At 52.1% G+C, this 48,631-nt stretch carries 49 protein-coding genes and 1 tRNA gene (1 of these 50 running past the window's edge); 25 read left to right on the top strand and 25 right to left on the bottom strand.

The features are described from left to right. The 12 genes from OGX67_RS07975 to OGX67_RS07920 all read left to right on the top strand — a co-directional run. Positions 1 to 792 (top strand): formylglycine-generating enzyme family protein (locus tag OGX67_RS07975; protein WP_286526301.1); only part of this gene is annotated, 792 nt, incomplete at its 5' end. Positions 793 to 829: 37 nt separating this feature from the next. Beyond that, a complete protein-coding gene (locus OGX67_RS07970) occupies positions 830 to 1,708 on the top strand; it encodes a hypothetical protein (protein WP_252429187.1) in 879 nt (292 codons plus the stop codon). A gap of 27 nt (positions 1,709 to 1,735) precedes the next feature. Beyond that, positions 1,736 to 1,993, top strand: coding sequence for a PAAR domain-containing protein (locus OGX67_RS07965; RefSeq protein ID WP_071887387.1), 258 nt, complete (start codon positions 1,736 to 1,738; stop codon positions 1,991 to 1,993). Between the two features lie 3 nt (positions 1,994 to 1,996). Next, positions 1,997 to 3,055 carry a KPHS_23130 family T6SS system protein gene (locus OGX67_RS07960; RefSeq protein WP_286526294.1) on the top strand — a complete coding sequence of 353 codons (1,059 nt, stop codon included), beginning with the start codon at positions 1,997 to 1,999 and terminating at the stop codon, positions 3,053 to 3,055. Beyond that, positions 3,028 to 3,177, top strand: a complete 150-nt coding sequence (locus tag OGX67_RS07955) for a hypothetical protein (RefSeq protein WP_286526292.1) — start codon at positions 3,028 to 3,030, stop codon at positions 3,175 to 3,177. The genes OGX67_RS07960 and OGX67_RS07955 overlap by 28 nt, the downstream gene beginning before the upstream one ends. A gap of 59 nt (positions 3,178 to 3,236) precedes the next feature. Then, on the top strand, positions 3,237 to 6,587 hold the full coding sequence (locus OGX67_RS07950; RefSeq protein WP_286526290.1) for an ImcF-related family protein: 3,351 nt from the start codon (positions 3,237 to 3,239) through the stop codon (positions 6,585 to 6,587). Beyond that, positions 6,584 to 8,182, top strand: a complete 1,599-nt coding sequence (gene tssA, locus OGX67_RS07945) for a type VI secretion system protein TssA (RefSeq protein ID WP_268046685.1) — start codon at positions 6,584 to 6,586, stop codon at positions 8,180 to 8,182. The genes OGX67_RS07950 and tssA overlap by 4 nt, the downstream gene beginning before the upstream one ends. A gap of 28 nt (positions 8,183 to 8,210) precedes the next feature. Continuing rightward, positions 8,211 to 9,977: a type VI secretion system baseplate subunit TssF gene (tssF, locus tag OGX67_RS07940; RefSeq protein ID WP_048218577.1), complete on the top strand. Its 1,767-nt coding sequence runs from the start codon at positions 8,211 to 8,213 to the stop codon at positions 9,975 to 9,977. After that, on the top strand, positions 9,938 to 11,026 hold the full coding sequence (gene tssG / locus OGX67_RS07935) for a type VI secretion system baseplate subunit TssG (RefSeq protein WP_257651807.1): 1,089 nt from the start codon (positions 9,938 to 9,940) through the stop codon (positions 11,024 to 11,026). The genes tssF and tssG overlap by 40 nt, the downstream gene beginning before the upstream one ends. After that, a complete protein-coding gene (gene tssJ / locus OGX67_RS07930) occupies positions 11,001 to 11,534 on the top strand; it encodes a type VI secretion system lipoprotein TssJ (protein WP_003027146.1) in 534 nt (177 codons plus the stop codon). Before tssG ends, tssJ begins: the two co-directional genes overlap by 26 nt. Then, complete coding sequence (gene tssE, locus OGX67_RS07925) at positions 11,534 to 11,977, top strand: type VI secretion system baseplate subunit TssE (protein ID WP_257651808.1); 444 nt, start codon at positions 11,534 to 11,536, stop codon at positions 11,975 to 11,977. Before tssJ ends, tssE begins: the two co-directional genes overlap by 1 nt. A 1-nt stretch (position 11,978) precedes the next feature. Then, complete coding sequence (locus tag OGX67_RS07920; protein WP_257651809.1) at positions 11,979 to 13,319, top strand: VasL domain-containing protein; 1,341 nt, start codon at positions 11,979 to 11,981, stop codon at positions 13,317 to 13,319. Positions 13,320 to 13,534: 215 nt separating this feature from the next. On the opposite strand, the gene OGX67_RS07915 is transcribed toward OGX67_RS07920, so the two are convergent. Together OGX67_RS07915 and OGX67_RS07910 are read right to left on the bottom strand one after the other, a co-directional pair. After that, positions 13,535 to 13,610, bottom strand: a tRNA-Phe gene (locus OGX67_RS07915). Between the two features lie 105 nt (positions 13,611 to 13,715). Next, a complete protein-coding gene (locus tag OGX67_RS07910) occupies positions 13,716 to 14,423 on the bottom strand; it encodes a DUF554 domain-containing protein (RefSeq protein ID WP_003846348.1) in 708 nt (235 codons plus the stop codon). A 468-nt stretch (positions 14,424 to 14,891) separates the two neighbouring features. On the opposite strand from OGX67_RS07910, the gene OGX67_RS07905 reads away from it, so the two are divergent. Then, positions 14,892 to 17,027, top strand: coding sequence for an ornithine decarboxylase (locus OGX67_RS07905; RefSeq protein ID WP_257651810.1), 2,136 nt, complete (start codon positions 14,892 to 14,894; stop codon positions 17,025 to 17,027). 52 nt (positions 17,028 to 17,079) lie between these two features. Here the strand turns inward: OGX67_RS07905 and OGX67_RS07900 are convergent, their stop codons facing one another. From OGX67_RS07900 to mutY, 4 genes are all read right to left on the bottom strand, one after another. Beyond that, positions 17,080 to 18,336, bottom strand: coding sequence for a nucleoside permease (locus tag OGX67_RS07900; protein ID WP_003027130.1), 1,257 nt, complete (start codon positions 18,334 to 18,336; stop codon positions 17,080 to 17,082). Positions 18,337 to 18,547: 211 nt separating this feature from the next. Then, positions 18,548 to 19,633 (bottom strand): membrane-bound lytic murein transglycosylase MltC, encoded by a 1,086-nt coding sequence (gene mltC / locus OGX67_RS07895; RefSeq protein ID WP_008321260.1) that lies wholly within the window; start codon positions 19,631 to 19,633, stop codon positions 18,548 to 18,550. 86 nt (positions 19,634 to 19,719) lie between these two features. Further along, positions 19,720 to 19,989 carry an oxidative damage protection protein gene (locus tag OGX67_RS07890; RefSeq protein ID WP_003027126.1) on the bottom strand — a complete coding sequence of 90 codons (270 nt, stop codon included), beginning with the start codon at positions 19,987 to 19,989 and terminating at the stop codon, positions 19,720 to 19,722. A gap of 27 nt (positions 19,990 to 20,016) precedes the next feature. After that, positions 20,017 to 21,069 carry an A/G-specific adenine glycosylase gene (mutY, locus tag OGX67_RS07885; RefSeq protein ID WP_071697488.1) on the bottom strand — a complete coding sequence of 351 codons (1,053 nt, stop codon included), beginning with the start codon at positions 21,067 to 21,069 and terminating at the stop codon, positions 20,017 to 20,019. 160 nt (positions 21,070 to 21,229) lie between these two features. Here mutY and trmB point away from each other — a divergent pair, with 160 nt between their 5' ends. From trmB to ansB, 4 genes are all read left to right on the top strand, one after another. Continuing rightward, positions 21,230 to 21,949 carry a tRNA (guanosine(46)-N7)-methyltransferase TrmB gene (gene trmB, locus OGX67_RS07880; RefSeq protein WP_003027117.1) on the top strand — a complete coding sequence of 240 codons (720 nt, stop codon included), beginning with the start codon at positions 21,230 to 21,232 and terminating at the stop codon, positions 21,947 to 21,949. Further along, on the top strand, positions 21,949 to 22,275 hold the full coding sequence (locus OGX67_RS07875; RefSeq protein ID WP_003027115.1) for a YggL family protein: 327 nt from the start codon (positions 21,949 to 21,951) through the stop codon (positions 22,273 to 22,275). The genes trmB and OGX67_RS07875 overlap by 1 nt, the downstream gene beginning before the upstream one ends. Before the next feature lie 49 nt (positions 22,276 to 22,324). Beyond that, positions 22,325 to 23,044: a YggN family protein gene (locus tag OGX67_RS07870; protein WP_032950065.1), complete on the top strand. Its 720-nt coding sequence runs from the start codon at positions 22,325 to 22,327 to the stop codon at positions 23,042 to 23,044. Between the two features lie 188 nt (positions 23,045 to 23,232). Further along, complete coding sequence (ansB, locus tag OGX67_RS07865) at positions 23,233 to 24,279, top strand: L-asparaginase 2 (RefSeq protein WP_003027108.1); 1,047 nt, start codon at positions 23,233 to 23,235, stop codon at positions 24,277 to 24,279. A 115-nt stretch (positions 24,280 to 24,394) separates the two neighbouring features. Here the strand turns inward: ansB and hemW are convergent, their stop codons facing one another. Genes hemW through OGX67_RS07840 form a run of 5 tightly spaced genes read right to left on the bottom strand, consistent with a single transcriptional unit; the run spans position 24,395 to position 27,701 of the window. Continuing rightward, positions 24,395 to 25,531: a radical SAM family heme chaperone HemW gene (gene hemW / locus OGX67_RS07860; protein WP_204583285.1), complete on the bottom strand. Its 1,137-nt coding sequence runs from the start codon at positions 25,529 to 25,531 to the stop codon at positions 24,395 to 24,397. Beyond that, positions 25,524 to 26,117 (bottom strand): XTP/dITP diphosphatase, encoded by a 594-nt coding sequence (locus OGX67_RS07855; protein WP_003027104.1) that lies wholly within the window; start codon positions 26,115 to 26,117, stop codon positions 25,524 to 25,526. Before OGX67_RS07855 ends, hemW begins: the two co-directional genes overlap by 8 nt. Before the next feature lie 7 nt (positions 26,118 to 26,124). Further along, positions 26,125 to 26,415, bottom strand: a complete 291-nt coding sequence (yggU, locus tag OGX67_RS07850; protein ID WP_003027101.1) for a DUF167 family protein YggU — start codon at positions 26,413 to 26,415, stop codon at positions 26,125 to 26,127. Beyond that, positions 26,412 to 26,978 carry a YggT family protein gene (locus OGX67_RS07845; RefSeq protein WP_003027097.1) on the bottom strand — a complete coding sequence of 189 codons (567 nt, stop codon included), beginning with the start codon at positions 26,976 to 26,978 and terminating at the stop codon, positions 26,412 to 26,414. The genes yggU and OGX67_RS07845 overlap by 4 nt, the downstream gene beginning before the upstream one ends. Positions 26,979 to 26,996: 18 nt before the next feature. Continuing rightward, on the bottom strand, positions 26,997 to 27,701 hold the full coding sequence (locus tag OGX67_RS07840) for a YggS family pyridoxal phosphate-dependent enzyme (protein WP_071687445.1): 705 nt from the start codon (positions 27,699 to 27,701) through the stop codon (positions 26,997 to 26,999). Positions 27,702 to 27,718: 17 nt separating this feature from the next. Between OGX67_RS07840 and OGX67_RS07835 the strand changes: the two genes are divergently transcribed. Next, positions 27,719 to 28,699: a type IV pilus twitching motility protein PilT gene (locus OGX67_RS07835; RefSeq protein WP_257651811.1), complete on the top strand. Its 981-nt coding sequence runs from the start codon at positions 27,719 to 27,721 to the stop codon at positions 28,697 to 28,699. On the opposite strand, the gene ruvX is transcribed toward OGX67_RS07835, so the two are convergent. From ruvX to metK, 8 genes are all read right to left on the bottom strand, one after another. Beyond that, positions 28,696 to 29,112 (bottom strand): Holliday junction resolvase RuvX, encoded by a 417-nt coding sequence (gene ruvX / locus OGX67_RS07830; RefSeq protein WP_257651827.1) that lies wholly within the window; start codon positions 29,110 to 29,112, stop codon positions 28,696 to 28,698. The genes OGX67_RS07835 and ruvX overlap by 4 nt on opposite strands. Beyond that, positions 29,112 to 29,675, bottom strand: a complete 564-nt coding sequence (locus OGX67_RS07825; RefSeq protein ID WP_003027086.1) for a YqgE/AlgH family protein — start codon at positions 29,673 to 29,675, stop codon at positions 29,112 to 29,114. Before OGX67_RS07825 ends, ruvX begins: the two co-directional genes overlap by 1 nt. A 111-nt stretch (positions 29,676 to 29,786) precedes the next feature. After that, positions 29,787 to 30,734, bottom strand: coding sequence for a glutathione synthase (gene gshB / locus OGX67_RS07820; RefSeq protein ID WP_003027083.1), 948 nt, complete (start codon positions 30,732 to 30,734; stop codon positions 29,787 to 29,789). A gap of 19 nt (positions 30,735 to 30,753) precedes the next feature. Beyond that, the gene (gene rsmE / locus OGX67_RS07815; RefSeq protein WP_003027080.1) at positions 30,754 to 31,485 is read right to left on the bottom strand and encodes a 16S rRNA (uracil(1498)-N(3))-methyltransferase; all 732 of its coding nucleotides are present in this window, start codon (positions 31,483 to 31,485) and stop codon (positions 30,754 to 30,756) included. Positions 31,486 to 31,558: 73 nt separating this feature from the next. Continuing rightward, positions 31,559 to 32,266 carry a deoxyribonuclease I gene (gene endA, locus OGX67_RS07810; RefSeq protein ID WP_016150969.1) on the bottom strand — a complete coding sequence of 236 codons (708 nt, stop codon included), beginning with the start codon at positions 32,264 to 32,266 and terminating at the stop codon, positions 31,559 to 31,561. 94 nt (positions 32,267 to 32,360) lie between these two features. After that, a complete protein-coding gene (locus tag OGX67_RS07805) occupies positions 32,361 to 32,858 on the bottom strand; it encodes a SprT family zinc-dependent metalloprotease (RefSeq protein WP_003838223.1) in 498 nt (165 codons plus the stop codon). Between the two features lie 77 nt (positions 32,859 to 32,935). Further along, the gene (galP, locus tag OGX67_RS07800) at positions 32,936 to 34,330 is read right to left on the bottom strand and encodes a galactose/proton symporter (RefSeq protein ID WP_003027074.1); all 1,395 of its coding nucleotides are present in this window, start codon (positions 34,328 to 34,330) and stop codon (positions 32,936 to 32,938) included. A gap of 399 nt (positions 34,331 to 34,729) precedes the next feature. After that, complete coding sequence (metK, locus tag OGX67_RS07795) at positions 34,730 to 35,884, bottom strand: methionine adenosyltransferase (RefSeq protein ID WP_003027071.1); 1,155 nt, start codon at positions 35,882 to 35,884, stop codon at positions 34,730 to 34,732. A gap of 418 nt (positions 35,885 to 36,302) precedes the next feature. Here metK and yqgG point away from each other — a divergent pair, with 418 nt between their 5' ends. The 4 genes from yqgG to speB all read left to right on the top strand — a co-directional run bounded on the left by yqgG (position 36,303) and on the right by speB (position 39,806). Next, entirely contained in the window at positions 36,303 to 36,440 is a 138-nt protein-coding gene (yqgG, locus tag OGX67_RS07790; protein WP_269147429.1) for a small protein YqgG, read from the top strand. A 91-nt stretch (positions 36,441 to 36,531) separates the two neighbouring features. Continuing rightward, positions 36,532 to 36,663, top strand: a complete 132-nt coding sequence (gene yqgB / locus OGX67_RS07785) for an acid stress response protein YqgB (protein ID WP_003027062.1) — start codon at positions 36,532 to 36,534, stop codon at positions 36,661 to 36,663. Positions 36,664 to 36,671: 8 nt separating this feature from the next. After that, the gene (gene speA / locus OGX67_RS07780; protein ID WP_003027059.1) at positions 36,672 to 38,648 is read left to right on the top strand and encodes a biosynthetic arginine decarboxylase; all 1,977 of its coding nucleotides are present in this window, start codon (positions 36,672 to 36,674) and stop codon (positions 38,646 to 38,648) included. Between the two features lie 237 nt (positions 38,649 to 38,885). Then, complete coding sequence (gene speB, locus OGX67_RS07775) at positions 38,886 to 39,806, top strand: agmatinase (RefSeq protein WP_003027056.1); 921 nt, start codon at positions 38,886 to 38,888, stop codon at positions 39,804 to 39,806. Positions 39,807 to 40,002: 196 nt separating this feature from the next. Here speB and loiP read toward each other — a convergent pair whose 3' ends face one another. Beyond that, positions 40,003 to 40,761, bottom strand: a complete 759-nt coding sequence (gene loiP, locus OGX67_RS07770) for a metalloprotease LoiP (RefSeq protein WP_003027053.1) — start codon at positions 40,759 to 40,761, stop codon at positions 40,003 to 40,005. A gap of 279 nt (positions 40,762 to 41,040) precedes the next feature. Between loiP and tkt the strand changes: the two genes are divergently transcribed. Continuing rightward, complete coding sequence (gene tkt, locus OGX67_RS07765) at positions 41,041 to 43,032, top strand: transketolase (RefSeq protein ID WP_257651812.1); 1,992 nt, start codon at positions 41,041 to 41,043, stop codon at positions 43,030 to 43,032. Positions 43,033 to 43,092: 60 nt separating this feature from the next. Here the strand turns inward: tkt and OGX67_RS07760 are convergent, their stop codons facing one another. The 5 genes from OGX67_RS07760 to OGX67_RS07740 are packed head-to-tail and all read right to left on the bottom strand — an operon-like array spanning position 43,093 to position 46,138. Beyond that, positions 43,093 to 43,743 carry an ABC transporter ATP-binding protein gene (locus tag OGX67_RS07760; RefSeq protein ID WP_257651813.1) on the bottom strand — a complete coding sequence of 217 codons (651 nt, stop codon included), beginning with the start codon at positions 43,741 to 43,743 and terminating at the stop codon, positions 43,093 to 43,095. Next, positions 43,737 to 44,414, bottom strand: a complete 678-nt coding sequence (locus OGX67_RS07755; RefSeq protein WP_003027044.1) for an ABC transporter ATP-binding protein — start codon at positions 44,412 to 44,414, stop codon at positions 43,737 to 43,739. The genes OGX67_RS07760 and OGX67_RS07755 overlap by 7 nt, the downstream gene beginning before the upstream one ends. Then, complete coding sequence (locus tag OGX67_RS07750; RefSeq protein WP_257651814.1) at positions 44,402 to 45,109, bottom strand: energy-coupling factor transporter transmembrane component T; 708 nt, start codon at positions 45,107 to 45,109, stop codon at positions 44,402 to 44,404. The genes OGX67_RS07755 and OGX67_RS07750 overlap by 13 nt, the downstream gene beginning before the upstream one ends. Further along, a complete protein-coding gene (locus tag OGX67_RS07745) occupies positions 45,110 to 45,688 on the bottom strand; it encodes an ECF transporter S component (protein ID WP_003027040.1) in 579 nt (192 codons plus the stop codon). A 24-nt stretch (positions 45,689 to 45,712) separates the two neighbouring features. Continuing rightward, entirely contained in the window at positions 45,713 to 46,138 is a 426-nt protein-coding gene (locus OGX67_RS07740) for a PPC domain-containing DNA-binding protein (RefSeq protein ID WP_071697479.1), read from the bottom strand. A 374-nt stretch (positions 46,139 to 46,512) separates the two neighbouring features. Between OGX67_RS07740 and epd the strand changes: the two genes are divergently transcribed. Both epd and pgk read left to right on the top strand, forming a co-directional pair. After that, entirely contained in the window at positions 46,513 to 47,541 is a 1,029-nt protein-coding gene (gene epd, locus OGX67_RS07735) for an erythrose-4-phosphate dehydrogenase (RefSeq protein ID WP_003027035.1), read from the top strand. A gap of 39 nt (positions 47,542 to 47,580) precedes the next feature. Continuing rightward, a protein-coding gene (gene pgk, locus OGX67_RS07730) for a phosphoglycerate kinase (protein ID WP_003027032.1) crosses the window boundary here: on the top strand, positions 47,581 to 48,631 show its 5' portion. It continues 113 nt past the right edge of the window; the window shows 1,051 of its 1,164 coding nt (coding positions 1-1,051); the start codon lies at positions 47,581 to 47,583; its stop codon lies beyond the right edge, outside the window.

Below are 48,631 nucleotides of genomic sequence, written 5' to 3'. Positions count from 1 at the left end.
TTTTGCTCCCGCACGCACGGTGAGGGGGCGCGCTGTTCTTCGGAAAAAGATACCAAACCCGTGCATGAAGTGACGCTGAGCAGCTATTCCATCGGTCGTTTCAAGGTGACCCATGAGGATTACGCCTTTTACCTGAAAATGGCGGGATTACCGGAGTTACGTTACAAAGATCAATTCGATAATAAAACGCTGGCGGCCATGACCCATTTTAAAAACAGTCCGGCGGTGGTGTCATGGACAGAGGCCGAGAATTACTGCCGCTGGCTGAAAAAGGAGACGGGGCTGCCGTTTTCCCTGCCGACGGAAGCGCAGTGGGAGTATGCGGCGCGTGACCGGGGCCAGTATATTCTGGTGGCAACGGATGACGGCGACTGGCGTGAAGATGAGAAAACCGGTCGCGGTGAAAACTATGCTACCAGCGAGGACCGCGAGGCTACGGAAGAGGCCTCCGGGGTGGACAGTTCCTTCGTGCGTTATGCCGTCGATCGTTATCCGCCGACCCCCGGCGGGCTGTATGGCATGTCAGAGAACGGCTACGAGTGGGTGAGCGACTGGTATGACCCGGACTATTACGCGACATCCCCGCGCCAGGATCCGCAGGGTCCGGAGAAGGGCGTCATTCTGGATGAAGATAATGGGCAATACATGAAGGTCCGCCGCGGAGGGGACAATCCTTCACCCGGGTTTGATGTGGGCCTGACCTTTTTTCGCGGCTATGCCATCAAGGATAACTATTTTCCCGATGGCACCACCGTACGCTGTACGGTGAACGCTGCGGAGGCGGTGAAATAAACGTTTACTGTTATTTATTAATTGAGAAGAGAGAATTATGCCTCAAAATATGTCTACATCATCAACGGGGTCTTGTACCCTAATTTCCTTAAAAAAACGATTGTTGGATTTAAATGAATGTCAAGATATTCCATTTACAATACAGGAGGATAGTGATGACCTTATTGTTATTTATAATTATGTCGATGCTAACTGGTCAAATATCTATGATACCGGAGGTTTAAAAGAAAGTTTTCAGATTCGACTGGTGTTTGATGATGTTGGTAAACAGGTGGGTTATCAGGAGAAATCAACCAGTGCTGAATGGGAAGTTGGGCCAGAAAGAATTGGTTTTAAAAAGGAATTTCAGTTAGGGAGAAGAAAAGAATTCAAATTAGGAGGTGCCTGGGGATTAAAAGAAAATGGCAAGGTAGGAAAGATATACAGTTACGATTTTGAATCATCCAGTGTTACCGCTCCTCTTTTTAATGTCGTAAAAGAATCCGGCTGGCGTGTAAAATCAACTTTTTCTGCTGGAGCGAAGAGATCAGCAAAATGGAAGGTTTTTGTCTGTCTGGCATTTGTCGCTATTCTTACAATATCTATTGTTTCCTTCATATTTTTTATGACGACCGGCGTTAAGGAGGCAGCAAGAGCGGAAATAGATTTGTTACGTGACAATTCCTATATCTTAGCCTATGCACAAACTGCGAGTGAGATGCGCGAGAAAATCACAAGTGAAGATTTTAAGTTGGCAATGAAATCTTATAAATTTGAAAATATAGAGGATTATAGTTTTAATAATATCTCCGTTGAAGGTAACAGAGGTGTACTTTCAGGAAGTGTTAAATTTAACGATGGTAATGTATTCGATATTACTATTGTCATGATCCAGGAAGAGAGTATATGGAAGATGTTATCAGTTGATATCGGATAGTTTTGTTCAAAATAAAGAGGGTAAAATATGCTTGGTGTTATTCGTCTTTCAGATAAAACGACTCATGGCGGTATTGTCCTTGAAGGGAGTTCTGGCGTTATTTTTATGGGATTGCCGGTTTCTTGTATGCTGGATAAAGTTTTCTGCCCAATACATGGCGAAACAATTATAATTGAAGGAGATTTCGGTTCCAGAATTAATGGTAAGCCTATCGCTCTCCATGGCCACCGTTGTGGATGCGGTTGTACATTGATTTCCTCATTACCTATTGCTGGAAGGCTGTAATATATGCCAATCGATCTTAAAAAGATCCCTGAGAAAGCCGAATTACCAGTCCCCCCAGATAAATTTCGTTGGTTAACTACTATACTTCTCTGTGTTTTTTTGGGAGCAATATTAGTATTCTCATTTTGGCGTGAAAATGAACCTACACATACAATCTGGTTTTGGTTTTGCTCTTTTTTTATTCCTTTTTTAATTGGTTTTATGGGTTATATTTTTCAATTGCGACGTTATGAAAATGAACGCGATCGTGTCATTTGGTGGAATCATTTACACCAGCAGCAATACGATGAGCAGGTTGCTTTAGGAAAATTGGCTATGGGGGTGTTGGCAACAGCATATATTACTCCAGTCGCCAGAAATAAACTGGCAGCAGCGCTTTTACAAGGGGGGAGTGAACTTCAACCATTTTTTTACCCTCAATACCAGAGGATGTTAAGTACTGCACTAATCTCCCTACAACTTACCAATATGAGTGAGGACGGTTATCTGCTACGCATGGAACAATTACTGACGGATATTATCCGACAGTTACAACCTGAATTAGAGAAATTTTCTGGAAACCTCCATGTCCGTATTCAACACGATGGCACGCTCAAGAATGAAACGATTAATACCGTTTGGCGTCGGGTCTGTTCATCATCTTTTGATGACCAAAATCTGACTATCTGTACAGAAAGTGACGGAATAATGTGGATTGATAAGTGTCTGGATTATCAGGAGGCGATATTAATTCTTTCTATTGAGATTAATTTATTCCTTGAACCACGAGACCAGCAGGTTGAATCTGTATCTGCTATATTGTTGGCCTCACCTGCCTGGTTAGTTCAACATCATGTAACACCGCAGTCATGGATACATCGCCCGGTAGTTATGGACGAGCCTGTGGAATCAGTAACAACCGTGACGTTATGGGGAAATGTTACGACAGATCTGCCGTGGTTTTTTTGGCGTAGCCAGATACAAAGCGAAACACTGGCGCGGGCACTGCAGTCAATGGAACAATCTGGATATATGTTATCAAAAAAGGAGATTTCGTGTTGGATGATACATTTGGCAGGCTGAATTCTGTAGTAGGAAATGTCATTTTAATTTGTGCTAATGAACATGCGGCTAAATCAAATATGGCACAATGGCTATTAATTAATGATAAAACCACTCATATGCTTATTGTTCATCCGGTATAACCTTGATGAAGGAGGATGATGTGAAAAATAATAAGCGTGTAAGTACATGGTTTATTGTTATGCTGATAATAATTATAGGGGGATTTTTCATCTGGGTAGAAAACCCATTGATTCATATTCCGACTATGGAGAAAAAACAAAATGCGTCACTGGCAATTGCTGGCGTATGTATCACAATATTACTTTTTGATGATGCAATTGTTCGTTTATGGCAAATAATTATTTCAAAAAGTTACTTTCAGCGTTTTAATCTGTTATCTGGTTTTGGTATTTCAGGAAATAAATCAAAGAAAGATATTAAAAATAGTCGTGCTGAAATTTTAAATCATGTACTCACATATCTTCGTCAGAGTTACGGCCATTGCTGGCGCGCCAAAACCCGTATTCTGCTGGTGATGGGGGATGTCATTCAGGTTGAGCTACTGGTACCAAAACTCACCTCTCTGCGCTGGGTTGAAGGGGATGGCGTGGTGTTAATCTGGGGAGGTACGCTCACTGAACCGCCAGATGTTTCGTTGTTTGATGCGATACGCAAGCTGCATCGGCGCCCGCTGGATGGGATTGTATGGGTAACCCCCACTTTTCAGCACCAGGATTCATTGGTTCAATCGGCACCTGTTGTCTCTTTAACCGCAGAACAAATAGATAATGCTGCCCGCCATCTTCAGGCTGTTTTTACCACGCTTCGCTGGCGAGTGCCGTTATACCTTTGGTCGCTGCATGGCGCACAATCCGTTCTGAATGCCGCGATGGCCCAGTCTGCGACGTGTTTATTCCCTGCTGGATGTACAACGGCGTTATGTCGTTCGCAGCTGGCCGCGCTGGTCATGCAGTTGGCGGAACAGGGTTCGCAGCAGGTTACGCGCAATATCCACAGTAACTTCTTACTGAAAATGGCGAATGCGCTCACGCAAAACGCAGAAGCCATCAGCGACGCGTTAGCCACTTTTTTCAGCCTGCATCGGCCTCTGCCGCTGGCGGCGGTCATCTTGAGTCAGCATGTGGAAAGTACTTCACCGCGCGTGGCGCATGCCTGGGCGCGTGATGAGCGCTGGCGCGCGCTGCTTGATTCGCTCCCTGCGTTACCTGCTGAGCTAAAGGCACAGCGCACAGGCCGTTCAGGGATGCGAGTGCTGGCAGTCGGTACCGCTGGTTTGATGCTGCTATGGGGCGCGGGAATGGTGATATCTTTCCTGGCGAATCGCAATCTGATCGGCGAAAGTCTGGATCAGGCGAGACTGGCAGGTGGTGCGGATGAACCGCTCGCCGAGCGTCTTACGGCGCTGTCCGCGCTTCAGCAAACCCCAGGCATGCTTCGCTGGCGTCAGCTGAATGGGGCGCCGTGGTACTACCGCTTCGGCTTAAGCCAAAATGATGCTCTGTTGGATGCGCTATTGCCACGTTATACGCGTATCGCTATTCCGCTCCTGCGTGATGAAGCCGCGCAACATCTCACTCAGGAATTAACGGCGTTAACCCGACTGGCTCCAGACAGTCCGCAGTTTGTCGCTCGGGCAAAGATCGCCTACAACCAGCTGAAAATGTATCTGATGCTCTCCCGGCCTGAGCAGATGGATGCATCATTTTTTAGTCAGGCGCTGATGCAAGACTGGCCGGAGAGAGCGGGTATTTCGCGCGCATCATGGCAGGGCGTTGGGCCTGGGCTTTGGCAGTTCTGGGGCGAAAACCTTCAGGCGCATCCTGAATGGAAAATAACAGCGGATAAAAATCTTATTAACCAGGTGCGAACGCTGTTAATTCGTCAGATGGGGATCCGCAATGGCGAAGCCGCTCTGTATCAGAAAATCATTGAACAGGTAACGCCGCATTACACCGATCTTCGTCTGGAAGACATGACCGGCGATACCCGGGCAGATCACGTATTTTATACCCGGAATTCGGTTGCTGGGGTGTATACCCGCAAAGCCTGGGAAGAGGAGGTTTTGCCCGCCATAGAGAAAATCGTAAACAACCGCCGGGAAGAAATGGATCAGGTACTGGGAGATGATACGCATTCTGCAAGCGACCCTCTCTCTCCACAGGCCTTAAAGGCGCGTCTTAGCGAGCGTTACTTCACGGATTTTGCCGACAGCTGGCTGGATTTTCTCAACAGTATTCGCTGGCAGCGCACCCAAACGCTGAGTGATGCCATCGATCAGCTCACGTTGATTGCAGATATCCGTCAGTCTCCTCTGGTTGCGCTAATGAATACGCTCGCCGTTCAGGGACGCACAGGGTTAACCGGAGAAGCGCTGTCGGACTCACTGGTGAAGTCGGCAAAGGATCTGTTTAACACCAAAGAAAATCAGACGATTGACCAGCATGCGCGGGAAGAAGGCCCTATGGCGAGTACCTTCTCGCCAATCCTGGCATTGATGGATGAACAATCGGGCGGGCAGGATATCAGCCATCTGAGTTTGCAAACCTACCTGACCCGGGTAACGCAGGTCAGGCTGAAACTCCAGCAGATTACTAACGCTGCCGATCCGCAGGGAATGAGTCAGGCCCTGGCGCAAACGGTGTTTCAGGGCAAAACCGTCGATCTCACCACCACGCGTGACTATGGCAATCTGGTGGCGGCAAGCTTAGGCCAGGCATGGAGTGGATTTGGTCAAAGTATGTTTGTTCAGCCGCTGGAGCAGTCATGGCAGCAGGTGTTGCAACCAACCGCGGCGGGCCTGAATGCGCAATGGAAGGCGCTGATTGTGAATGACTGGAACAGCGCATTCGGCGGACGTTATCCGTTTCGCGATGTCGGTAGCGAGGCTTCTCTGCCGCTGCTGGCGCAATATCTGCGAAGCGATAATGGCCGGATCCCGCATTTTCTCGAAAGTCATTTAAGCGGCGTATTGCATAAACAGGGAAGTCACTGGGTTGCTGACACTGTGAATGCGCAGGGGCTGGAGTTTAATCCGGCGTTCCTCGAGGCGATGGACCAGCTCAGTCAGATTGCGGATGTCGCATTTATTCGTGGAGAAGCCGGGATGCGTTTTGAACTGCGTCCTGGAACTGCGCGGGACGTGATGCAAACCGATCTCGTACTGGATGGGCAAAAACTCACCTACGTTAATCAGATGCCAACCTGGAAAAACCTTGTCTGGCCAGCCGATACGCCAGCGTCAGGGGCCACCCTAAGCTGGGTAAGTACGAATACGGGAACCCGAATCTACTCAGATAACCCCGGCACCTGGGGCTGGATAAGACTGCTTGAGAAAGCGGAGATCAGCGATAACGCCGGCGTGAACAGTGGTTTTAACCTGCGCTGGACTGCGCAGGATGGATTGCCGCTGAACTACACCCTGCGAACGGAGGTCGGTGAAGGCCCGCTCGCATTACTTAAACTCCGCGATTTTGAGCTGCCAGAAACCATTTTTGTTGTCAGCCAGTCCCCCTCAGAGGAAGAAGAATGAGCGCTCTGCAACGTCTACTGGCCGCCAGCACGGCTTCGCCAGATGAACAACAGCAGCTGATGGAACAGGCGCAAACGCAAATAGCGCTGTGGCAAAACTGGTTATTGCCCGTTTCCGCAGCCAACCCGGGCGGGGAAGATCCCGGTTATGACGATGATTTTCAGCGCATGCGAGAGGAGGTGAATAAACTTTCTGGCGCACAAACGGATCTCATCGTTGAGCTTACGGAAAAACTGCTGATCCACACCTGTAAGGATGTCCGTGTTGTCACCTACTACACTTGGGCGCGTTTGCATCAGGATGGCGAGTCTGGCCTGGCCGATGGTCTGATTTTGCTGGCTGGCCTGATGCAGCAGTACGGCAATTCTCTCCATCCCCTAAGAGTCAACAGCCATAAGGCCGCCCTGGAATGGCTGGCCGGCGGGCGGATGCTGGATAGTCTGGCACGTTTCCCCGAAGTTTCACGACCTGACGCGCAGCGGATCGCCGGTGCGCTGATGCTGCTGGAGCAGCAGTTTGTTCAGCATGAAGAGAGCATTCGTCCAGGGCTTGGGGCGCTGTATAGCGCGCTGGAGAATCGTCTGGCACAGTCTGGCGGCGCTCAGGCGCTGGTTCCACAAAATGTCAGTCCGCAAACTGGTCGGTATAGCGCAGAAACTCCCGCCCTAAAAAGTATTGCCTCTGGCCGGGAGCTGCTCGAGCAGGCGCGTGTGTTGGCGAAATACCTGAGCGATCAGCCGGACGGCTGGCTGGCGGCGCATCATTTGATGAAAAGCGTGCGGCTCGATACGGTCAGCCAGCTTCCACCGCCAGATGGCGCTGGGCGTACACGTCTGATACCACCTAAAAGTGATTACCGCGCTCAGCTCAAGCGTCTGTATTTGCAGCAAAGCTGGACTGAACTGATTGAGCTAACTGACAGCTTATTTGTTGAGGGGGTAAATCATTTCTGGCTGGACGTGCAGTGGTATCTTCATCAGGCGTTAACCAGGGCGGGATCGCCATGGGATAAACATGCCGCCATTATCATCAGCGATCTGAAAATGTTGCTGCATCGGATGCCGGGTCTGGAAACGCTGGCATTTAATGACGGAACGCCCTTTGCCGATGACGTCACGCGTGAATGGATTGCCCGTGACGTGCTGCAGGAAAGCGACTGGCAGACGGATAAAATCGCGGCGGCTACCGTCGGGAAGGATGACGATATCCTGCTGCTTGAAAGCGAGGCCCTGACGCTGGCGGACAGCGAAGGCGTTGAAGCAGCGCTCGCCTGGCTTCAGGCTCGCCCGGGCATTATTTCATGTCGACAGCGTTGGTTACGCCAGCTGTTGATGGCCCGTCTGACGGAACAGTGTGGGCGCAACGATCTCGCGCTGCATTTGCTTGGTGAATTGAATACCACAGCGCACTCTCTCACTCTCAAACAATGGGAGCCTGAACTGCTGTTTGAAGTTAAAGCGCGGCGGCTGAAACTTCTACGTTTGAAAGCCAATCGCAGTGAAAGCGACAAAGCGCGTCTGGCGTCAGAGATGGAGTCACTGTTGTCTGGGCTGGTCGCCATTGATCCCGCCAGAGCCGCCGTTTTATGCGGCTAAAGCAAAAACAAAATAAGCGAACTGTAAAATGGAAGATTTAACTCTGCGTTATTATGACGCGGAAATGCGTTATTTAAGGGAAGCGGCAAAAGAGTTTGCGCAGGCGCATCCGGATCGTGCCGCTATGTTGGATCTGGACAAAGCCGGTATCCCCGATCCCTATGTGGAGCGGCTGTTCGAAGGTTTTGCATTTTCTATGGGGCGGTTGCGCGCCAAAATAGACGATCATCTTCCTGAATTTACCGAAGGGTTGATGAGTCTGCTGTGGCCACATTATTTACGTACCATTCCCTCCTTAAGCATTGTCGAGCTTTTACCTGATACTGACGTGCTGAAAATGAGCGAGCGGATTAATGCGGGGTTTGGCGTATTGTCCCAGCCCGTTGGCCCTAAAAAAACGGTATGTCAGTATCGTACTACCCAGCCCGTCACGCTCAGCCCACTGTCTGTTACGGCGGTGAATATCGATGCTGAACCTGACGGACGCTCAGTCATCCGTATGCGAATAAAGTGCAATCCACAGATGGACTGGTCGCAAACCGAACTGACGCGTCTCAGCCTTTACCTGAGCGGTGACGCGCCGGTGACCCACGCACTGCACCTTGCATTGACAAAGCGTCTGGCCTCTCTTTATTTGAGACTCCCCAACAGCGTAGAACGTATTCGACTGGAGGGTTACTTTTCCCCGGGCGGATTTGCCGATGAAGACAGTTTGTGGCCAAAAGGCGATACGGCGTTTGGCGGCTGGCAATTATTGCTTGAGTATTTTACGTTCCGCGAAAAATTTATGTTTGTCCATCTTAACGGTCTGGAAAAAATAACCTTTCCTGCGGGCATCGACTGCTTTGAAATCGAAGCGGTACTGACTCAACAGTGGAATTCTGAGCTTCCCGTGGGTAGCGAAAATATACGTCTGCACTGCGTTCCAGTTATTAATCTCTTCACTCTGGAAGCCGATCCGCTGGTGGTTAATGGACTGGAAAGCGAATATTTGCTGCGTCCGCGCAGATTGCAGGATGGTCACATGGAAATTTATTCGGTGGATGCGGTTTCTGGTTCGCAGCGCGCGCGTAATGCCGTTTATGCCCCATTCACCAGCTTTCGCCACAAGGGAGGCATGATGCGCCGTAATGCCCCCGAACGTTACTACCATACACGCGTCAGGCGCGGCGTCTCAGGATTGTATGACACCTGGCTGATCCTCGGCGGTGACGCCTGGGAGCGGGATCGTCTTGCTGAGTATGAAACCGTCTCATTGAAAGTGACCGGAACAAACGGTCAGCTACCCAGGCGAGCTTTGCAGAGTTCATTGCTTAATCGTTGCGAGCAGATCCTCCAGACGCCGCTTGCCGTGCGTAATCTGTGTAAACCGACGCTACCGGCTTATCCTCCCGCCGAGGATCGTTTTCACTGGCGCGTCTTAAGCCACCTCGGGTCCAGCTTTCTGAATATGATGGCCAGCGCAGAAGTGCTCAAAGGAACATTATCTCTCTATAACTGGCAGGATGATGAGCTGAATTATCGTCGTCTGGATGCGATCATGGATGTTCAGCAGCATGAAATACAACGCTTTGAAAAAGGATTTTTACTTCGTGGAGTAGATATCGAAATAACGCTTGATGAGAACGGATTTACCGGTGAGGGCGACATTCATCTGTTTGGTGAAATGCTTAACCGCTTTTTTGCATTGTATGCGGATATTCATTTGTTTAATCAGCTTACGTTAATTATCCAGCCGGCAGGGAAAAGCTTGCGATGGAAAGAGAATCACAATCAGCGACTGCCTGGTTGCTAAATAGCCTTGGCGATAACCTGCCTCGTACCAATTTTTATCGTTTTTGCCAACTGCTGGAACAGTGGAATCCGCAAGCTCCAGCTCCAGGAAGCCAACAAAGTCCGCGCTTTGATGCTATTCGTTTTCGTCCTCATCCGGGGATGGGGTTCCCGGCGGGGGAGCTAAAAAGTACAGAATATGATCCGCAAAAACCCACACTGCCACCAACGGTCAGTGTCACATTTATGGGGTTGTATGGCGTGGAATCGCCGCTGCCGACAACCTATCAGGATGATATTGCCCAGCGTCAGGAAGGCTCGGACGTCGCCGCTGAGTTTCTGGATATTTTTAACCATCGCTTAATTACGCAGTTTTATCGAATCTGGCGTAAATACAGCTATCCAGCGACTTTTCGCCCTGGCGGTACAGATGAGACCTCACAATATTTACTGGGGCTGACCGGGTTGGGGATTCCTGGATGCGCCACACAAACGCAAGCCCCGTTATCGCGTTTTTTGGCGCTGTTAGGAGTAATGAGAATGCCAACGCGTACGGCAGAAGGAATATCCGCGCTGGTATCTTTATTATCGCCAACAACAAATATCACCGTGACGCCACATGATAAACGCTTCGTCCTGCTGGATAAGGCGTTAAAAATGAGTGCGCGGCACCCCGTTAGCCTTCATTCTCGTCCGGTGATGGGACATAGCGCCGTAGATATTAACAGTCAGGTGCTCATTACGCTAACCACGGAGGTTCCTGATGGGGTTTGCGACTGGTTACCCGGCGGTCAGCTTTACCATGATTTTCTCGCGCTCCTGCACGTTTATTTAGGTGCCAGAGTGAATGCGAGGCTGCAATTACGTATTCCTCGCTCGGCGCTTCCGGATGCTCAACTTACCAGTAATAAAAGCGAACATGCAGTACAGCTCGGTCGCACGGCTGTTATGCGTCTGAATAACCCGAAAGCTCTGAACCAACTTATCACCATTAAACTTGGGCTTTGGCAGAGCCTTAGCCAACACGATCAACGGAGGGAAGCCGATGAGGCTGGCGATTATCGCTATTAATTTTGTCGTAATAACCGGCATGACCAGCCTGATCACAGGGTGTGGTCTGACACAAAAAGTATCTGAAGGCACGGTGTCATTAACGAAGTCAATTTTTTATAAGGAAATTAAAACGCTGCATTTGGATCTTTGCGCCAGAGAAGCCGCTAATAAAAATGCGCAGGGCATCGCGCTTTCAACGGTCGTACGTATTTACCAACTCAACGATCGTAAAGCATTTGACTCAGCGAATTATCAGTCTTTATTTGCGCAAGACAGCACGGTGGTAAAAGCGGATTTACTGGCTCAGAAAGATGTTTGGGTTCGTCCTGGTGAAAGCGTAACTATCGATATTCCACTCGAAAAGGAAACGCAGTATGTTGCCGTGGCGGGAATGTTTATTTCTCCCGAACAGTCTGAAGATTCATGGCGCGTGGTAATACGTCGAGAAGATCTCGATTCTGATAAAGCGCGAGTGATTGAATTAAATTCTCAGGCTCTGGTTCTCCTGAAGCCGGAGGACGAGTAATGATTAAACGACCTTCTCTTTATGACATCTTGTTGGGTAATTTCTCCGGTGGTTTGCCTTTGCATGCAGTTGGTGAAAACACGCAGGTCATCTTATCCGTTTTGGATAATATGCAGCGCATTTTGAATACGCGCGCCGGTAGCCTTAAACATTTACCCGACTACGGTCTGCCGGATATGACCAAAATCCTCCAGGGTATGCCGGGAACGGCACATCGACTTATCAGTACGCTTTCTCAGGTTTTGTTGAAGTATGAACCGCGACTGAAAAGTATTCAGGTCACAATGCAGGAGCAGGAAACGCCAGGGCATTTACGCTACTCCATCGATGCCGAACTTCAGGACCTTGGCGTTGTTCGTTATGGCACTGATTTTACCCCCGAGGGACGGGTGCTCATCCGCCACCTGAAAAAACAGGGTTGGCTTGAGACAGGAGCGTACTGATATGGAGACGAATCGCATCAGCACCGGTGGCGACCCGCGTGCTTTCACGGAGTTCGGGCAACTACGCGATGAAATCAGCAAGCTGACTCATCCCGCGCGCCCGGACGTTGACTGGCAAAAGGTTGAACAGTTAAGCCTGACTTTGTTTCGCCATAACGGTGTCGAATTGCAAACCCTGGCCTGGTATACCGTCAGTAGAATGCGTAATGCCGGGCTGCTGGGACTTGCCGAAGGTGCCGAGCTTCTGGAGGCGTTACTGACGCATCACTGGAGTGCCATATGGCCGCAGCAAACCCATGCTCGCGTTGAAATTCTGACATGGCTGTCAGCCCGTTTACAGCAAGAATTGCGTACGCTAACGCTGTCATATGCTGATTTATCCGTGGTGTATCGGATTGAGCAGCGTTTAAAACATGCCTGCGAAGTGCTGCAACGGCTTGAACTGAAAGCGCTGAGTAAACTGGAGGTTGTCGTTACCTGGATGCATAATGCCGCTTTACGCCTTGAGAAGTCAGAGGCGGATTCGGGCTCAGCCGTTGTGATGATACCGGCTTCTGGCTCAACCAATAACGCTGAGATCGCTTTGCCCCAGCTGATCTTTGTGGTGAATGAACCCGCGTCGTCCGGGCAATCAAGCACAGCGGTATTTGCTACTCAAACCGATCACGGAACCCGACGGATGTGGTTGGGGTTTGTCATCGGAGTCATGGTGACTGCGGTAGTGAGTACAGGCGCTTTTCTTGGTATTAAGCATATGCGAGCTGATGAATATGAACTGATCAGGCCATTGCCGCAGGTGTTGACGCCTGAACAATTGTCCACGTTGAAGCAATCCTCAGATTTGGGGGAGCGGAAACAGGAATTTTTCGTCGCTGCGCAAGGGCAATTGGATGTTATATCCCGCCTGTCACCTCTGTGGTCGAGGGAGTATGCCGCATCATTAGCGCAGCAGCTAGCCACCCTGTGGCCGGAAGAATCGCTGACTACGGAATTCACAAGCGGATTACAAAAACAGTTAACCACGGAAGCGTTGCCGGAAAGCGCACTGCAAAACTGGCATCATGCCCAGCAGGGGCTGGAGGCATTAACTGCCCAGCTAAATTCGCTTGATGAACGCAAAGGTAAATATCTGACGGGTTCGGAGCTGAAATCAGCCATTTTCACTATCCGTCGTCAGCTTGACCAAACGCCGCCGACAGAAGAGTTATTACGTCAAATAGATGAAGAATTCAAAATGCAGGGGAGGGTATCACCCGCTTTGTATCAGCAACTCGATATGCGGATTAATCAGCTTCTTAATCGTTATGCGCTGTTGAAACAAAGTTCGGTGAAGAGAGAATAGTGACTATTCGCCAAAAGCAAAAAACCAGCCCTAAGGCTGGTTTCTCTAAATAGTGGTGCCCGGACTCGGGCTAACGCTGTAAGCGTTGAACAGCGCGCTCGTCGCGCTGGCCCCGAAGGGGTGAGCCGCTGGCGGCGAATAATCGAACGAAGTTCGATGGAGAGTCCGCTTCACCAAAAGCAAAAAACCCGCCATAGGCGGGTTCTTCTAAATAGTGGTGCCCGGACTCGGAATCGAACCAAGGACACGGGGATTTTCAATCCCCTGCTCTACCGACTGAGCTATCCGGGCAACGAGGCGCATTAAACCCGATTCACTTCGTTTCGTCAACGAAATTTCTTCAAATCAATGCAGACTGCACAATCTATCACCACATTGTTGCTATTGCACGCATTCTCAGGCAAAAAAAGCCGTCCACGCTGCGGAAAGCGGCATTGCCAGTAGAAGGGCAGGAAGCATATTCACCACCGCAAACATTTTGATGCCGCAAATCCGCAAACCGGTTGCAAGTAGCAACAGTCCGCCTACAGCGCTGAAATCGGCCATCATGGCTGGGGTTGTCAGCGGTAAAATCAGAGCCGCACAGGTGGCAAGCGTCAACTGAATTGCCAGCATCGGTATGAAAATGGCAGACACGGCGATCCCTAGCGAGCAGGCGAAGATAATAGCGGTGAAGAAATCGAGAAATGACTTGGCGATTAAAATATTAGGATCGCCGGTCATCCCTTCATGGATTGCCCCGAATATCCCGGTCCCGCTGGCGCAAAACAACACGATGATCGCCACATAGCTTTGGATAAAGGATTCGTGTGTTGCATTGACATCCGATTTGGTGAAAAGCTGTTGCGCTTTGGCAACCGCGGCATTGATTCCTTTTTCCAGATGGCAGAATTCGCCAATTAATGCACCGATCAGTGTCGCCAGAACCATCACCGGCAAGTTAACGCATTTGATAACCAACAAGATACCAATTCCCAACGAGCACAACCCGAATATTGAGGTCATTGAGATCCGAATACGTTCGGGTAAGTGCTGACTGAGCAGCGCGCCGAGAACACCGCCTAATAAAATGGCGCTGGCATTAATAAAGGGTCCGATTACCACGTTTGCTCCTGCATACCCATTATCGTCTTGATGTTAAAGGCAACTGTTTGGGTGAAATTATGTTTCAGATTGCATTATTATGCCGCTATTGTCAGACGAAATGCTTGTTTATCTGTGAGGTTTAAGCACAGGATTTTATCTTGCGCCAGTAGGTGAAAGGTGCCATGATTGCGCGAATTTTCTCCTGTCTGAATGGGGCTGCCTGGGATGATATTACTCCCCCTACATCGCCTTCAACATCGCCTTTTTGCGCGACGTTCGCCCCTTCCTGCGACTTATCTTCATGCTCTCACCATGCGGTGAGGGCAGCGTACGCTCACTGCAGGATAACAGTAAGATCAGAGGCTATCTGCTTTTACTGATGTCTGGCGGTCGGGGCTGGTAACCAGTTTGACCCGTCATTTCGTGGGCAAAGCAATGCGGCTTTGCCCGGGACTTTTGATTTTCCCGAAACGGGTTATTGCGCTTATGAAATCAATGAAAATTGCCGCCAGTGGTGAACTGGCTTCTCGTCTTTCCAGCCATCGTCAGGTGGTTGCGCTGGACAGTACCGATTTTACTGACGTTGCGGCAGTCGTCATTACCGTTGCGGACAGCCGCAGTGGGATCCTGGCTTTGCTGAAACGCACTGGTTTTCATATACCGGTGTTTTTGTTCGCAGAGTCTGATGTCGATGTACCTGCGGGCGTTAACGCGGTGATTCGCGGTCAGGCTCAGGACTGGCTGGAGCTGGAGTCTGCTGCCTGTCAGTATGAGGAAGAGTTGCTGCCGCCGTTCTATGACACGCTTACCCAGTATGTCGAAATGGGGAACAGCACGTTTGCCTGCCCGGGGCACCAGCACGGTGAGTTTTTTAAGAAGCATCCGGCGGGCAGACATTTCTATGAGTTCTTTGGCGAGAACCTGTTCCGCGCGGATATGTGCAACGCTGACGTTAAGCTGGGCGATCTGTTGATTCATGAGGGATCAGCGAAACATGCGCAGAAATTTGCCGCGAAAGTTTTCCACGCGGATAAAACCTACTTTGTGCTGAACGGGACTTCTGCGGCGAATAAAGTGGTGACCAATGCGCTGCTGACGCGCGGCGATCTGGTGCTGTTTGACCGCAACAACCATAAGTCGAACCACCACGGTGCGCTGATCCAGGCGGGCGCGACGCCGGTTTATCTGGAAGCGGCGCGTAATCCGTTTGGCTTTATTGGCGGCATTGACGAGCACTGCTTTGATGAGGCGTATCTGCGCCAGCAACTGCGTGACGTTGCGCCGCACAAGGCTGACCAACCGCGCCCGTTCCGTCTTGCAATCATTCAGCTTGGTACTTATGACGGGACGATCTACAACGCCCGGCAGGTGATCGACAAGATCGGTCACCTGTGCGATTACATCCTGTTTGATTCTGCCTGGGTTGGCTACGAGCAATTTATTCCGATGATGGCCGATGGGTCACCGCTGCTACTGGAGCTCAATGCTGACGATCCGGGGATCTTTGTCACCCAGTCGGTACACAAACAGCAGGCCGGATTCTCGCAAACCTCGCAGATCCACAAAAAGGATAACCATATTCGCGGTCAGGCGCGGTTCTGTCCGCATAAGCGTCTGAACAATGCATTTATGCTGCATGCTTCCACTAGTCCGTTTTACCCGCTGTTTGCGGCGCTGGATGTTAACGCCAAAATCCATGAAGGCGAGAGCGGGCGTCGGCTATGGGCGGAGTGTGTAGCGCTGGGCATTGACGCCCGTAAAGCGATTCTTACCCACTGTAAGATGATTCAGCCGTTTATTCCTCCGGTAGTTGATGGTAAGCCGTGGGAAAGCTTTCCGACGCCGGTGATTGCCAGCGAACGCCGCTTCTTTAGCTTTGAACCGGGTGCTAAATGGCATGGTTTTTCCGGCTACGCGCGCGACCAGTACTTCGTTGATCCCTGCAAGCTGTTGTTAACTACTCCGGGCATTGATGCGCAAACCGGGCAATATACTGAGTTTGGTATTCCGGCGACGATTCTGGCGCATTACCTGCGTGAAAACGGCATTGTTCCGGAGAAATGCGACCTTAACTCGATTCTGTTCCTGCTGACCCCGGCAGAAAGCACCGAGAAACTGGCGCAACTGGTGGCGATGCTGGCGCAGTTTGAGCAGCATATTGAGGACGATACGCCGCTGGCAGATGTGCTGCCCACCATCTTCAACAAGTATCCGGTACGCTATCGGGATTACACGCTGCGTGAACTGTGTCAGGAGATGCACGATTTATACGTCAGCTTTGATGTGAAGGATCTGCAAAAAGCGATGTTCCGACAGGAGAGTTTGCCTGCCGTGGCGATGAACCCGCAGGATGCCAACAGCGCCTTTATCCGTGGTGATGTCGAACTGGTGCGTATTTGTGATGCCGCAGGTCGCGTTGCGGCAGAAGGTGCGCTGCCTTATCCTCCAGGCGTTCTGTGCGTGGTTCCGGGCGAAATCTGGGGCGGGGCGGTGCAACGTTATTTCCTGGCGCTGGAAGAGGGTGTTAACCTGCTGCCGGGCTTCTCGCCGGAGCTGCAAGGTGTTTACAGTGAAACGGATGCAGACGGTATTAAGCGTCTGTATGGATATGTTGTGAAGTAAGCGCAAAAAAAACGGGTTACCTTTTGGCAACCCGCTTTTCTCTGCGTAAACGTTAGTGCGCGATAGTTTGGGTGCCTGCCGGAACGCGTACGTGTTTATATTTAAACAGCGCCACGAAGGCAAAAGCCAGAACCAGCGAGTAACCTGCGAAGATCAGCCACACGGTCTGCCAGTCGGTAATACCGTTCAGCGTATAGTGTTCAACTACTTTACCGCTCACCAGTCCGCCCAGAATACAACCGAAGCCGTTGGTCATCATCAGGAACATACCCTGTGCGCTGGCGCGGATTTCAGGGCGAACTTCTTTCTCCACGAATACCGAGCCAGAGATGTTGAAGAAGTCGAAGGCGCAGCCGTAAACAATCATCGACAGAACCAGCAGCACGGTACCGAACGGTGTCGGATCGCCGTAGGCAAACAGGCCGAAACGCAGCATCCACGCCACAATACTGATAAGCATTACATTCTTAATACCGTAACGGCTCAAGAAGAACGGGATGGTCAGGATAAACAGCGTCTCGGAAATCTGCGAGATCGACATCATCACCGAGGCGTGTTCAACGATGAAACTACCGGAGAACAGCGGGTTGTTATCGAAGCTGTGCAGGAAGGTATTACCGAACATATTGGTAATCTGCAGCTCCGCGCCCAGCATCATGGAGAAGATGAAGAAAATCGCCATGCGCTTGTTTTTAAACAGCGCGAAAGCATCCAGGCCCAGCATGGACGACCAGCTCTGGTTTTTCTGCTGGTTAGCCACCGGAATATGCGGCAGCGTCAGCGTGAACAGCGCCAAAACAACGGACAGCGTTGCACCGATATACAGCTGCATATGACTCAGCTCGAAGCCGGAGAAGCTCACGCCCCACATCGCCATGATAAAGCCGATAGTGCCCCAGATACGGATTGGCGGGAAGTCCGTTACGATATCCATCCCGGCTGACTGCAGGCGATAGTAAGAAATGGTGTTGATTAACCCCAGCGTTGGCATATAGGCCAAAGAGTTAAGCAAGATCACAAAGAACATAGCGCCTGGGGTGGTGACTTCGGCTGCGGCGAACAGCGTTGCTGCACCGACCAGGTGACAAATGGCGTACACCCATTTCGCACTGATCCATTTGTCGGCCACGATCCCTAACAGCGTAGGCATAAACACGGCGGCGATCCCCAGCGAGCTATACACTGCGCCAATGGATGCACCATCGAATTTTAGGGTGACAAACATATAGGAGCCGAGGGTAGTGAGCCAACTACCCCATAAGCAGAACTGCAGAAACGAGAGCACTTTCAGCTGCAGCTTAAGATTCATGTTAATTTCCTCACACCGTAATGCGGATGAATGTTTTAAAAGGCACATTTGCCGGGGCTTGATGATGTGATTCTATCAACGAGGGACCCTCTTTTTTTGTTACCTGTGACAAATATTTGCAAACAATTTCTGATTGCAAAGCAAAAGAGTGATGGAGTTAACACTTTGCCCTCTTCCGGACCCCGTTTACCGGGGCAGAAGAGGGGATATATTAGCGGCGTCGATATGATTTTTGTGCGGAATTGACCTTGTAAAGGTATCGGCGTGATTCAGCAGACGGATGTCGGGTAGTCAGCGTTTGATAAACGTCCCCCGGGGTCATGCTGTTGATAATATTCGCGGCCTGGATTTTATCGTTCGAGAAAACACGCAGCACGCTGCCCGCACCGCCGTTATATGCCGTGATCACCGCGTAGCGACGGGACGTTGGATTATCAATGCCGCCTAAATAGACATTGTTGAGCATAGCCAGATAGGCGGTACCGGTATCAATGTTGCTGGCCGGGTCAAACAGGAAGCTACGGCTCGGTGTGCCGGAGCGCCCTTGCGAGCGAAATACATCTTTCCCGGCGCTGTGCTGTACCACCTGCATCAGTCCCAGCGCATCGGCATGGCTGACCGCATATGGGTTAAATGAGGATTCGGTTTGCATGATGGCCAAAATCAGCGACTCATCGACGCCATACTTACGCGAAGCCTGACGCACCATGCCGACGTATTTATGCGCGCGCTTATCAAGGTGGTTCGGTACCAGGTTGATCGTCACGCTATAGATGATGCGAATACCATTGCTGCGGCTTTTCAGGCGTGTTTTCAGCAGATAGTCAGCGAAATTGGTGGCACGCCCCTCCCAACGAATGGGCTTGCCGGTATTATCGACCACCTGCCCGTACAGGAACGGCTCTTTGGAAATCTTAATGTCGTCGACATCGGAATAGAGGTCGATAGAACCTGGATCATCCCCCATCAGCAATGTCTTGATAATCGCCCGACGCAGGTGTCCGGCGGGATCTGTCCCGGCAATGGTCTCGACGGTTATCGTACCGTCATCAAAGTTGATATGGCTGCGGGTTTGATACTGATCGGTATACTTTACGTAGTCCTTTGGACCCGCAATCAGCACTTCCTTAAATCCCCACAAATTCTCAATGTTATGGGCAAATTGCCCCATCAGAATATCAAAACCGTTGGTATCCTTGACCCAGGCTTCGTTATAGGAATCGCCTTTTTTGGTCGAACTGGAACAGGAGATGAGCAACGGCGCAATAACGGCAAGCGCGAGAAATTTTTTCATCATTCCGGGAGTGCGTGTTGTGTTTGTTATTTGCAAGGACCAGATTAAATCGTAGGCCGGATAAGCGTAGCGCCATCCGGCAACGGTTCTTAAGACTCTGGTGTATAGCCTTCAATATGCACGTCTTTGCCTTCAAACAGGAAGTTGATCATCTCCTGCTCAAGCAGTTTACGATGCTCAACGTTCATCATATTGAGCTTCTTCTCGTTAATCAGCATGGTTTGCTTATGCTGCCATTGCGCCCATGCTTCTTTAGAAATCTCGTTGTAGATGCGTTTCCCCAGATCGCCCGGGTACAGCTGAAAATCCTGGCCTTCTGCTTCGCGTTGCAGGAAAGTGCAAAAAATCGTTCTGCTCATAAAAAATCCTCTCTATCGACCGGTACGTTAAACGTGTGTACCGGCACGTAATTGCTGTAACAAACGCTCCACGGGAGCCGCCAGTCCGACCGACGGCGGTTGCGCTAAGTTATACCAGAGCGCGTTGCCTTCATCCATGCATGAGCCGAATGAAGACACAGGAAGCCACATAGGCACAATGTCTAAGTGGAAATGGCTAAAGGTATGGCGAAACGCATTAAGTTGGGTCAGATTATCTGCGTTAATTTGCCGTTGCGCCAGCCAGTTGCGCAGTCCATCTTCGTCGTCAAACTGTGGAAAACAGTATAAACCACCCCATAAGCCGCTGGGTGGTCGCTGTGCGAGCAGCACTTCGTCATCATGCTGCATCAGTAAAAAATAGCCCGTTCGTTCCGGCAGCGTTTGCTTGGGTTTTTTACCCGGGTACAACGCCCAGCTTGCATTGGCGCTGGCCACACAGCCATTTTCCAACGGACACAGCGAACATTTAGGTTTTGAGCGCGTACAGACCATGGCGCCTAAATCCATCATCGCCTGATTAAAACGCTCAACGCCATGGGCGGGCGTCACCTGCTCGCTCAACTCCCACAGCTTATTTTCGACCTCTTTTTTACCCGGCCAGCCGCTTACAGCATAACAGCGAGCCAGCACGCGTTTGACGTTACCGTCGAGAATCGGAAAATGCTGACCCAGAGAGAGGGAAAGGATCGCGCCTGCGGTTGAGCGACCGACGCCAGGTAGGGCGGCCACCTCATCAAAAGTTTGCGGAAATATACCGCTATGCAGCGTGACAACCTGCTGCGCGGCTTTATGCAGATTACGCGCTCGGGCGTAATAACCCAGCCCGGTCCACAAATGCAGAACCTCATCCAGCGGCGCATGGGCTAAATCCGTTACCGTTGGGAAGCGCGCCATAAAGCGCTCAAAATAAGGGATAACGGTCGCAACCTGAGTTTGTTGCAGCATTACCTCAGAGAGCCATACTTTGTAAGGCGTCTTATCAATTTGCCAGGGCAGCGTTTTCCGCCCGTATTTGTCGTACCAGCTCAAAACCTGAGCCGAGAATTGAGACGCTTGCATGATTACCGTTTCATTATTGCCGGGGGCAAGATTGCAGCACAGCGGCAACGGGGTGTAAACCGGAACTTTCCGCTGCTCACTTTCTTCCTTTACTTGCATCCGGCAACTAACTTTGGATAATGCCCGTTTTCAGAACTCAAACACAGCAGACTAAACTTTTATGAAGAACGACGTCATTTCACCGGAATTTGATGAAAACGGCCGCCCTCTGCGCCGGATTCGTAGTTTTGTTCGTCGCCAGGGGCGACTGACGAAAGGGCAGGAGCACGCGCTGGAAAACTACTGGCCGGTGATGGGCGTTGAGTTCAGCGAAGAGCCTGTAAATTTCGCAGAACTGTTTGGCCGTGATGCGCCAGTCACGCTGGAAATCGGTTTTGGTATGGGAGCGTCGCTGGTCGCAATGGCGAAAGCGCGTCCGGAACAGAATTTCCTTGGCATTGAGGTTCACTCGCCGGGCGTTGGTGCGTGTCTGGCTTCAGCCCATGAAGAGGGTGTCGAGAACCTGCGCGTCATGTGCCATGATGCCGTTGAAGTCCTGCATAAAATGATTCCTGACAATTCTTTATCTATGGTTCAGCTGTTTTTCCCTGACCCGTGGCATAAAGCACGTCATAATAAACGCCGTATCGTTCAGGTACCGTTTGCTGAGCATATCTTAAGTAAGCTGAAGCTGGGCGGCGTATTCCACATGGCAACCGACTGGGAAGCTTATGCGGAACATATGCTGGAAGTGATGTCCTCCATTGACGGGTATAAAAACCAGTCCGAGAGTAACGATTATGTACCGCGCCCACAATCGCGCCCGGTAACCAAATTTGAACAACGTGGTCATCGTCTTGGCCACGGCGTATGGGACTTAATGTTCGAGAGGGTGAAATAATGGCAAAGAACCGTAGCCGTCGTCTGCGTAAAAAGATGCACATCGAAGAATTCCAGGAAGTAGGATTTTCGGTTGCATGGCGTTTCCCGGAAGGTACATCTGGAGAGCAGGTCGATCAAATCGTTGATGACTTTATCAATGAAGTTATCGAACCGAACAAGCTGGCTTTTGACGGCAGCGGCTATCTGGCCTGGGAAGGTCTGATCTGTCTGCAGGAAATCGGCAAATGCACCGAAGAACACCAGGCAATCGTGCGTAAGTGGCTGGAAGAGCACAAACTCGAAGAAGTGCGTACCAGCGAACTTTTCGATATTTGGTGGGACTAAGTAGCACAGGGTCGGCAAATGCCGGCCCGATTTGTCTTGAGGGAAAGATATGATGCGCAAAACGCTGCTGGCGGCAGTCCTAACGTTCACGGCGATGGCCGCACATGCAGATTACCAGTGCAGCGTCACCCCGCGTGACGATGTGATTTTGAGCCCACAAACGGTGCAGGTGAAGGGCGAGAACGGCGACCTGATTATTACCCAGACCGGCGATGTCACCTTCAACGGTAAACAGTACAGCCTGAACGCCGCACAGCGTGAGCAGGCCAAAGATTATCAGGCGGCGTTGCGTAGCAGCCTGCCGTGGATTGACGAAGGTGCCAGAGCGCGCGTAGAGAAAGGTCGCGTGGCGCTGGATAAAATCATCGCCAAAGAGGTCGGTGAAAGCAGCAACATGCGTGGCCGCTTAACCAAGCTGGATGCGCAATTGAAAGAGCAGATGAACCGTATCATCGAGCATCGAACTGATGGCCTGACCTTCCATTATAAGGCGATTGATCAAGTTCGCGCGGACGGACAACAGCTGGTTAATCAGGCGATGGGCGGTATTTTGCAGGACAGCATCAACGAAATGGGTGCCAAAGCCGTACTCAAAGGTGGTGGTAATCCGTTGCAGGGCGTGCTCGGTAGCCTTGGTGGCTTGCAAACCTCAATTCAAAACGAATGGAAGAATCAGGAACAAGACTTCCAACAGTTTGGCAAAGATGTTTGTGCCCGCGTCGTGACGCTGGAAAACGATCGTAAAACGCTGGTTAGCACTCTGAAATAATCTTCACCTCTTTTTAACGGTGCAGAAACATTCTGCGCCGTTTTATTTTGTACTTTTCTGTTTTTTTGATATCCATCTCTAAGAATAACAATTTGATGGAGATATAAATCTGGTTAATTGGAACTCGTCACATTATTCATCTGTAGGATAGACATAATGCTGCAAATTCAAGTAACTGGAGAAATAACATGGAGTTTTTCAAGAAAACGGCACTTGCCGCACTGGTTATGGGTTTCAGCGGCGCGGCGCTTGCACTGCCAAACATCACCATTTTAGCGACCGGCGGGACGATTGCTGGCGGTGGTGATTCCGCGACAAAATCTAACTACACGGCAGGCAAGGTTGGCGTAGAAAATCTGGTTGAGGCCGTACCTCAGTTGAAAGATATCGCTGTCGTTAAAGGCGAGCAGGTGGTGAACATCGGCTCCCAGGATATGAATGACGAAGTCTGGTTAACGCTGGCCAAAAAGATTAATACCGAGTGTGATAAAACCGACGGCTTCGTGGTGACACATGGTACGGATACCATGGAAGAAACCGCCTATTTCCTCGACCTGACCGTCAAGTGCAACAAGCCGGTCGTGCTGGTCGGCGCCATGCGTCCATCTACGGGTATGAGCGCTGATGGCCCGTTCAACCTGTATAACGCAGTGGTAACTGCCGCAGACAAAGCCTCTGCCAACCGCGGAGTGCTGGTGGTGATGAACGACACCGTTATGGATGGTCGCGACGTGACTAAAACCAACACTACCGACGTTGCTACCTTCAAATCCGTTAACTACGGCCCGTTGGGTTACATTCATAACGGTAAAATCGACTACCAGCGTACGCCTGCGCGTAAGCACACCACGTCTACTCCGTTCGATGTTTCTAAGCTGACCGAGCTGCCGAAAGTTGGGATTGTTTACAACTATGCTAACGCCTCCGATCTGCCGGCAAAAGCGCTGGTAGATGCGGGTTACGCAGGGATCGTTAGTGCGGGTGTAGGTAACGGTAACTTGTATAAAACCATTTTCGATACGCTGGCAACCGCCGCGCATAAAGGTACCGTTGTGGTGCGTTCATCTCGTGTACCAACGGGTGCCACCACGCAGGATGCAGAAGTTGATGATGCAAAATACGGATTTGTGGCTTCAGGTTCCCTGAACCCGCAAAAAGCACGTGTTCTGCTGCAGCTTGCGCTGACTCAAACCAAGGATCCTAAACAGATCCAGGAAATGTTTAATCAGTATTAATGACTGAAGGTGGCTGCGCTCATCGACCTAACCCTGTAGGCCTGATAAGCGCAGCGCCATCAGGCAATTTGCCGGATGCGGCTCAAGGCCTTATCCGGCCTACATCGTTACCGTATTACTCCGCCAGAAACAGCTCCAACAGAGAGTTCAAAAACAGCTTACCGTGTTGAGTAATCTGCCAGTATTCATCGCATTCACTCAGGTAGCCCTGGGAAATAGCCTCATCGATCTGTCGACGAATAACGTCCTCGGTAAGCCCGGTATATTGTCTGAACTCCGCGCGAGGCGCGGCCTCAAGCAACCGGAAACGGTTCATAAAGAACTCGAACGGCTTATCGGCTTCGGCGACATCACGCTGGCTTTCGAGATAACGCCCTTGCATGTAGCCACGCGGATGCCGCGTTTTGGTGGTACGCAGAATGCGCCCGTCCGGGAACGTAATTTTGCCATGCGCGCCGCAGCCAATACCGAGATAGTCGCCAAAACGCCAGTAATTAAGATTGTGCTGACACTGATAGCCCGGCTTTGCATAGGCTGAGGTTTCGTACTGTTGATACCCGGCGGCGGTCAGCAACTGGTGGCCTTGCTCAAAAATATCCCACAGCGCATCATCGTCTGGTAAAACAGGCGGTCGGGAACCGAACAGCGTGTTGGGTTCGATGGTCAACTGATACCAGGAAAGATGCGGTGGGTTGAGCGCGATGGCCTGCTGTAAATCGCCCAGCGCCTCTTCCAGCGTCTGATCTGGCAAACCATGCATCAGGTCGAGGTTAAAGCTGCGTAGCCCCAGACCGCTCGCCAGGTGTGCTGCTCGTTTGGCTTCTTCCGGCCCGTGAATACGTCCCAGACGCTCGAGTTTGGCGGAGCTAAAGCTCTGTACGCCAATCGAGATACGGTTTACGCCAGCGCGTTGATAATCAACAAAGCGATCGGCTTCCACCGTCCCGGGATTCGCCTCCATTGTGATTTCTGCATCTGCGGCCAGATTCAGCCGTGCACGCACGCCGTCGAGCAGCGTTTGCATTGCCGGGCCAGAAAGCAGGCTCGGCGTACCACCACCGATAAAAATTGTCTTTACTTCCCGCCCCTGGGCGTGGGCCACCTCAGTATCCAGATCGTTCAGCAGGTGCTGAACATAGTCGTCATGAGGAACCTCGCCCTTAAGCGCATGCGAGTTAAAGTCGCAGTACGGGCATTTCTGCACGCACCAGGGGATGTGAATATAAAGACTTAGCGGCGGAAGGTTAACCATTGCGCAGGGCATCCAGCAGCAGCTTCAGTGCCTGTCCGCGGTGAGAAATCGCACTTTTTTCTTCGCGGGTCAGCTCAGCAGCTGTTTTTCCTTCGGACGGCACAAAAAAGATTGGGTCGTAACCAAAACCACCGTTTCCGGCCGGTTCACGGGTAATCACGCCCGGCCAGCTTCCGTGGCACACTAAAGGCGTGGGATCGTCCGCATGGCGCATATACACCAGCACGCAGTGGAATTGCGCCTGACGCTGGTCATCCGGGACATCCCGCAGGGTGTGCAGCAGTTTTTCCAGGTTCTGCTGATCGGTCGCATCTTCGCCGGAATAGCGGGCTGAATAGATACCCGGCGCGCCGCCAAGGGCATTTACTGCCAGGCCGGAGTCATCAGCAATGGCTGGCAAACCCGTAATTTGCGCGGCATGACGCGCCTTCAGAATGGCGTTCTCAATAAACGTCAGTCCGGTCTCTTCTGCAGAATCAACTCCCAGATCCGTTTGGGCAACAACATCAAGACCGAAATCACTCAGAAGAGAGGCGAGTTCACGCACTTTACCGGCATTGCCGGTCGCGAGGACAACTTTTTGCATGGGATACCTAATCAGTTAGCGCCGCAATTTCGGGCGGGATCTGTTGCGGATGAATAATTTTAACCTGTTTGTGACGACCAAGCTCGCCCTTCTCAATAACGACCTGGCTTTTCGCTACGCGGAACTGTTTGCCGAGAAACTTCACCAGATGGCTGTTGGCTTGTCCATCGACCGGCGGGGCGGTAATGGCGACTTTAACTTCGTCGCCATGTAAACCCACAATACTGTCACGGCTGGCTTTCGGCTGAATATAGAGCCGTAAAACCAGACCGTCGTCGCAGGGTGTAACGGCACTCATAGCGCCATCCACAGCCCCGGCAGCAGTATGTTGCCTGTCGCCTGTAACACTTCCGCGATACCCATGTTAATGACATAGAGCAGCAGAACCAGAATCATTGGGGAGAAATCGATCCCGCCCATGCCTGGAAGTATGCGACGGATAGGACGCAACAGCGGATCCGCCAGTTGAATCAGCACGTACTCCACCGGACTGCGACCCTGGCTGACCCAGCTCATAATTGCCATTACCAGCAGCACCCAGAAAATCAGCAGCCCAATGGTCTTCAGGACAATCAGCACGGCGGCGATCCAGATGATCGGCTGGAACGTGACCACCTTAAATAGCACGATGGCTTTGATAAAGCTGAGAACGAGCGCGACTAATGCTGATGCGCTGTCAATGGGCCCCATTGGCGGAATAATACGGCGTAACGGCCCAATAATGGGCTGAGTGATTTTCACAATAAACTGCGAGAACGGGTTGTAGAAATCGCAGCGAGACCATTGCATCCACACGCGCAGCAGCAGCGCCATGGTATACAGCTCAATTACCGTTGAGAGCAGGAAGGTCAACGTATTCATGGTGTTCCTTAATTTTCCTTATTTTTTAGTGTAATCACGAGCACCAAAAATGGCAGTGCCGATGCGCACCATCGTGCTACCCGCCGCGATAGCGGCATCCATATCATCAGACATCCCCAGCGAGAGCGTATCGATATTTGGATAGCGTGTTTTCAACCCGGCAAATGCTACAGCCATTTGCTGTGCAACTTCAAACTGCCTTACATAATCTGACTCAGGAGCGGGAATAGCCATCAAACCACGCAGGGTAATGCGCGGCAGCGCAGCGACTTCAGCGGCCAGGGCATCAAGCTCTGCCAGCGGAATCCCTGACTTACTGTTCTCATCGCTGATATTAATCTGGATCAGCACATTCAGCGGCTGCAGGTCTGCCGGGCGCTGTTCGCTCAGACGGGCAGCGATACGTAGACGGTCGATCGTATGGCACCAGTCAAAGTGCTCGGCGACCAGACGACTTTTGTTGGACTGCAGCGGGCCGATAAAGTGCCACTGCAGATCGTTGACGCCTTTTTCCTGAAAGTAGCGGATTTTATCCACCCCTTCCTGGACATAGTTTTCACCGAAGGCACGTTGCCCTGCGGTAATGGCTTCTTCGATGGCGCTCGCAGGTTTGGTTTTGCTGACTGCAAGCAACATAACTTCTTCTGAAGACCGCCCGCAACGCGTCGCGGCGGCTGAGATTTTGTCCCGGACATGTGCCAGGTTATGCGCGATATCGTTCATTTTCCGAGGATGTTCATATGAATATGGAAGAAATAGTGGCCCTTAGTGTAAAGCATAACGTGTCGGATCTACACCTGTGCAATGCATGGCCTGCGCGTTGGCGCAGACATGGAAAAGTCGAAAGCGCACCGTTTACCGCGCCTGACGTAGAGAATCTGCTGATGTGCTGGCTCAGTGAGCAACAACAGGTACAGTTGCAGGAGCAAGGGCAGATTGATTTTGCCGTTACCCTGACGGACTCCCGGCGGCTGCGCGCCAGCGCATTTGTCCATCTGCAGGGAACCTCGCTGGCGCTAAGACTGCTACCGCTGGATTGTCCCCATTTAGACGATCTTCAGCCTCCCGCGTTCATACCTGAACTGCTTCACAGTGAAAACGGGTTGATTCTGGTGACAGGCGCTACCGGCAGCGGTAAATCTACGACCCTGGCTGCGATGGTGGAGTATCTTAATCAGCATATTGAGGGGCACATTCTGACGCTGGAAGATCCTATTGAATATCGCTACACCAGCCGACGTTGTCTGATTCAACAGCGGGAGGTGGGAGCACACTGCGCCTCTTTCGCCACCGGTTTGCGCGGTGCGCTACGCGAAGATCCCGACGTTATTTTGCTGGGCGAGCTGCGCGACGTGGAAACCATTCGGCTGGCATTGACGGCGGCGGAGACCGGACATCTGGTGCTGGCAACGTTACATACGCGAGGTGCGGCGCAGGCCATCGCGCGGCTGGTGGATTCCTTTGCAGCAACAGAGAAAGATCCTGTGCGTAACCAACTGGCAGACAGCCTGCGGGCGGTTCTTACGCAAAAACTGGAGGAGGATAAGCAGGGGGGACGCGTGGCGCTATTCGAACTGCTTGTCAACACGCCCGCCGTGGGCAATTTGATCCGCGAAGGGAAAACGCATCAGCTACCCGGCGTGATTCAAACCGGGCAGCAGACAGGTATGCAGACGTTTGCACAAAGTTTACAGCAGCGACAGGCGCAGGGGCGGCTTTAATAGCCCTGCTCGAAATAGCTTTCCAGGATAATAACGGCAGAAGCGGAGTCCACTTTGCCTTTATTCAACGCCCGGTAACCGCCTTGCTCAAACAGGCCTGAGCGGGCTTCGACGGTGCTCAAACGTTCATCGTGCAGCGTTACGGTTACGCCAAAGCGACCATGAATGCGGTTAGCGAATTTACGTGCGCGCGTGGTAAGGGGCTGTTCGGTGCCATCCATGTTGAGCGGCAGGCCGACAATGATTTCATCCGGTTGCCACTCTTTCAGCAGGCGTTCAATCAAATTCCAGTCTGGCGTACCGTCCTGTGCTTTGATGGCGGGCAATGGCCTGGCCGTACCGGTAATGCGCTGACCCACGGCGACGCCGATACTTTTCGTACCAAAATCAAAAGAGAGTAATGTTCCGTTCATCATGCGTGTCCCGCCACGCCGGGCATGGTCTGAATATCTATCCCGATAAGCTTCGCCGCATCGCGCCAGCGGTCGGCAATCGGCGTTTTGAATAAGATGTTGAGATCGGCAGGGGCCGTAAGCCAGGCGTTATCCAGTAACTCTTGTTCCAGTTGGCCCTTTTCCCATGATGAATAGCCTAATGCCACCAGCACCTCGGATGGTTGCTCCTGCGTGCCCAGAGTTTCTAATACATCGCGGGAGGTTGTGATGATGGTGTTATCAGAAATGCGAATACTGGATGCAAAGCGCGACGGTGGGGTATGAAGTATAAATCCACGGTCTTCTGCCAGCGGGCCGCCGAGCATCACGGGCTTATCCAGACGAATGGCCGGATCGCGTTCTTCTGGAGTAATCTTCAGCTTTTCCAGAATCCCTTCAATTTGTAAATTTTCCAGAGGCTTATTGACGATAATCCCCATTGCTCCGTTCTCATTGTGTTCGCAGATATACACCACGGAACGGCGGAAAATTGGATCCTGGAGAGCAGGCATGGCAATTAGAAAGTGATGCTGTAAATTCATTGTCAGAGGTTCTGTTTCCTGGTTCAAAAAAGCAACAGCGCCCAGTATGCGTACAAACAGGAGCGCTGTCACTATTAGTATTGGTAGGGTCCCTTCTACCGGCGAGTTCTTTTATTTTTGCAGGCGCGCCTCAATGGCATCCATCAGCATACCGGTAATCGAAACCGGGAACTCCGCTTCAATTTCACGAATACAGGTTGGGCTGGTGACGTTAATTTCCGTCAGACGATCGCCAATGATATCCAGACCGACAAAAATCAAACCTTTCGCTTTCAGCGTTGGCCCAATGCGACGGGCAATTTCCCAGTCACTGTCGGTTAATGGACGCGGCTCGCCACGACCACCTGCGGCCAGGTTGCCACGGGTTTCACCACCCTGCGGAATACGCGCCAGGCAGTAAGGAACGGGTTCGCCATCGACCACCAGCACGCGTTTATCGCCGTCTTTAATGGCTGGCAGATAGTTCTGCGCCATGCAGTAGCGGGTACCGTGCTCGGTCAGCGTTTCCGCAATAACGCCAAGGTTCGGATCGCCTTCCTTCACGCGGAAAATAGAGGCCCCGCCCATGCCGTCCAGCGGTTTGAGAATGATGTCGCTGTGTTTTTGCCAGAAGGCTTTCAGCTGCGCTTTATTACGCGTGACCAGCGTTTCCGGCGTCAGATCGGCAAACCATGCGGTGAACAACTTTTCGTTGCAGTCGCGCAGGCTCTGCGGTTTGTTGACGATCAGCGTTCCTTTCTCTTCTGCACGTTCCAGAATATAGGTCGCGTAGATGAACTCGGTATCAAACGGCGGATCCTTACGCATCAGAATAACGTCCAGGTCTGCCAGCGGGAGATCCTGTTCGCTCTTGAACTCATACCATTTGTCGTAGTTCTGCTCTACGCTCAGGGTACGCGTATGGGCGCGGGCTTCACCGTTGATCAGATAAAGATCGGCCATCTCCATATAATGAATTTCGTAACCGCGGCGTTGCGCTTCCAGCAGCATAGCGAAACTGGAATCTTTCTTGATGTTGATGCTTGCGATGGGATCCATCACGATGCCGAGCTTGATCATGTTCTTCTCCGTTTATGCCTTAGCCCAGATCGCCAAAACGCACCTGAAGCGCGGTAATGGCGGTGAGCGCAGTTGTCTCAGTACGCAGAACGCGAGGTCCTAACAGAATATCAGTAAACTGATACCGTGCGGTCATGGCAATTTCATCTGCCGACAACCCACCTTCCGGGCCAATCAGCAAGCGGATACGCTCCACCGGGAGCGGCAGCGTGTTAATGCTGGCGCTGGCGCGAGGATGCAGATTGAGCTTCAGTCCTTCGTCCTGTTCTGCGCACCATGCTTCCAGATCCATTGCCGGGCGAATTTCAGGCACCCGATTACGACCGCACTGTTCGCAGGCGGCAATAGCGATTTTCTGCCACTGCTGGAGCTTCTTGTTCAGGCGTTCATTGTCCAGTTTAACGCCGCAACGCTCAGAAAAAAGTGGCGTAATGAGGCTTACACCCAGTTCAATCGATTTCTGGATAGTAAATTCCATTTTTTCACCGCGCGACATTACCTGGCCCAGGTGGATATGCAACGGTGATTCCCGATCGTCGAGTTCAGCGTTAAGCACCTTCACTTCCACGCTTTTCTTACTGGCATGGGTAATTTCGGCGTCGAATACCTGATTGCTGCCATCAAACAGCTGTAGCGGCTGGCCTGGCCCCATACGTAGTACGCGGCCGATATGGTTGGCAGCATCTTCACACAGTGAAATTTGGCTACCGGAAGCGAGTGGCTCTGGGTGATAAATGCGAGGAATGCGCATAGTTAAACATCCGCGTCATGGCCCTGGGCTGCAACAGGCAGGGCATGGTTAAAAATATTGCCGCTAGTGTAGGTTAGCTCTTTTGCGCCTGGCAAGCGCGTTGCACATAGGGGTTATGATTCCCCTGTACCTTCGCGATGCGTTCGTCGCGCTCACACTCCCAGTCGGTGACCGGATACTGCTTATTCCAGGCATTAAAAAGCTGGGTTTGCTGGCGAGAGAGCGTCAGGTTGTATTGGTCGCGCATATAAAAATAGGTACGCGCGATGGCGCCACGGGCGCGGGCAGGCGGCTCGGCAACTTTCTCTTTGAAATCAACCTTCATCGCGCACTGTCCATACTGGCCTTCGCCACCGTTCCACTGGCTGTACATGAAGTTAGCGCGATCGCCATTCACTTCACCTACCGCAGGCTGCAGGTTATGCATATCGCTTTCCATTTTGCGATAGACCGGATCTTTAGCGCAGTTTTTACGCCCTCCGTCCTGCCAGCACTGACGCTGATGACCAAACTGCCAGGCGGGGACAACGTGCTCCCATTCAATTCGACTGGCGCGGTTTTCGTTTTTTCGCACTTTATAGCCGCAGGATTCGAGGTCCACGACCCCTTTTTTGCCTTGCCAGTTAATTTTACAACCGCAGTAGAAATCGCCTGGTGCATCGGCGTTAACTTTGACGCCCGCCGCTTTTGCCTGAGAAAAACTGTTGATGCCTTCGGCTAAAGCCGGGCCTGAAAATGCTGCGGCTAACAAGGCCGCAGCAAAAGAAAAATTACGGTACATCACGAACTCCGTGTCAAAACGAGCCCGCAACGTAGCGAAAGTCATTCCTGTATGCAATCAGTTAGATCAGAAAAGTTACTGATAATTCTGAAGATTATTCTGCAATCAGTGGTTCGCCGCAGTGAACGCAGCGGTAGGTGGCTTCGCCGCGTATCACGCGGTTATGGCGGCGTACGGTCAGTTGGTGTTCCTGACACTTGCAGCGGTAAGTAAAGGTCTTACGCTGCACGGATTGCAGTTCGAACTGATGCGTACGTCGGGCTGGCACGCCCAGTACGCTTTCCATCATCCATTTCCACTCTTTGCCGTGCGGCGGCACGCGGCCAAAGTATTTCCACACCAGTAAATGCGCCAGTTCATGGGGCACCACTTCGTTAACGAACGCGTCAACGTTCTCCATCAGCAGGACGGGATTCAGACGAATTTCGTAGGTTTGTAGCCACGCGGTACCCGCGGCGGTTCCGCGCTGTTGGTAAACCAGCTTTGGCTCCGGGTAATTGCGTTCTAGCTTGAGATTGGCCTGAGCGAGTTTTTCCCGCAGGCTGCGCATAACGGCTTGCTGGATGGCGATAGGGAGACGGGAGGTTTTCATAACGCCAGAGGATAGTGCGACAGGGAAGGGACTGCAAGAGGAAGGCTTCCTCCCGCGGGGGAGGAAGCTTTTCGTGATTAGTCGTGTGCGCCAATTTCGCGCAGTTTACGACCTTTCATCAGGTTACGTTCAATGTGTTCCAGAGAGACATTTTTAGTTTCAGGTATCAGCCACAGGGTCAGGAAGATGAACAGGACGTTCAGACCACCGTAGACCCAGAAAGTATTGGCGCTTCCCAGCGAGTTCAGCATCGTCAGGAAGGTTGCACCGACGATCATATTGGCAATCCAGTTGGTTGCGGTAGAGCAGGTGATACCGAAATCGCGGCCTTTCAGCGGTTGGATTTCAGAGCACAGAACCCAAATCAGCGGACCGGCGCTCATGGCAAAGCCAACGATAAACATCAGCAGCATCAGTACAGCGAAGTATTGCGCGGCCGCCGAGTGAATACCCACGTGCATCATCGTACCCAGCACGCCCATACCGACGGCCATGACGATAAAGCCGAGGATCAGCGTAGGCTTGCGGCCCCAACGGTCAACCAGGCCAATGGCGATAAAGGTTGCCAGCACGTTGGTCAGACCGACGATAACAGTCCCCCACATCTGCTCGGTGGTGTTGGTGTAGCCCGCCAGCTCAAAGATTTTCGGTGCGTAATACATAATGACGTTCATCCCGGTGAACTGCTGCATCACCTGTAACAGGACGCCAAGGAATACCGCGCGGCGGAAGTTGCTGTTTTCTTTAAACAGCGCCCAGCCGCTCTGCTTCACCTGCAGACTTTCACGAATTTCATCCAGCTCGCGTTTGGCTTCTGCGCTGGTATCACGCAAACGCAACAGAACACGTTCAGCATCGACAAAACGACGTTTAGCAGCAAACCAGCGTGGGCTGTCCGGCAGGAAGATAACGCCAACCAGCAGCAGCAGGGCAGGGATGATGATCACGCCCAGCATCCAGCGCCATGCGCCGCTGTAGCTAAACGCCGTATCGGAAAGATACGCACCCAAAATACCGATGGTGATCATCAACTGATACATAGAGATCATGCTGCCACGAATTTTTTCCGGGGCAATTTCAGACAGGTAAAGCGGCGCGGTATAAGACGCAACGCCTACCGCAAGGCCGAGCAGCACGCGGGAAACCAACAGCACTTCAACGTTTGGTGCCGCGGCGGAAAACAGTGAACCGGCAACAAACAGGATTGCGCCGATCATCAAACTCTTTTTACGCCCCAGTTTGAAGGAGAGCCAACCGCTGCCGACGGCACCCACGGCTGCACCAAACATCATCGAACTCACCACCCATTCCTGAGTGTGGGGGGTAATTTGGAACTCGTCGGTGATGAACGGTAAAGCTCCGGCAATAACACCGATATCCAGGCCAAAAAGTAATCCAGCCAGGGCTGCAAGAAAGCAGACAAAAAATGTCATGGCTTTGTTGGAACGCCCCGTTTTTTTATTGTCAGGCATGATGCCCTCCGGTTGGGTAGCTAGTTTTGTTGATGTTAAGGGTAGGTGAGTACGGGGTAAAAAAATGCGAATCACATCACATTAGTGTAATCGGTTACACTAGCATTCATGTAAGTTATTGGTTATTTGATTGAAAAATAACGTTATTTATTTCGCATGAATAACATTGATTGTCTGGGTTTAAGATAATGCTGAAATATAATGTAACAGTGATGCAGTCATAGTAACGAAGAGATGTTGATTCATGTTGGATCGAAATTCTACGATATGTAATCGCTTTCATTTGTTGTTTGCAACAAGGGAGATTAGCGTAGCTTTGGCTATGGGGTATGGAAGAGAAAAGGACATAAAAAAGACCAGCGCGAGGCTGGTCTTCATAAGCGTTGAGCCGTGAGGGAATTACTTCAGACCGGCAGCTTCACGCAGCAGAGCGGCTTTGTCGGTTTTTTCCCATGGGAAATGTTCGCGACCAAAGTGACCGTAAGCAGCGGTTTCTTTGTAAATCGGGTGCAGCAGATCCAGCATCTGAATCAGGCCATACGGGCGCAGGTCGAAGAACTCGCGCACCAGCAGGGTCAGTTGCTCAGAAGGCACTTTTTCAGTACCAAATGTTTCCACCATGATAGAGGTCGGTTCAGCCACGCCGATTGCGTAGGAAACCTGAATCTCACAACGGTCAGCCAGACCAGCGGCAACAATGTTTTTTGCGACGTAACGGGCTGCATAGGCTGCGGAACGGTCAACTTTAGACGGATCCTTACCAGAGAATGCACCGCCGCCGTGACGCGCCATGCCGCCGTAGGTATCAACGATGATTTTACGACCTGTCAGTCCACAGTCGCCCATTGGACCGCCGATTACGAAACGACCGGTTGGGTTGATGAAGAACTTGGTCGAAGCAGTCAGCCATTCAGTAGGCAGTACCGGCTTGATGATCTCTTCCATAACTGCTTCTTGCAGCGATTTCTGATCGATGTCTTCAGAGTGCTGAGTCGACAGAACAACCGCATCAATACCGACGATTTTGCCGTCGTCATACTGGAAGGTAACCTGGCTTTTTGCATCCGGACGCAGCCAGGATAAAGTGCCGTTTTTACGCACTTCAGCCTGACGCTGCACCAGACGGTGAGCATAGGTGATCGGGGCTGGCATCAGCACGTCGGTTTCGTTGGTTGCATAACCAAACATCAGACCCTGGTCGCCTGCACCCTGTTCCAGCGGATCGGCGCGGTCAACACCCTGGTTGATGTCCGGAGACTGTTTACCAATCGCGCTCAGTACCGCACAAGAGTTGGCGTCAAAGCCCATGTCGGAATGCACATAGCCAATTTCGCGAACCGTATTACGGGTGATCTCTTCGATATCAACCCATGCGCTGGTGGTGATCTCACCGCCAACTAAAACCATACCGGTTTTGACGTAGGTTTCGCAGGCAACGCGTGCTTTCGGATCCTGTTCAAGGATTGCGTCCAGTACGGCGTCAGAGATTTGGTCAGCGATTTTGTCAGGATGCCCTTCTGATACGGACTCGGACGTAAAAAGGTGTTTTGCCATATTTAATTTCACCTAAGGAGAATTTGGTTAGCTCAAACTGTCGAGTGGAATAGCCATGTGTAGAAGATTCTACCATGAGTCTGCAGATGACGGACACTGGCAGTCTGAGTGTTAATCGGTATAGATGGATTAACATCTGGACGGCTATTTTAGGACAGTTCTTCGCCTGATTTCCAGCTTTTTTTGATTGAGGTCGCATTGTACTGAAAATGTAACTGGAAATTTTTCCTGACGGTGCTGGCAATGCACGCATTTATCTTTTGCTTTTTGACTTCCTTATGGGTATAAAACGCGGCGCGCGGCTCATACAAAAGCACACGACGTTTTCATCGTGTTGCCACTTCCAGCCGGGTTAAGACTTTAGCTTTGGCTTGTGGGTTCGTTCCGTCAGGAGCAACCGTGGAGGTGATACGAGATAATGAACCGTTGTATTCTGCTGAATCTGTCGCACCGTTCTGGTGTACATATGTTCCCCGCAATCTGCATCTTGCATACCTGCCGATGTTATACCCATCTCGGCGCTTCTCAGGACTCCAGGGCCGGTAACGGTCACTAAGAACTGAACAAGGGCGCTCTTGGTAAACAAGAGTTTTCTCGTGGTTTCGCCGAACCGTCAGCATTAAGTTCGGTTACGTGTTTACATTGATATGAAAAAGAAACCGGTCGCACAGTCGGAGCGTCAGCACTATCTGCTGCAAATTCTGCCTGTATTTGGGTTGTTATCGCGTCTTCGGATTGCGATAGTAGTCAACTGTTTTACACTTGTTAATAAAATTTGAGGTTCGCTATGTCTGACGACATTTCTTTGGGTTCGCCTTCGTCAGCAGGCGAACACGGTGTACTACGCTCCATGCAGGAGGTTGCAATGAGTTCCCAGGAAGCCAGCAAGATGCTGCGTACTTACAATATTGCCTGGTGGGGTAATAACTACTACGACGTCAATGAACTGGGCCACATCAGCGTGTGCCCGGATCCGGACGTACCCGAAGCGCGCGTTGACCTTGCTGAGTTGGTGAAAGCCCGTGAAGCGCAGGGCCAGCGTCTGCCTGCATTGTTCTGCTTCCCGCAGATCCTGCAACATCGTTTGCGTTCGATTAACGCCGCGTTTAAACGAGCCCGTGAATCTTACGGTTACAACGGTGACTATTTCCTCGTTTACCCGATCAAGGTCAACCAGCATCGTCGCGTGATTGAATCGCTGATCCACTCCGGCGAACCGCTGGGGCTGGAAGCTGGTTCCAAAGCTGAATTGATGGCCGTTCTGGCCCATGCCGGAATGACCCGTAGCGTGATCGTGTGTAACGGTTATAAAGACCGCGAATATATCCGTCTGGCGCTGATTGGCGAGAAGATGGGCCATAAGGTCTATCTGGTCATCGAGAAGATGTCTGAAATCGCTATCGTGCTGGATGAAGCTGAACGCCTGAATGTCGTTCCGCGTCTGGGCGTGCGTGCGCGTCTGGCGTCGCAGGGCTCTGGCAAGTGGCAGTCCTCCGGCGGTGAAAAATCAAAATTCGGCCTGGCGGCAAACCAGGTGCTGCAACTGGTAGAAATTCTGCGCGAGCGTGGGCGTCTGGACAGCATCCAGTTGCTGCACTTCCATCTCGGCTCCCAAATGGCGAACATTCGTGATATCGCCACCGGCGTACGTGAGTCGGCGCGTTTCTACGTTGAGCTGCACAAGCTTGGCGTTAATATCCAGTGCTTCGACGTGGGCGGTGGTCTGGGCGTAGATTACGAAGGTACCCGTTCGCAGTCTGACTGTTCCGTAAACTACGGTTTGAACGAATACGCCAACAACATCATCTGGGCTATTGGCGACGCCTGTGAAGAACACGGTCTGCCGCATCCGACGGTAATCACCGAGTCTGGCCGCGCGGTAACCGCGCACCATACCGTGCTGGTATCTAACATTATCGGCGTTGAGCGTAGTGAACACACCGAAGCCACGCCTCCGGCTGACGATGCGCCACGTGCCCTGCAAAGCATGTGGGAAACCTGGCAAGAGATGCATGAACCGGGAACCCGTCGTTCGCTGCGTGAATGGCTGCACGACAGCCAGATGGATCTGCACGATATTCACGTTGGGTACTCTTCAGGCACCTTTAGCCTGCAGGAGCGTGCGTGGGCAGAGCAGCTGTATCTGAACATGTGCCATGAAGTGCAGAAACAACTCGACCCGAGCAACCGTGCGCACCGTCCGATTATCGACGAGCTGCAGGAGCGTATGGCGGATAAGATTTACGTCAACTTCTCGCTGTTCCAGTCGATGCCGGATGCGTGGGGGATCGATCAGCTGTTCCCGGTAATGCCGCTGGAAGGGTTGAATCAGGTGCCTGAACGCCGTGCGGTGCTGTTGGATATCACCTGCGACTCTGATGGTGCTATCGACCACTACGTTGACGGTGATGGCATTGCGACCACCATGCCGATGCCGGAATATGACCCTGAGAACCCGCCGATGCTGGGCTTCTTTATGGTGGGTGCGTACCAGGAGATCCTCGGCAACATGCACAACTTGTTTGGTGATACCGAAGCGGTTGACGTGTTCGTCTTCCCTGACGGCAGCGTAGAAGTTGAGCTGTCCGACGAAGGGGATACCGTGGCGGATATGCTGCAATACGTGCAGCTGGATCCGAACACCCTGCTGACGCAGTTCCGTGACCAGGTGAAAAACACCGATCTGGACGCTGAGCTGCAACAGCAGTTCCTCGAAGAGTTTGAAGCCGGTCTGTACGGTTATACTTATCTGGAAGATGAGTAACGATAAATACCAGGTGGCGCTGCGCTTACCGTTCCTACGAAAGTAGGCCGGATAAGGCGAAGCCGCCATCCGGCAGTCGGAATCCGCGGGGGCAGCATTTGTGGCACTCACTTGAATCCGTACAAAATAACGGCGATAATTTGCCGTAAATATGCAGTTACCAAATCAATCCCTTCCTCGTCGGGCTTAACGACGCGGAGGGGATTTTTTTTCATCGATTTTTAAAGAGGTCAGTACATGAGCACCTTAGGTCATCAATACGACAACTCCCTGGTTTCTAACGCCTTTGGTTTTTTACGTCTGCCGATGAACTTCATGCCGTACGACAGCGACGCCGACTGGGTGATCACCGGTGTACCGTTTGATATGGCAACGTCTGGTCGTGCGGGCGGGCGTCATGGTCCGGCGGCAATCCGTCAGGTGTCAACCAACCTGGCCTGGGAGCACAACCGATTCCCGTGGAACTTCGATATGCGCGAGCGCCTGAACGTGGTGGACTGCGGCGATCTGGTTTATGCGTTCGGGGATGCGCGTGAAATGAGTGAAAAACTGCAGGCGCATGCTGAGAAGCTGCTGTCTGCCGGTAAGCGCATGCTCTCCTTTGGCGGCGACCACTTCGTCACGCTACCGCTGCTGCGCGCACACGCTAAACACTTTGGTAAAATGGCGCTGGTGCACTTTGATGCTCACACCGACACCTACGCGAACGGCTGCGAATTCGACCACGGTACCATGTTCTACACTGCGCCGAACGAAGGTCTGATCGATCCGAATCACTCTGTGCAGATCGGTATTCGTACCGAGTTTGACAAAGACAACGGCTTTACCGTACTGGATGCGTGCCAGGTTAACGACCGCAGCGTTGATGACATTATCGCTCAGGTTAAGCAGATTGTCGGTGATATGCCGGTATACCTGACTTTTGATATCGACTGTCTGGATCCGGCGTTTGCACCAGGAACCGGTACGCCAGTGATCGGCGGTCTGACTTCCGATCGTGCTATTAAACTGGTACGTGGTCTGAAAGATCTGAACATCGTCGGGATGGATGTTGTTGAAGTGGCTCCGGCCTACGATCAGTCAGAGATCACCGCACTGGCGGCGGCAACGTTAGCATTAGAAATGCTCTATATCCAGGCGGCGAAAAAAGGCGAGTAACGGTTTCGGGCTATTTTACTCGCCATTTTGAACCCGGGCAGTGCTCGCCATCCTCACGTACTACGTGTACGCTCCGGTGGCTGTGCGCTGTCCGGTCTCAAACTGGCTTCGCCAATAACGCCCGATCATTGGACTAAATTTGTAATTCTGTAGGCCGGATAAGGCGTTCACGCCGCCATCCGGCACTGTTCGAAGATTATTTGATCCCGTCTGCGCTCATGCGATCGCGAATATGTTGCGCACGTTCTGCGGATGCCGGATGATCGTCAAACATTGAGCTTTGACGTCCTGCTTCCAGTTTTGCCAGTTTCTCAAAACTGGTGGCTAAGCCAGCCGGATTGATCCCACGTTTGCGCAACAGATCATACGAGTAATCATCCGCCTCGGATTCCTGACGCTGGGAGAACTGTGAGTTCACCAGTTTCTCGCCAAGATCGCCCAATTGCGATTGCGACAGGCTGCCGACAATCCCGCCAGCGGAAGCCGCAGCTGCCCGCACGGCGTTCGTACCCAGCGCAACCTGCATCCCTTTTTTCACGTGACCCAGCGCAACGTGACCCATTTCGTGGCCGATCACCGCTTCGACTTCGTTGTCTGTCATCATATCCATCAGGCCGCTGTATACGCGGATACAGCCGTTCGCCATGGCAAAGGCATTTACATCTTTCGCCATATAGACTTTGTAGTTCACCGGCTGGCCGTTAATGTTATCGCCAAGCGCGGCGGCGATTTTGCCAAGACGCGTTGCATACTCGCTGCCAGCCGGGGCGATGGTAGCTTTGCTGTCCATATCCTTACAGGCCTGATCGCTCAGCGCTTTTACCTGCGCATCGCTCAGACTGTAGGCCTGAAAAGCCTCTGCGCCTGAGGAAAGCAGTCCGTTTGAGTCCATGTTCTGGCAGCCGGTCAATGCCGCCGCCATGCTCGTAGCAAGCAGTAAAGCGCGAATTTTCATTTTTTCTCTTCCGCACAAAGTCAGGATTATTCTAAAAAATGCGTCGTTTGCAGGTGAACCGACGCTCGGCATAAGTATAAAGAAAAGAACAATAAGCGGGCGAGAAGATTGCGCAACTTGCGCGCATGATCCAGAGATTTCTGAAGCGGTAAAAGGATGCTCCATGTACATGACACGCGGCTTGGGTTACATTGTTGGCACTTTTTTCCGGCGTAGCCCAAAACGCGCTGTCGTCAAGTCGTTTAGGGCGTGGCCTTCATTATCCGATCTGGAGTCAAAATGTCCTCACGTAAAGAGCTTGCCAATGCTATTCGTGCGCTGAGCATGGACGCAGTACAGAAAGCCAAATCCGGTCACCCGGGTGCCCCGATGGGTATGGCTGACATTGCCGAAGTCCTGTGGCGTGATTTCCTGAACCACAACCCGACTAACCCGTCCTGGGCTGACCGTGACCGTTTCGTGCTGTCTAACGGCCACGGTTCAATGCTGATTTACAGCCTGCTGCACCTCACCGGCTATGATCTGCCGATGTCCGAGCTGCAGAACTTCCGTCAGCTGCACTCCAAAACGCCGGGTCACCCGGAAGTGGGTTACACCGCGGGTGTTGAAACCACGACCGGTCCTTTGGGTCAGGGCATTGCGAATGCAGTGGGTATGGCTATCGCTGAAAAAACGCTGGCGGCGCAGTTTAACCGTCCTGGTCACGACATCGTTGACCACTTCACCTATGCTTTCATGGGCGACGGCTGCATGATGGAAGGTATCTCTCACGAGGTATGTTCCCTGGCTGGTACGCTGAAACTGGGTAAACTGGTTGCGTTCTACGATGACAACGGCATCTCTATCGATGGCCACGTTGAAGGCTGGTTCACCGATGACACCGCGAAGCGTTTCGAAGCTTACGGCTGGCACGTGATTCGTGGTGTAGATGGTCACGATGCTGACGCGATTAAACGCGCTGTTGAAGAAGCACGCGCAGTGACCGACAAACCGTCCCTGCTGATGTGCAAAACCATCATCGGTTTCGGTTCTCCGAACAAAGCCGGTACCCACGACTCTCACGGTGCACCGCTGGGCGATGCAGAAATCGCACTGACCCGCGAACAGCTGGGCTGGAAATACGCGCCGTTCGAAATCCCGTCTGAAATCTACGCGCAGTGGGATGCGAAAGAAGCCGGCCAGGCAAAAGAAGCCGCATGGAACGAGAAGTTCGCTGCTTATGCCAAAGCTTTCCCGCAGGAAGCTGCTGAATTCACCCGTCGTATGAAAGGTGAAATGCCGTCTGACTTCGACGCGAAAGCCAACGAGTTCATTGCTAAGCTGCAGGCTAATCCGGCGAAAATCGCCAGCCGTAAAGCGTCTCAGAACGCGATTGAAGCCTTCGGTCCTCTGCTGCCTGAATTCCTCGGCGGCTCCGCTGACCTGGCACCGTCTAACCTGACTCTGTGGTCTGGTTCTAAGGCCATCAACGAAAATACTGCCGGTAACTACATCCATTACGGTGTACGTGAATTCGGTATGACCGCTATCGCAAACGGTATTTCCCTGCATGGTGGTTTCCTGCCGTACACCTCCACCTTCCTGATGTTCGTGGAATATGCCCGTAACGCGGTGCGTATGGCTGCGCTGATGAAACAGCGTCAGGTGATGGTCTATACTCACGACTCCATCGGTCTGGGTGAAGATGGCCCGACTCACCAGCCGGTAGAGCAGGTTGCTTCTCTGCGTGTGACCCCGAACATGAGCACATGGCGTCCGTGTGACCAGGTTGAATCCGCAGTAGCATGGAAATACGGTGTTGAGCGTCAGGACGGCCCGACCGCGCTGATCCTCTCCCGTCAGAACCTGGCACAGCAGGAACGTACCGCAGAGCAACTGGCGAACATCGCTCGCGGTGGCTACGTGCTGAAAGATTGCGCGGGTCAGCCGGAGTTGATCTTCATCGCCACCGGTTCTGAAGTTGAACTTGCCGTGGCTGCCTGGGACAAACTGACCGCTGAAGGCGTGAAAGCGCGCGTTGTTTCCATGCCGTCTACTGATGCATTCGACAAGCAGGATGCGGCTTACCGTGAATCCGTACTGCCGAAAGCCGTCTCTGCTCGCGTCGCTATCGAAGCTGGCATTGCTGACTACTGGTTCAAATACGTGGGCCTGAACGGCGCTATTGTCGGTATGACTACCTTTGGTGAGTCTGCACCGGCAGAACTGCTGTTTGAAGAATTCGGCTTCACCGTAGATAACGTGGTCGCGAAAGCAAAAGAACTGCTGTAATTTCGATTACAGATGAAAACGGGTCGCTCAGGCGGCCCGTTTTTTTGCTTATCAGGGTAGTTACGTGCGTAGCTGACCTGCTTCAAGACGTACTATGCGCGAAAAATGGCGCTGCGTAAATGCAGCGTCATGACTGATCGCTACAACGCTGGTGCTACGTGTACGACACACTGCCAGCCAGTTTTCGAAGATGCCAAGCCAGTGCGCATCAAAGTCCCGACTGGGCTCATCCAGCAGTAGAATAGCGGGTTTGAGGGCTTCCAGACTGGCGACGGCAACCATACGTCGTTGTGCAGTATGCAGATCGAGCGGGTGCGCGTCGGCGACATCCTCTAACTGACATAATTGCAGCGCCGCCATCGTGCGTTGCGCAATTTCAGTCGCCGGAAGCTTCTGTAGCCGTAATCCGAAGGCAACTTCCTCTGCAACCTTGCTGTGAAAGATTTGATTCTCCGCTTCCTGAAACAGTACGCCGAGCACCCTGGCGCGCTCCCGGTTTTTCAGTTGCGCAATCGCACGATTTTGAACGGTTATTGTGCCGGATGAGGGCGTCAGTAGCCCGGCCATGATGCGCAAAAGCGTGGATTTTCCTGCGCCATTATCGCCCGTTAGCGCCAGCCATTCCCCCTCCTGGAGTTCCAGCGAAATATTGCGTAAACAGTCATCGGCGGCGTTCGGCCAGCGATAGCTGACCTGGTTTAGCGTTAGCATAGTGATGATAATGCTCCGTCGCGCAGCTGCCATGCCTGCTGGCAGTAGCTGAGAAAAGGTGAAGGGTTGCGTTCGAAAAATATCACCAAAGCATGCTGTTCCTGTGCCCACTGTTGCAGTCGCGCCAGCAGCATTGCCGTGGCTTGCGCCGTCAGGCGACTGAACGCTTCATCCAGAATCAATATTTTCGGCTGCATGGCGAGTGCGCTGGCAATGACTACCCGCTGGGTTTCCCCGCCGGAAAGGGTGCCGGGATGACGATGGCGTAGGGGCTGACATTCTGTCAGCGTAAGGGCGGCATCTATGCGCTGCATAATTTCAGTCTCGGTAAGGCAGAGATTTTCCGGGCCAAACGCCACTTCTTCCTCCACGCTGAAAGTACAACCTGAAAGCTGCAGGTAAGGTGACTGCTGCACAAGCTGGATGGTACTCGACTGCTCGACCAGCGATAGTTGCCCGATGGGATTACCCAGTAGCGTACCAGTGCCCTCAATTTCTCCCGGAAGGAAGTCGGGGTACCAGCCAGCCATCAGCTGTGCCAGCGTACTTTTCCCGCTGCCGTTCTCACCAAAAATAGCCACCATACCAGGCCTGGCGTAATGGAAATCGTAACAGGCGGACGGCCGCATAGCGTGCGTCGGAATATAGCGAAACTGCTCTAACGTAACCATATCCAGATTCCTGTCTCAACTGCCATCAGAACCACCATACCGTAGCGGGCCAGACGTTGTAAGGTGCTGTCTGGTGGCGCCCACAGCGTGGTGCGAGTGCGATGCAGGCGAAATCCGCGCATATCGAGCGCTGCACCGCGAATGGCCAAGTCATTGAGCGCGTTATGGGTGAGCGGCACAATCAATGCCGGCATAGCGCGTAAACGTTGGTACCAGGACTCATCCAGCGGTACGCCGCGTGCGCGCTGAGCCTCGTGAATAATCGCCAATTGGCGTTTGAGCTGTTCAACCACCAGCAGCGGGCCTGCGAACAGATAGGCAACGCCTGGCGGCAGGCGTGAAGCAAACAGGGCGCGCATAAAGCGCGCAACCGGCACGTACTGCATCCACATCTGCGATGTCGACACAATGGCCAGGATCCGCAGCCAGAGCGTAACGGCATCGGCCCAGCGTTCTGGTGCGCGCGGCTGCCCGCTAATCCACTCGGTAAGCCATCCGCCGTGTACCAGCCATAGCCCCAGTCCTAAGGGGATCATCAGCCAGAGTACGTATTTCGCCCGCGACCGCGTAGCCTTCATACATAGCAAACCGACAAACGTCGCGGCGCTGTACAAGCTGAGCGGCACTCCGGCTGGCAGCAGGAGCGTGGAGCAGGCGGCAAGCACCCATAGAGTTAACGACGTAAACGGATGCATTTAGCGCACGGCAGACATCGTAGGGAAATGGCGCGTGGTGCGCAGCGGAAGCTGTCGCAGCAGCACCCAGACGATGATTGCCGTGAGGATTTTATCGACCAGATTTGCACCGATGACGGTGATGGCGACGGACTCCACCAGGTTCTGACCGACCGAGTGCATCCAGGCGACAAAAAGATCCGCGCCGCTGCCAGTGACACCGCCGAACAGAGTCGTGCGAATCGGCACGGCAACGAGGGTCACGGCAAGCGTGATAATTACGCCGCTGACCACGACTTTGGGTAAGGTGCGAAACCATCCCGCCCGTGCCAGCCAACCGGCGACCAGTCCAATAACCATGGCGACGGGCGCAAAGGCGGCGGCGATCGGATCGGTCAGCAACCCCCACAACAGGTTAGTGAGTAATCCGGTTAGCATCCCCACAACCGGTCCTAACAGCACCGCGCTGATCAACGTGCCAATCGAGTCGAGAAAAATAGGTAATTTCAACATGCTGATAAGCTGTCCACCGACCATGTTGATGGCGATAGCAATGACAATAAGAACCAGAGACTGGCTGGAAAATTGGCGACGCGCCATAAAAGACCTCGTATAAGTGAATCGTTAGCGGGATGAAATAACCAGTTCGTCATAACCGGAAACGGCGCAGGGCTGACGGCTGAATGCCAGAGACGTCAACTCGCCAATCACCAGTTCCAGCGTGGTTCGCACGGTACAGCCCGGCATCATGTGTCCGCCCAGCATCGCGCCGTGTGGGTCAGCAACCGCCAGATGAAGATGCTCGCCGGTAAGTTCCAGCGTGCCGTTCAGAGAGATAATTTCCCACGTACCCGTAAGTAATGTGGTTTCTTCACGTCCGGCGAAGCGCAGAGCAATGTTGGTCAAACTGCCGGTGCAACCCGCTATCCAGGCTGCCTGTAGTTGATGCTGCTGGATAAAAGCGTGTAGCGCTGAAAAGACTTCCTGGCCCGGTAATAAACGCAGCGCATGAAAGCGAGCTTCAGATGGATGGGGATAGAATGTTGCCATAGTTGAGGGACTCCGAGACTCGGACGTAGCGCTGATAATATAGACGCGGGTTAGGGAGCTTTCTGATATAAATCAGGATTTGTGACATGGCAACGAAATAATCTTGCTACGGTTATTCGTAATTCTGGAATATGGAATAAAAGTTGCGTTGAAGGACGTTAAAATGTGACGTAAGTCAGATAACTGTGTTCTGTTGCTGGACAATCATTCCTTTTATTCCGCGTTTCGCTTATTCTAGCTGAAGCGTTTCAGTCGATTAAATGTTCGACAATTAACCAATTAGTCGCAGTTTGCGACAGGTAAGGTTTCCCTGAGCGATTTGCTGCATTACTCTGTCTGCCACATCGTTTCTGAGAAATCCTTGCAGGAGACCTATGACCGTACGCGTAGCGATTAATGGTTTCGGTCGCATCGGACGCAACGTGGTTCGTGCTTTGTATGAATCCGGGCGTCGGGCGGAAATCACCGTGGTGGCAATCAACGAACTGGCGGATGCTGCAGGCATGGCGCATTTGTTGAAATATGACACCAGCCATGGGCGTTTTGCCTGGGATGTTCGTCAGGAACGAGACCAGCTCATCGTTGGCGATGACGCGATCCGCATTCTGCATGAGCGAACGCTCGATGCGCTTCCGTGGCGCGAACTGGGTGTCGACGTTGTGCTGGATTGTACGGGGGTCTTTGGCAGCCGCGAACACGGCGAGGCGCATATTGCCGCCGGCGCAAAGAAAGTGCTCTTTTCACATCCTGGTAGTCACGACATCGACGCAACCGTTGTGTTTGGCGTTAATCAGGATCAGCTGCGCGCTGAGCACCGGATCGTTTCCAATGCCTCCTGCACCACGAATTGCATAATACCCGTCATTAAATTGCTGGATGATGCTTACGGCATTGAGTCTGGTACCGTCACCACGATCCACTCCGCGATGCACGATCAGCAGGTTATTGATGCTTATCATCCTGACCTGCGTCGCACGCGAGCGGCCAGCCAGTCGATCATTCCGGTTGATACCAAACTGGCGGCGGGCATCACGCGAATTTTCCCGCAGTTTAACGATCGTTTTGAAGCGATTGCGGTGCGTGTACCGACCATAAATGTGACGGCGATCGACTTAAGCGTGACGGTGAAAAAACCAGTAAAAGCCAGTGAAGTCAACCAGTTGCTGCAAAAAGCAGCACAAGGTGCATTTCATGGTATAGTTGACTATACGGAATTACCGTTGGTCTCAGTAGATTTTAACCACGACCCGCACAGCGCCATCGTTGATGGTACGCAAACGCGCGTGAGTGGCGCTCACCTGATCAAAACGCTGGTCTGGTGTGATAATGAATGGGGCTTTGCTAACCGTATGCTCGACACGACGTTAGCGATGGCTGCTATTGGTTTCAGGCTCGACGCTTGAGCGTCGACAAAACTTTATGAATCAACGAGAGGATTCACCATGTCTGTAATTAAGATGACCGATCTGGATCTGGCTGGTAAACGCGTTTTTATCCGTGCGGACCTGAACGTACCAGTTAAAGAAGGGAAAGTAACCAGCGATGCGCGTATCCGTGCTTCCCTGCCGACCATCGAGCTGGCCCTGAAACAGGGTGCTAAAGTGATGGTAACTTCCCACCTGGGTCGTCCTACCGAAGGCGAGTACAACGAAGAATTCTCTCTGCTGCCGGTTGTTAACTACCTGAAAGACAAACTGTCTGCTCCGGTTCGCCTGGTAAAAGATTACCTGGACGGCGTTGAAGTCGCTGCTGGTGAACTGGTTGTTCTGGAAAACGTTCGCTTCAACAAAGGCGAGAAGAAAGACGACGAAGCGCTGTCCAAAAAATATGCTGCTCTGTGCGACGTATTCGTTATGGACGCTTTCGGTACTGCTCACCGTGCGCAGGCGTCTACTCACGGTATCGGTAAATTCGCCGATGTCGCTTGCGCAGGTCCGCTGCTCGCTGCCGAGCTGGATGCACTGGGTAAAGCACTGAAAGAACCTGCTCGTCCGATGGTTGCTATCGTTGGTGGTTCTAAAGTTTCTACCAAACTGACCGTTCTTGATTCTCTGTCAAAAATCGCTGACCAGCTGATTGTTGGCGGTGGTATCGCGAACACCTTCGTTGCTGCTCAAGGTCACAACGTGGGTAAATCCCTGTACGAAGCTGACCTGGTTGACGAAGCTAAGCGTCTGCTGACCACTTGCGACATCCCGGTTCCGACCGACGTTCGCGTAGCGACTGAATTCTCTGAAACCGCACCGGCTACCCTGAAATCCGTTAGCGATGTAAAAGAAGACGAGCAGATCCTGGATATCGGCGACGCTTCTGCACAGCAGCTGGCTGACATCCTGAAGAATGCGAAAACCATTCTGTGGAACGGCCCGGTTGGCGTGTTCGAATTCCCGAACTTCCGCAAAGGTACTGAAATCGTTGCTAATGCCATCGCAGACAGCGAAGCATTCTCTATCGCAGGCGGCGGTGACACCCTGGCAGCAATCGACCTGTTCG

The sequence above is a fragment of the Citrobacter sp. Cf118 genome (assembly GCF_030334095.1).
GTDB lineage: Bacteria > Pseudomonadota > Gammaproteobacteria > Enterobacterales > Enterobacteriaceae > Citrobacter > Citrobacter freundii.
The sequence above is the reverse complement of the archived record's forward strand: the minus strand, read 5'-3'. Positions and strand labels throughout refer to the sequence as shown.

What these genes read in the sequence shown, in the direction of transcription:
- OGX67_RS07970 (WP_252429187.1), top strand. Translation starts at nt 830, where the DNA reads ATGCCTCAAAATATGTCTACATCATCAACGGGGTCTTGTACCCTAATT.
- OGX67_RS07965 (WP_071887387.1), top strand. Translation starts at nt 1,736, where the DNA reads ATGCTTGGTGTTATTCGTCTTTCAGATAAAACGACTCATGGCGGTATT.
- OGX67_RS07960 (WP_286526294.1), top strand. Translation starts at nt 1,997, where the DNA reads ATGCCAATCGATCTTAAAAAGATCCCTGAGAAAGCCGAATTACCAGTC.
- OGX67_RS07950 (WP_286526290.1), top strand. Translation starts at nt 3,237, where the DNA reads ATGCTGATAATAATTATAGGGGGATTTTTCATCTGGGTAGAAAACCCA.
- tssA (WP_268046685.1), top strand. Translation starts at nt 6,584, where the DNA reads ATGAGCGCTCTGCAACGTCTACTGGCCGCCAGCACGGCTTCGCCAGAT.
- tssF (WP_048218577.1), top strand. Translation starts at nt 8,211, where the DNA reads ATGGAAGATTTAACTCTGCGTTATTATGACGCGGAAATGCGTTATTTA.
- tssG (WP_257651807.1), top strand. Translation starts at nt 9,938, where the DNA reads ATGGAAAGAGAATCACAATCAGCGACTGCCTGGTTGCTAAATAGCCTT.
- tssJ (WP_003027146.1), top strand. Translation starts at nt 11,001, where the DNA reads ATGAGGCTGGCGATTATCGCTATTAATTTTGTCGTAATAACCGGCATG.
- tssE (WP_257651808.1), top strand. Translation starts at nt 11,534, where the DNA reads ATGATTAAACGACCTTCTCTTTATGACATCTTGTTGGGTAATTTCTCC.
- OGX67_RS07920 (WP_257651809.1), top strand. Translation starts at nt 11,979, where the DNA reads ATGGAGACGAATCGCATCAGCACCGGTGGCGACCCGCGTGCTTTCACG.
- OGX67_RS07905 (WP_257651810.1), top strand. Translation starts at nt 14,892, where the DNA reads ATGAAATCAATGAAAATTGCCGCCAGTGGTGAACTGGCTTCTCGTCTT.
- OGX67_RS07900 (WP_003027130.1), bottom strand. Translation starts at nt 18,336, where the DNA reads ATGAATCTTAAGCTGCAGCTGAAAGTGCTCTCGTTTCTGCAGTTCTGC.
- mltC (WP_008321260.1), bottom strand. Translation starts at nt 19,633, where the DNA reads ATGATGAAAAAATTTCTCGCGCTTGCCGTTATTGCGCCGTTGCTCATC.
- OGX67_RS07890 (WP_003027126.1), bottom strand. Translation starts at nt 19,989, where the DNA reads ATGAGCAGAACGATTTTTTGCACTTTCCTGCAACGCGAAGCAGAAGGC.
- mutY (WP_071697488.1), bottom strand. Translation starts at nt 21,069, where the DNA reads ATGCAAGCGTCTCAATTCTCGGCTCAGGTTTTGAGCTGGTACGACAAA.
- trmB (WP_003027117.1), top strand. Translation starts at nt 21,230, where the DNA reads ATGAAGAACGACGTCATTTCACCGGAATTTGATGAAAACGGCCGCCCT.
- OGX67_RS07875 (WP_003027115.1), top strand. Translation starts at nt 21,949, where the DNA reads ATGGCAAAGAACCGTAGCCGTCGTCTGCGTAAAAAGATGCACATCGAA.
- OGX67_RS07870 (WP_032950065.1), top strand. Translation starts at nt 22,325, where the DNA reads ATGATGCGCAAAACGCTGCTGGCGGCAGTCCTAACGTTCACGGCGATG.
- ansB (WP_003027108.1), top strand. Translation starts at nt 23,233, where the DNA reads ATGGAGTTTTTCAAGAAAACGGCACTTGCCGCACTGGTTATGGGTTTC.
- hemW (WP_204583285.1), bottom strand. Translation starts at nt 25,531, where the DNA reads ATGGTTAACCTTCCGCCGCTAAGTCTTTATATTCACATCCCCTGGTGC.
- OGX67_RS07855 (WP_003027104.1), bottom strand. Translation starts at nt 26,117, where the DNA reads ATGCAAAAAGTTGTCCTCGCGACCGGCAATGCCGGTAAAGTGCGTGAA.
- yggU (WP_003027101.1), bottom strand. Translation starts at nt 26,415, where the DNA reads ATGAGTGCCGTTACACCCTGCGACGACGGTCTGGTTTTACGGCTCTAT.
- OGX67_RS07845 (WP_003027097.1), bottom strand. Translation starts at nt 26,978, where the DNA reads ATGAATACGTTGACCTTCCTGCTCTCAACGGTAATTGAGCTGTATACC.
- OGX67_RS07840 (WP_071687445.1), bottom strand. Translation starts at nt 27,701, where the DNA reads ATGAACGATATCGCGCATAACCTGGCACATGTCCGGGACAAAATCTCA.
- OGX67_RS07835 (WP_257651811.1), top strand. Translation starts at nt 27,719, where the DNA reads ATGAATATGGAAGAAATAGTGGCCCTTAGTGTAAAGCATAACGTGTCG.
- ruvX (WP_257651827.1), bottom strand. Translation starts at nt 29,112, where the DNA reads ATGAACGGAACATTACTCTCTTTTGATTTTGGTACGAAAAGTATCGGC.
- OGX67_RS07825 (WP_003027086.1), bottom strand. Translation starts at nt 29,675, where the DNA reads ATGAATTTACAGCATCACTTTCTAATTGCCATGCCTGCTCTCCAGGAT.
- gshB (WP_003027083.1), bottom strand. Translation starts at nt 30,734, where the DNA reads ATGATCAAGCTCGGCATCGTGATGGATCCCATCGCAAGCATCAACATC.
- rsmE (WP_003027080.1), bottom strand. Translation starts at nt 31,485, where the DNA reads ATGCGCATTCCTCGCATTTATCACCCAGAGCCACTCGCTTCCGGTAGC.
- endA (WP_016150969.1), bottom strand. Translation starts at nt 32,266, where the DNA reads ATGTACCGTAATTTTTCTTTTGCTGCGGCCTTGTTAGCCGCAGCATTT.
- OGX67_RS07805 (WP_003838223.1), bottom strand. Translation starts at nt 32,858, where the DNA reads ATGAAAACCTCCCGTCTCCCTATCGCCATCCAGCAAGCCGTTATGCGC.
- galP (WP_003027074.1), bottom strand. Translation starts at nt 34,330, where the DNA reads ATGCCTGACAATAAAAAAACGGGGCGTTCCAACAAAGCCATGACATTT.
- metK (WP_003027071.1), bottom strand. Translation starts at nt 35,884, where the DNA reads ATGGCAAAACACCTTTTTACGTCCGAGTCCGTATCAGAAGGGCATCCT.
- yqgG (WP_269147429.1), top strand. Translation starts at nt 36,303, where the DNA reads ATGAACCGTTGTATTCTGCTGAATCTGTCGCACCGTTCTGGTGTACAT.
- yqgB (WP_003027062.1), top strand. Translation starts at nt 36,532, where the DNA reads ATGAAAAAGAAACCGGTCGCACAGTCGGAGCGTCAGCACTATCTGCTG.
- speA (WP_003027059.1), top strand. Translation starts at nt 36,672, where the DNA reads ATGTCTGACGACATTTCTTTGGGTTCGCCTTCGTCAGCAGGCGAACAC.
- speB (WP_003027056.1), top strand. Translation starts at nt 38,886, where the DNA reads ATGAGCACCTTAGGTCATCAATACGACAACTCCCTGGTTTCTAACGCC.
- loiP (WP_003027053.1), bottom strand. Translation starts at nt 40,761, where the DNA reads ATGAAAATTCGCGCTTTACTGCTTGCTACGAGCATGGCGGCGGCATTG.
- tkt (WP_257651812.1), top strand. Translation starts at nt 41,041, where the DNA reads ATGTCCTCACGTAAAGAGCTTGCCAATGCTATTCGTGCGCTGAGCATG.
- OGX67_RS07760 (WP_257651813.1), bottom strand. Translation starts at nt 43,743, where the DNA reads ATGCTAACGCTAAACCAGGTCAGCTATCGCTGGCCGAACGCCGCCGAT.
- OGX67_RS07755 (WP_003027044.1), bottom strand. Translation starts at nt 44,414, where the DNA reads ATGGTTACGTTAGAGCAGTTTCGCTATATTCCGACGCACGCTATGCGG.
- OGX67_RS07750 (WP_257651814.1), bottom strand. Translation starts at nt 45,109, where the DNA reads ATGCATCCGTTTACGTCGTTAACTCTATGGGTGCTTGCCGCCTGCTCC.
- OGX67_RS07745 (WP_003027040.1), bottom strand. Translation starts at nt 45,688, where the DNA reads ATGGCGCGTCGCCAATTTTCCAGCCAGTCTCTGGTTCTTATTGTCATT.
- OGX67_RS07740 (WP_071697479.1), bottom strand. Translation starts at nt 46,138, where the DNA reads ATGGCAACATTCTATCCCCATCCATCTGAAGCTCGCTTTCATGCGCTG.
- epd (WP_003027035.1), top strand. Translation starts at nt 46,513, where the DNA reads ATGACCGTACGCGTAGCGATTAATGGTTTCGGTCGCATCGGACGCAAC.